Raw genomic sequence first — 56,498 nt, 5'->3', positions numbered from 1 at the left:
TGTCCTCCGGCGTCGGCCTGCGGCCGCCCCCTCCCCCTTTATTTCGCCTCCAAGGCCATGGGGGCCCACCGCCCGACCCACCGACGGAAGTCAGAAGCCAGCTTTTCCCCGCTCGTTTCCGCAAGCCGAGCCCCGTAGCAGGCGGTAGGCTCCTGGGCAAAATAAAGGAGGAGGCCGCTTGCGGCCGGGGGACATTTGCACCAGGGGCCTACCGCCTGCTACGGGGCCCTCACGCTCGCGAAATCCCCGAGAGGAGACACCTCCTTAGGCAGCTGAGCACCCGCCCCAGAGGCCGGGTCTCCACGCCGCCCAACGCGCATTAAGGAATTGTAAAGCGAATGAGAACGCTTTACATTTACACCCCCTGCGCTGCCGGCGCGGGCCTGGCCGGAATCCAAGGACGGCCGCCGGGCCCTGCTCACCACCCACGGCCGCAACGGCGCCGACCCACCGTCGGGTTCCACCCATTCCTCAGAAGGATCTAAACGCCAGGCGCTTCCGGTGCCCGGCCTGCCGTGCCCGCTGCCTGCTGCTTCCCCCTCCGAGACCGATTCGAGACCCTGCGCATGACCTTCCGCGATCTTCCGCCCCGCTCCTTCCGCCACGCCCCGCTGAGCCTGGCCCTGCTCTCCGTCCTGTCGCTCGCCTCGCCGCTGGCGCTGGCCGACGCGCTTGCCGATGCCGGCGGCAATGCCGATGCCAAGACCCTGGACAAAGTCAGCGTCGTCGGCGACCGCGCCGCGCCGTCCAGCACCACCCGCCTGCCGATGACCCTGCAGGAAACCCCGCAGTCGGCCACCTCGATCGGGCTGCAGCGGCTGCAGGACGAATCGCTGTTCAGCCTCAACGACGTCATGCGCAACGTCACCGGCGTCAGCGTGTCCTTCTACGACACCCAGCGCCCGTTGTACTACGCGCGCGGCTTTGCCATCACCGATTTCCAGGTCGATGGCATCCCCACTTACAGCGGGTCGACCAACCAGGAATACGACACCGCCTTCTACGACCGCGTCGAAGTGATCCGCGGCGCCAACGGCCTGCTCAGCGGCGCCGGCGTACCCTCGGCCACGGTCAACCTGCTGCGCAAGCGCCCGGGCAAGGACTTCGACGCCTCGTTCTCGGTCAGTGCCGGCAGCTGGGATTACCGTCGCATGGAGGCCGACGTGACCGCGCCGCTGACCGCCGACGGCCGCTTCCGCAGCCGCGTCGTTGCCGCCTACACCGACCGTGATTTCTATTACGACCGCTACAAAGAAAACAAGATGGCCGGCATGGCGGTGCTGGAAGGCGATATCACCGACAGCACCACCGTCACCGTCGGCTACCAGACCCAGGACAACAACCCGGTCGGCTCCACCTGGGGCACCGTGCCGTTCTTCGACAGCCAGGGCAACTTCGCCCACCTGTCGCGCTCGACCAACCTGGCGCCGAAGTGGAGCTACTGGCAGCGCGAAACCAGCACCGTGTTCGCCAACCTCGAGCAGCGCTTCGGCGAAGACTGGCTGCTGAAGATCAACACCGCCTACACCCGTGGCAACGTGCAGAACATCCGCCTGTACGGCACCGGCTACCCCGATCCGGCGACCGGCTCGGGCATCTACCTGCGCACCGCCGCCGGTGATTCGGAAGACACCCGCCGCAACGTGGATGCCTACCTGACCGGCACCTTCAACCTGTTCGGTCGCGAGCACGACGTGACCGTGGGCGCGCAGTGGGCCGACCTGGAAGGCACCACCAACACCGTCGCGCTGAACTACCCCACCGACTGGGCGCGCTGCGGCAACGAGCGCTGCTACTACATCCCCAACGTGTACGGCTGGGATGGCGACATCTCCGAGGTGACCTACACCCGCACCGGCGCGCGCCGGGTGGCCAAGACCACGCAGAGTGGCGTCTACCTGGCCACGCGCCTGCGCCTGGCCGATCCGCTGTCGCTGATCGCCGGTGCGCGCCTGAGCCGGTGGCAGACCCAGACCCGCGCCTACAACGCGGCCGGCACATACACCGCCACCAGCGGCGCCTACAAGGTGAGCGACGAAGTCACCCCGTACGTCGGCCTGGTGTATGACATCACCCCGCAGTTTGCGGTGTATGCCAGCTACACCGAGATCTTCAATCCGCAGAACTACAAGGACAGGAACGAAAACCTGCTGGCGCCGGTGCAGGGCTCCAACCTTGAGGCCGGCATCAAGAGCCAGTGGTTCGAGGGCCGCCTGACCGCCAATGCGGCCGTGTTCGAGGCCAAGCAGGACAACTACGCCGTGCGCGACATGAGCGTGCCCGATGGCTCGCTCAGCGATGGCAGCTCGGCCTACATCGGCGTCAACGGCACCAAGGCGCGCGGCTGGGAAATGGACATCAACGGCGAGATCCTGCCGGGCTGGACGGTCAATGCCGGCTTCACCCATGTCAAGGTCACCCGCGCGGCCACCGACCTGCTCTACGCCAACCCGGCCGAAGACCTGCTGCAGCTCAACACCCAGGTGCAACTGCGCGGCGCACTGGCGCGCCTGAGCGTGGGCGGCGGCGTGCAGTGGCAGAGCAAGGTGCAGGGCTACAACATCCCCTACCCGCTCGGCGGCACGGTCACGGTGAACCAGCCGGCGTATGCGCTGGTGCAGTTCAACGCCAACTACCGCATCAGCGACAACTGGACCGCTACGCTGAGCGTGCGCAACGCCCTGGACAAGACCTACTGGGCCAACCTGGACTACAACAACTACGGCGAACCGCGCTTCGTGGCGGCCAGTCTGCGCTGGAAGTTCTGACGGCGGACGCCCAACACGCTGCTGCAACGGACGGGTCGCCTGCGGGCGGCCCGTTTTTTTGGCGGCCCGGCACCCGGTAGTGCCGGCCGCTGGCCGGCGCCTCGATAGCCACCGATCCGGTAGTGCCGGCCGCTGGCCGGCTCCTCGATAGCCAACGATCCGGTAGTGCCGGCCGCTGGCCGGCTCCTCGATAGCCACCGATCCGGAATGCCGGCCGTTGGCCGGCGCCTCGGCGATCCTGGCATTGCGTGGAGCCGGCCAACGGCCGGCACTACCGCGGCCTCGTCTCCCGCAGCGTCCACATCACCGGCAGCACCAGTACCGCCACCACCGCGATCATCGCGCCGGGCGCTGCGGCCCAGCCGGTGTGGCGCACCAGCAGTTCGGCCAGCAACGGCGTGGCGCCGCCGAAGAACGCGGTGGCCATGGTCACGCCGAGTGCCAGGCCGCTCAGACGCCCCTCGCCGGGGAACTGTTCGGCCGTGGCCGGTGCGGCGACCGCGCTTACCCCGCCGGCCAGGCAGGCCAGCACCACCGCCGCGATGCCGATCAACAAGGTCTGACCACCCGCCATCAGCGTAAACATGCTCAACGGCAGCAGCGCGCACAGCAGCGCCAAGCCGATCAGCACCGGGCGCCGCCCGACCCGGTCGGACAGCGCACCGGCCAGCGGCGTCACCACGATCACCGCCACCGCCGCCACGGTGGACAACCACAGCGCCTCCGATTCACCGACCTCGCCTGCCGAGCCCAGGAACGCCGGCACATAGGTGATGCCGACGTAGTAGGTGATCGACCCCAGCGCGGAAATGGCGAAGGTGCGCGCCACCGCGCCGCGATGGAAACGCCAGGTATCGCGGATCGGCGAGGTTGGTACGGTGCCAGCCGCCTTCTGCCGCTCGAACTCCGGTGACTCGTGCATGGTCGAGCGTGCCAGCAGGATCGCACCGGCCAGCGCCGCGCCGACGAAGAACGGGATGCGCCAGCCCCAGCCGTCCAGCTGCGCGGTGCTCAACAGGGCCACGGTCAACGCCGACAGCGCCACCGCCAGCAGTGCGCCGACTTCGCTGGCCGCAGAGGCCAGCGAGGTGACCAGGCCGCGTCGGTGCGTCGGTGCGGTTTCCAGCAGGTAGGCCACCACACCGGTGTACTCGCCGCCGACCGAGAACGCCATCAGGCAGCGTAGCAGCAACAGCAGCACGCCGGCACCGGCGCCGATGCTGTCGAAGGTGGGCAGCAGCGCGGTGGCCAGCATCGCCAGCGTCATCAGCAGCATCGAGGCCAGCAGCATGTAGCGCCGCCCGAAGCGATCACCGAGATGGCCAAAGCACAAGGCACCCAGTGGACGCATCAGATAGGACACCGCGAACCCGGCCAGTGTCGCCAGCAGCGCATTCTCGCCGCCGCCGAAGAACACCCGCGACAGCACCGTGGCCAGGTACAGGTACAGGGTGAAGTCGTACCACTCCACCACGGTGGACAGCCCGGCGATGATCATCGAGCGGGTGCGCCGTTCCGGCGCCAGGGGCGCGGGCACACTCATGCGCGTGCCACCGGCGCGGCGGCGGTGATGGGTTGTGGACAGCAGGGACGAAGGTCGAGCATCGGCGCAGACATCGGCAACAGGATGCCGCCGAGCCTACTGCACGCCGGGCGCCGACGGACTCACATCGCCACTACATCGCCCGCACGGGACGCCCGTCAGCGTTGCTCATCCAGCCAATGCCGGCACCGCGTCGCGGGTGTAACGCAGCAGTCGGCCGCGTCCCGGGGCATCGCCCTCGTCATCGAACAGCCCGTACGACTCGTTCACCGCATAGCCCTGGGTGGCCATCGCACGCGAGAACGGACCGACGTTGCCGCGGCCGGGATCGGTGAGCAGCAGTTCGGCACTTGGCCGGGCGTGGCGCTGCATCATCGTGGCGATCTGCAGGGCATGGCCGCGCTCGTAGAGCACGTCGCTGCCGATGATCAGATCGAAGCGGCCCAGTGACGCATCCGGCAGCTCCCACGGCAGATCGCGATAGTGGATGGCCGGCAGATCGTTGAGGCCGGCGTTGTAGGCCAGGAACGATTCGGCCAGCGGGTGGTGATCGCTGGCCACTATGTCGGCGCCTCGACGGGCCAGCACGAGGCTGGACAGGCCCAGGCCACAGCCCAGTTCCAGGATGCGCTTGCCAGCTACGTCGTAGGTGCTCATGGTTTCAGCGAGCACGCGGCCGGCCGGCCAGACCTGCCCGAACAGACTCCACAACGAGGAATGGATACCGGCGCGCTGGGCGCGACCGGTCGGATCGGCAAACTGCTGCAGGTCGCTGAGCGCGCGGATGCGGAAATCGTGGCCGGCGATCGGGATGGTGAGGACGCGGGTGGCATAGCCCGGCATGTGCGCTCCGTGGGACACGGGGAGGACCGCTTTCACAGGGGAAAGCAGCACTCGAAGAATGGAGCGAAGCGGGCGGTCGGGAACAGACCGCGCAGGACGCACGTAACGGCGTGGGACGGATCCATCCTACAGGACGACCGGCGGCGGGTTTTCATCGCCCGGCCGGAGGGCGTCAGTACTTCACCTGGCAGTTGGGACAGAAGAACGTGCGCCGCCTGGTCTTGCCCGGATAGGTCTTGGACAGCGGTCCCCCACAGTGCGGGCAGGTATGTTTTGTGTGCACCTGCCAATGGCTGCGCAGTTCAGATTTCTTCTTCCATTCCAGGAAATCGAAACTGTACGCACGCGCCTGCGCGATCACCTTGCCCAGCACGCGCGGCGGAATGTCGCCGACCTTCGATTCGGGATGCACCCGGGTACGGAACAGGACTTCGTTCTTGATGATGTTTCCGACCCCGGCAAAGATCTCCTGGTCCAGCAGCGCGTCGCAGATCAAGGTGTCTGGTTGCTGCTTGAGGCGGCGCCGGGCCAGGCGCGGATCCCACTCGGGCGACAGCACGTCGCCGCGCCAGTCGTAGGTTTCCTCCAATGCACCCTCGATGTACTTCAGCGAGGAGGCGTAGATGTTCAACTCACCGTTGTCGAACTGCAGCGACGCCCTCGGAGGAGACGGCTTGCGCTCGTCGATGCGGTAACTGCCGAACATCAGCATGTGCACGCGCAGGCTGAAATCGCTGAACTGGATCAGGAAGTGCTTGCCAAAGCTGCGCAGTGCCAGCACCCGCCGCCCTTCCATGCGGGTCAGGTCCAGGCTGCTGTTGCCCAGGGAGCGGCGCACCGTCTTGCCACGAAACTTGGCCGCGGCCTCACGCAGGATGAGGATGGAAGGACCTTCAGGCATCGCACATGCTCTTCTGCAGGCGCACGGCGTTGGCCACGGCGAAGCCGTGCGCGGTGTTGTCGAAGATCACCCAGGGCGCGTGACCACCGATGCGCCGGGCTGACACCTGCTCGGCCAGCGCGGCCAGGGCAGCGTCTGTGTAGTCGCTGTAGTACATGCGCGGTGAACCGTGCCATCGCCAGTACTGCCACGTCGGCGTGCCGCCGGGCTGGCCGGCCGCAGGAACGCGGGCCGGGTCCACCGCCGCCCGTGCGATGCCGTAGCGCTGCAGCAGTGCGTCGGCCTGCGCGGTGAACCAGCTCGCGTGGCGCGGTTCGCATACCACCGCTGCCGGACTGCGACGCTGCAGAGCGCGGAAGAAGCTGCCCGCGCGTCGCGAATCGAGGGCCAGCGAGGGCGGTAACTGCAGGAGCAGGCTGCCCAGCGTGTTGCCGAGCCCAGTTACTTCATCGAGGAAACGGTCCAGCAGCCCACCCACACCGACCAATCCCGAGTCGTGGGACACCGTGCGCGGCAGCTTCACCGAGAACCGGAACCCCGCGGGTACCGATGCCGCCCAGCGCTCATACGTTTTGCGCTGGTGCGGACGGTAGAACGAGGAGTTGATCTCCACGGCAGTGAACCGCGTGGCGTAGCGGGCAAGCATGCTCTCGCCCAGGCCGAACAGGCCGGCATAACGGCTTGGAATGGACCATCCGGCGCAACCGATCCGGGGTACGTTCAAGGCGGGCATGCCGGCCATCGCTCAGCGCAGGATCTCGCCCTGGTCTTCGCCATCCCAATAGTGGATGCGGCTGGCGGCAACCTGGATCAGCACCAGCCCGGGCGAGTCCACGCCCTGTTCGAACCAGCGCTCCAGGTCTTTCACCCAGTGCTGCTGCATGATCGCCTTGTCGCGGATCAGCGTGGCCCTGCCCTGCACCGCCACGAACAACGGCGGCTTGCCGAGCAGTGACTTGCTGCCGGTGAAGCTCAGCGCCACCTTCGGATCCTGCTGGATCTCCCGGACCATGTCGGTGTCTTCAGTAGTGAAGAACCAGCTGTCGCCGTCGTAGTCGACGTCGCCGTTGTTGCTCATCGGACGTCCGGCGATTTCGCCATTCTCGGCGCGGGTCTGCAGCATGGTGAAGTCGATGTTGGCCATCTTCTTGGCCAGTTCGGGCAGGGTCAGGGTGGTCATGGCGCATCCAGGCAGGGAACAGGCTGCCAGCGTCGGCGCGGGCCGGTGACTGCGCCGTGCAGGGATGCTGTCGTGGCCTTCACGCGTGCGGCGCCACGGCGTCGCCTTGCCTGATCATCCAGCACCTCGGGCGGTAGCCACTACGCCATTCTCAACGGCGATGCACCCGTCAGAACAGCACTCGCCCACCCTTGCGCGGTATGGCCCGGAAACTCTCGGTCGCTGACGCCGGCTCGTCGCAGCGACGGATACGGTAGGAGGCCAGCAGGACCTCCAGCGACGGCCATGGGTGCAGCTCAAGGCCGCTCGGGATCACAACATCCGCCGCCACCAACCGACAGTGTCCCGGCAGTAACCAGCGCTCGGTGCCCGTCTCAAAGCCCAACGCACTTTCATTGGTGTCCAGATCATGCGCTTCGCGCAGATCGATCGCGCTGGCGGGGATCCACGCTGGAATCCAGCCGCGTCCTACCGCGTCGTGACGGATCGCGGCGGCCCTATCGGGGTAGGCGGCATACATGACCTCCCCCGTGCACCCGGCGCAGAACGCTGCCATAAGCACGATCGCGCATCGAAACGGCAGCGTCAGCATCCCACTCCCTCCAACGCTCAACCCCCGTCGTACGGCTCGCTGCCCGGGAATACCCGCAACAGGCTGCGGGTCAACGTCGTGGGATACACAGTGAGATGGTCCTCGCCGTCGATCACCGAGGTATCCACCTGCAGCCCTTCGTAGCCGCGCTGGCGCAGGCGATCGGCGAAGGCCTGGTTGTCCTTGAGCATGTCGTTGCGGGTGAAGTAGCGCGGCTCGGGCTTGATGGTTTCAAAGCTGCCGATCGCCAGCAGTACCCGCGCCGGCAGCGCGCGATGCCGCTGCGCGTAGGCCTGCTCGAGCTGGTCGATCACATGGTTGTCGAACCACAACGAAGGACTGGACAGGATGTAGGTCTGGAACATCTCCGGCCGCGTGACCAGCACGAAGCTGCCGAACAGGCCGCCATAGGAATGACCGGCGAAACTGCGCCGCGCCGGGTCGGTATGGTAACGCGCGTCCACCGCCGGCAGCACATGCGCGGCGAGGAAATCGCGATAGTGCGCCGCGCCGCCGTAGACCACGTCATCGCTGTAGTCGTCGTCGTTGCGGCGTACCGGACGGGTCGGGGTGTAATCGCGCGAGCGGCTCTGCTTGGAGGTCAGGCCCTGCTGCGGCGGCAACCCGACCAGAATGAAGTCCTCCAGGTTGTTGCCCCCCTGCCCGACCAGGTTGCGGATGCTGCGTACCAGCGGAAAGCTGTACAACGCGTCGGTCACGTACAGCACCGGGTAGCGCCGCTCGGGGTGGGCGGCATAACTGGCTGGCAACGCCACCCAGATCGGGTAATCGCGCCCGGCCGGATCGTGCACGCTCCAGCTTTCGGTATCGGGCAGCACGACACCGGTCAGCGGTTGAGCGGCCGCAGGCGCACGTTGCAGCGCATCGCCCTGCGTCGCGCAGCCGCTGGCCGTGGCCAGCACCATCATCGCCCCGAGACCTGTGTACATCGCCTTCATCCGCACCCGCCCTTCGCCTGAAAGTACAAGCCTCGCAATTCCACGCGCGCTTGCCAAGCTGACGAGCGGCTCAGTGCCGATCAGGCGTCGGCGCGGGCAACGTCAACCGATACACCAGCACCCGATTGTCGTTGTCGTAGGCACTGTCGCAGGCGTGACCCTGCATCACGCAGTGGCGTGCGATGAAATCGTTGTCGTTGCCCACCAGCAGCAGCCGCTCATCCGGGCGCTTGGGGTCCAGCGTCGGCAGCAGGTCCATCGCCTCCCACTTCTCCGACAGCAGTGCGGCATGCGCGCCCTGGGCGGTGTCTATGTCCAGCCGGGCGCGGGCCAGCTGCACCGGGTCGAGCAGATCCAACAGCACGCGGCTGCGCGCCGGCACGATGCCGGGCTTCAACGCGGTGCTGTCGCGCTGCGCCAGAACCGACGTGATGCCCTGCTCATACGCACTGGCCGCCAGGTTGCTGGCACCGCGGGTATCGACCAGCAGCACCGACTTGTAGACGATGGGATCGCGCAAGTCGCTGCCCAGCCCGTTGCCATCGCGGGCCAGCAGCAGGAAGCGATGGTCGTCCAGGGCGCGGAGCTCGCTCTGGGCGGCGGTGCGGTCCTGCCGGCCCTTGCCATCGTGCGCATAGGTGGGCAGCTGCAGCACATAGTGGCCGATCGGCTGGGGGGGCAGCGGATCGCGGCTCACGTCGTAGACCATCACCCGGGTGTTGATGCGGCCGCTGGCGTCGCCCGTGGCGGTGTCTTGCACCAATGCGCTCTGCAGCGCGACGAACAGGCGCCGTCCGTCGGGCGACAGACCCATGCCCTCCACGCCCTGGTTGTTGCGCCGGCCACTGTCCGGGGCACGGCGCGAATCGAACATCACCCGTCCGCCGCGCCGGGGCTGCACCGCTGGCGGCGGCACGATGAGCCCCTGCAGGCGACCATCGGGGGCGAAGTAGTACACGTGCGCGGCGTACTCGTCGCCGATGTAGAAATGCCCATCGGCGGTGAACTGCAGCGATTCGGCGTCCAGCGATATCCTGCCCGCGCCCACGCCCTGCGCGGGCGATGGCAGCAGGATGCCGTTCTGCGCCACGGTGTGCTCGCCCGGGTCCGCGCCGGTGAAGGGCTGACCGTTGAAGTCACGCAGCAACAGCCCGCCGTCGGGGGTCAGGGTCACCTTGCCGACGCGCTCCCCCGTGCCCATCTCAATCCCCAGCTGCAGGCGTTCCAGGCGCCCGGCGTAGTCGTAGAACAGGCCGGCATCCGGGTCGTTGCGGCCGCGATCAGGCAGCGTCCACAGCACGCCGCGGTAGCCGTCAGCGGTGCGCTTCCAGCGCGCGGCATCCACGGCCAGCGACGAGAACGACCCCAGCGTGTCGCCGAGAAAATCCACTGTTCCGGCCGGCAGCACGCCGGAAGCCACCAGTACCGGCATGTCCGAAGACACGTCGGAAGACGTCGGGGCCGCCGCGAAGACCGGCCCCGCCATCACTGCCAGCAGCCCACCCCACGCCACGCCGCGCTGCCATGGCTTGCGATCAGAAGCGGACATCGACCGTCCCGAACACCTGGCGCGGTGCGGAGGCGTGGAAGACGTAAATCGAGCCGGTCGGGTCGCTCGGTGCGAACACGCTGGAATCCAGGTTGCTGGCATAGCGCTTGTCGGTCAGGTTGGTGACGTTGACCGACAGTCGCACCCCCTGGGCGAAACCGATCCGACCGAAATCGTAGCCGCCGGACGCATCGAACACGGTGAACCCGCCAAAGCCCTGGTCGTTGGTGTAGGTGTAGAAGCGCTCGCCGGTGTACTTGCCCCGCAGCGTGGCAAACCAGCCGTGGTCGCGCCAGGTGATCTCGCTGGCGAACATCTGCTTGGGCGTGTCGGTCTGGATCTTGCCGTCGATCGGCTGCACCACGCCGGCCTGGACGTAATCGGAGCGGTAGGTCGAGCGGTTCAGCGAGGCCGAGTTGTACCAGCTGACGTGCTCATTGGGCGTCCACACCACGGTCAACTCCGCACCGCGGCTGTCCACCCCACCGGCATTGTAGAAACGATTGCCGCACCTCGGCCCCACCGGCTGGCGCGAATCGCAGGGGTTGTACTGCAGCAGGCGGTTGTCGAAGCGCACCGTGTAGGCCGCCAGCGAGGCCTGCAGGGTATCGCCGACGTAGCGGTAACCGGCTTCAAAGGAACGCGACTGTTCCGGCTTGAGATCGCCCTGCGCATTCCACGTGGCCTGGCTCACCGCCTGCGGCCCAAGCTTGAAGCCGCCCTGGAACATCGCGATGTTCTCGGCATAGCTGGCGAACAGTTCCTGGCTGTCGGTCAGGCGGACATTGGCACCCACGCTGGGCAGCGCGGACTTGCGCATCTTCAACCGGCCGGTGGCGAACTGGTTGTTGGAGCTGGCCGCGATCGGCGTCTTGGCGGTGCCCGGCAGCGCCTGCGCGTCGGAGGTGACGTGCGGGCTCTTGATCCCGAACTGCACGGTGAGCCGGTCGTCGAGCAGGCGCCAGGTGTCCTGGAGATAGACCTGTTTGGTTTCCCATCGGGTGCGCTGGGCGAACACGCCGACATCGGCCTGGGTGCTGTTCATGCCGCTCAGGTCGCGCGGGCCGGTGACCGCGGTCTGATAGCGCTCGGCGCTGCTTTCATTGCGCTCGTACCAGAGGCCACCTTCGATGTGGTGCGCGCCCAGGTCCCAGTCGAAGGACAGCGTGGCACCGTTGCGGTCGATCTCGTAGACGGTGTTGCGGAAGATGATCGGCACTTCCTGCGGCGTGCCCTTGTTGGACCATGCACCGCTGTTCCAGTTGTGGCCTTCGCCATGGTCGTCGTGGTGGTAGGCCAGCGCGTGCACGCTGAAGCCATCGCTGGGGAAGAAGTCACCGGACAGGTAGTACAGGTTGTCGTCGCGCAGGATCTGCCCGGCGGTGAATGCCCCGTCCGCATCGCGGTCCGGGCCGGACGCGTCGCACTTGGCCTTCACGTAGGTGGCGGTGTTGCAGTAGGCCTTGGCCACGGCCTTGTTCCAGTCCGGCGCATAGCCGCCCCAATCCCAGCCCAGTCCGCGCGCCATTTCATTCCTGGACAGATAGAAATAGTCGGCCTGCGAGGTACGCGAGGTATCGACGAAGGCGGCGATGCGGCCGTTGCCGAAGTTCCAGACACCCTTGGCGTTGAACTGCCTGGTGGTCGACTGGTTGTAGGCGCTCTGGTCGTTCCACAGGTCCGAGGCCGCGTTCATGCCCGACACATAGGCCGAGAAACCGCTGTGCTCGCCGGTATCGGCGCGGACGAAGGTGCGGCGGTTGCTGTCGCTGCCGAAGGTCTGCACCAACCGTCCGCCCATCGTCGCCAGTGGGTTGTTGGAGGTATAGCCGAGCGTGCCGCCCAGGTTGCTGGTGGACGGCGTACCGAGGCTGCCGATGCCTACTGCCAGTTCCGCACCGGCCATGTTCTCGCTGATCAGCGCGCGGTTGATGGTGAGGCCGTTGTAGTTGTTGTACGCGCCATCACCGAGCGGCAGGCCGTCCAGCGTGTAACCCAGCCGCGTGGCGTTGAAGCCGCGCAGGCTCAGGGTCATCGACTGCTCGTTGGTGCCCAGCGCATCGGCCGACTGCGCATTGACGCCCGGCAGGATGTTGATCGCCTTCTGCAGGCTCGTGCCCGGCGGCAGGATGTCCAGGTTCTGCGCGGTGATGCGCTGCACCTGGCGCGCTTGCCCGCGACCGATCACCGACACCGCGTCCAGATCGGTGGCAGTGTCGTTGCGCGGCACCGCCGCCGGAGCAGCATCGTCCGCCCAGGCCGCCGGCGTCATGGCCAGGATCACGGCGGCGGCCAACAGGGTCTTCTTCATGGTTCAAGCGCTCAGGCAGGCACGAACCACCGTGCCGGACGGCGCGATGCTCGCAGGGAAAGAGGGGATTGAAACGGCAGGGGCAGTCGGTGGACGGCTGCTGCCCGGTCGTTAAAATTCTTTCACTGCGGCATGACTGTCATATGACAGCCAGCGCCCATCGCATCCCTGTGCCGCTGACGTCCGATGCACATGAACACCACCTCCACGGGTATCGACCCGCATGACGTCAATGCGTGGCGTGGCCCCGCCGCAGCGTGATCAACGTGATTTCCGACGGCACGCCGATCCGCGCGGGAAACCCCGGCCACAGGCCGGCACCATTGCTGACATACAGGGTCATGCCATCGACCTCGTAGCGGCCGGAGACATAGCCGTTGTTGGCACGCTTCACCAGCTGGTCCATGCCGACGATGTGGCCACCGTGGGTATGCCCGGACAACTGCAGCGTCACCCCGTGGGCGGCGTTGACGCGCGCCGCGCCCGGACGATGGTCGAGCAGGATCACCGGCGCGGCGGGATCGGCACCGGCGAGTGCGGCAGTGATGTCCGGCAGTGGCAGCCCGTAGTTGGCCGCCACTGGATCGGTCACCCCGGCGATGGTCAGCGCAGCGTCCTTGCGCGTCACTGCCACGTGGCTGTTTTCCAGCACCTGCATGCCCTGCGCGCGGAACGCCTGCATCCAGGCGGTGTACTGCGCGTAATACTCGTGGTTGCCGGTGATCGCGATGACGCCATCGGGGGCACGCAACTGCGCGAGCGGGGCGAAATCGGCCGCGCGGGCCGCCACGCTGCCGTCGATGAGATCGCCGGTGATCACCACCAGGTCCGGTTTCAGCGCATTGCTGTTGGCCACCACCTTGGCCACCCAACGGCCGGTGAGCAGGCGGCTGGCGTGGATATCGGTCAGCTGCAGCACGCGGTAACCGTCGAACGCCTGCGGCAGGTCATCGATGACCGCCTCGATCTGTCGCGTCTGCGGGACAGCCATGCCCTGCCAGATGCCATAGGCGGACAACAGCAGTGCCACGCCCATCGCGCCGGGCCGCAGCCACGCCGTGCGCAATGCGGCCACGCCACGCGGGCGACGCAGCAGGCGTGCGCCCAGCAGCGCGGCATCGATCAGCAGCAGCAACACGGCGCCCAGCAGCAGTGCGGTAAAGCCGGTAGCCAGCACCGCGATCACCGCCTTGGGAATCTCCGGCGACGCCATGGTCCCGGCAAAGCGGGCCACGATGCGATGGTGCAACGCCAGCGCCACCACCAGCAGTCCCAGCGGGCCACGTACCGACAGCGCCATCCGCATCGGCCAGATCACACGCCACACCACGTACAACGCGAGCAGCACACCAACAACACTCAGCACAGGCAGTTCCAGTTTCAACAGGGGGAGACTGCAGCGCCCGCCTCGCGGCGGACGTGCAGCGCACCATCTTTGCCGAAACCGTCCGCGCCTGCCACCGCGCATCTGTCATATGAACGAAAGGCATATGCCGGCGACGTCGCGACCCCGCAGTGCGCTATGGCGTGGGCGGACGCGATGCACGCGTTGCAGCGACCTTCCTTGCCGCAGGAGCGCTGCTCGCTGCGGGCGTGCTCTTGGCTCCTGCCTTCGTCTTCTTCGCCGCTGCTTTGTTCGTTCCGGTCGGCACGACGGCGCGTCCCGCCCTCGCGGCCTTGCCGGCCACATTCAATTCCACTGCCGCACGGATAAGCGCCTTCAACGCCGCCGTGTCGATCCGCTCGCCTTCATGCACGTCGATCGCCCGCCGTGTGTTGCCCTCGAGGCTGGCATTGAACAGACCGGTGGGATCGTCCAGCGCCGCGCCCTTGGCGAAGGTCATCTTCACCGCGGTCTTGTAGGTTTCTCCGGTGCACAGGATGCCGTCGTGCTCCCAGACCGGCACGCCCCGCCACTTCACGCTTTCCACGACCTGGGGATCGGCCTGTTTGATGATGCGGCGCAGGGTCGCCAAGGTCTTGCCGCGCCAGTCGTCGAGGCTGGCGATCCTGGCATCGATCTGTTGCGAGGCGGACGTGGCGTCAGCGGGAACGGCGGCGTTGAGTGGCATCGCGGGGCGTCCAGCAAGGGGGCCTGACCGCGTTATAGACCCCGCCGGAGGCAATGACAATGCACCCGGACGGCAGTCGCCTGTAGATCAGCGCGGGTATCGGTACACCTGATCGCCTGGGTCGCTACGCACGGCAGTGGCATCCAGCACGCCGCCCAGCCGCCGGGCGACGCCGGCCGAGGACGGGTTGTCCGCAGACACGTAGCTGACCAGCGTCGCCAGGCCGAGGGTGTCGAAGGCCCAGTCGCGCATCGCCTTCGCCGCCTCGGTGGCGTGGCCGTTGCCCTCGTGGCCGTCGTACAGCAGCCAGCCGAGTTCCTTTTCCGGAAACAGCGGGCCGTCATTGATGCCGACTTGGCCAATGCACTGGCCGTTGTCGGCCCGCTCGATCATCAACACGCCGTGCCCGAAGAACGGCCAGCAGGCCTGGTCGTGGCAGAACATCCCCCACGCCGCCCGCAGGTCGAAGGGACCGCCCAGGCCCACCGCACGGGGCGAGGCCAGGAACGCCCGGTAGGCGGGAAAATCCGCCGCGGTCTGTGGGCGCAGCAGCAGGCGTGGCGTACGCAGCGTGAGCGGGACAGAAGGCATCGCGGGGCGTCCAGGTTCGGCAGAGAGGGCGCATGGGTCCCGTGCCGGGTAAGCAGCCGGCAAGCGCTGTGGATGAACGGATCCCGGCCGGTCCTGCGGCCGCACTTGCAACCCGCCCGCGCCGCGCCTATAAATGAGCAAGCACTCACTTACTCATTCCAATGGCCCGCCCGCTCAGCGAACAGAAACGCGATGCAATCCTGGACGCTGCCGCCCGACTGGTGGCCGCGCAGGGCATTGGCGCGTCCACGGCGCAGATCGCGCGCGCGGCCAAGGTCGCCGAAGGCACGGTGTTCACCTACTTCGAGACCAAGGACGCGCTGCTCAACGCGCTGTTCGTCCGCCTGGAAACCCGGCTGTCGCAGGCGCTGGCCACCGACTTCCCCGCCGACGCCGATGCCCATGACCTGTTGCAGCACGCCTGGAACGCGCTGGTCGCCTGGGGCTCGGCCTACCCGGTGGACCGCATGGCGCTGCGCCAGCTGAAGGTGTCCGAGCGCATCAGCGAACAGACCCGCACCCAGTGCGCCGGCCTCTTCGGCAGCATGCTGCAGTCGCTGGAAACCCGCCTGGCAGACCACATCGATCCGCAGCGCCTGCCGTTCTACCTGGGCCGGGTGCTGATCAACCTGCTGGAGACCACGCTGGAAGCGATGGCCGCCGCACCCGACCAGCGGCAGCAGTTGCAGCAGGCCGGTTTCGACCTGTTCTGGAAAGGCATCCAACGTTGATTCGTAGCGTTGACCCAATAAATGAGTGCCTGAACACTCATAACCCTGAAGGTGGCGCGTGAGAGCCCTCCCCCTGCTTGCCGTCGCCTTCACCCTCACCGTAATTCTCGGGATGACCCTGACCGTGCCTATCGCCAACCATGACGCCTCGCCGCAGATGCACGGCGGCCACTTCACCAACGCCGCCCCCAAGCCGAAGGAAACCGTGACCGGTACGCTCAAACTGCTGTGGGAGTTCCTGTTCGACCGCCCTGCCGGCACCACGCCCCCGCAGGCGCCGCCGGTGCGTGCGATCACCGCCGCCGAACTGGCCCAGGCGCCCGAGCACAGCCTGTACCGCTTGGGCCATTCGACCCTGCTGGTGAAACTGCGCGGCGGCTGGTGGCTGACCGATCCGGTGTTCTCCAAGCGCGCCTCACCGGTGCAGTGGATGGGCCCCAAGCGTTTCCACGCGCCCCCGATCGCGCTGCATGCGCTGCCGCCCATCCGCGGCGTACTGCTCTCGCACGACCATTACGACCACCTCGACCGCGCCACCATCAAGTACCTGGCCACCCGGGCCGACGTGTTCCTCACCCCGCTGGGCGTCGGCGACCGGCTGATCGCCTGGGGCGTACCGCGCGAGCGCGTGCGCCAGCTGGACTGGTGGCAGGAAACCGAGGTGGACGGGGTGCGCTTTGCCGCAACGCCAGCCCAGCATTTCTCCGGTCGCGGCCTGCGCGACCGCGATCGCACGCTGTGGGCGTCCTGGGTGATCCTCGATGACGGACTGCGCCTGTTCTTCAGCGGCGACACCGGCTATTTCGATGGCTTCAAACGCATCGGCGAGCGCTACGGGCCGTTCGATGTCACCTTCATCGAAACCGGCGCCTACGATGCCAAGTGGCCGTTCGTGCACATGCAGCCCGAACAGACCGTGCAGGCCCATCAAGACCTGCGCGGGCGCTGGCTGCTGCCCATCCACAACGGCACCTTCGACCTGGCCCTGCACCAATGGGACGAGCCGTTCGAACGGGTCAGCGCACTGGCCGCACAGCGTTCGATCGCGCTGGCCACGCCGGGCATGGGCGAGCGCCTGGACCTGGATGCACCGCAGCCAGGCACGCCATGGTGGCGCCAGGTAAAGGCCGCGCAGGAGGCACGCCGCACCACGCCGGTGGGCAGCGCGATGTGACCGCGGTGGGTCAGCGCAGGGCCGGCACACCGTCAACGCCGCGCTCGCCTGCGACAGGACGCCCCGTTCTGCGCGCAGCCGGGGTGCATCTGCTACCTTGCCGGCAGCCGTCCGATCCCCCCTGCAATGCCCCTGCCGACCCAACCTGTGTATTTCCTGCCGCTGACCTCCTCAGCAGTTGCTGCGTTCCTTGAAGGTGCGCAGATCCCGGCCACCGCGCTGGAGCGTGCCGGGCTGTTTGCTGCCGCGCTCTGCCAAGGCAAAACCCATCACAGCGCTGTACTGACCCGGCTGATCGAGCAGGCGTGCGGGCTGTTTGCCGCGCATCCGGACGATACCGCCGCGCAGTTCCATGCGCTGGCGCCCCGCCTGCCGACGCGCCTGAACGACTGGCTGGAGGCGCTGGCCCTGCAGGGCGTGGTGCTGGGCCCGGAGGCGGTGGTGCAGCAGTTCTGCCAGCTGTCGCCGGACGACTACCCGGTGGACCCGTTCCAGGCTGCCTGCCGCACCACGCTGGAGCCGCACACGATCCGCTTCTACACCGATGCGGCGGTGGACCCGGACGCCCAGGACGCGACCGGCGGCGACGCCCTGCAGGCGCCCGCCTACGTCGAGCGCACCCACGATTACACCGCCGAACAGGCCCGCGCGCTGCGCGCGATCGTGGCCAACGACGATGAGCACATCGACCTGGACGCCTATGCGGGCGCCGGCAAGACCCACCTGATCCTCCAGCTGCTGGACAGCGCGACCCGGCGCTACACCTACATCGCCCCGCGCCCCAGCCAGGTGCAGGCCTTCCGGCGCCGGCTGAGCGGTGCGCTGCCGGTGGAAATCCTCTCGCAGATCAGCTTCGCCAACCAGGTTGCCGGCAGCGCGTTCCGCCAGGGCATCCTCGGTACCGCCTATCGCCCGACCTTCCAGATCAGCAAGGCCTCTTTCCGCGATATCGCCCAGCGCATCGGCCTGCAGCCGATCGGCAACCAACCGCCGACCAGCGTGCTGCGCGTGGCCTTCGACGGCATCGCGAGCTGGTGCCGCTCGCCGGGCGAACGCCTGGAGCCGCGCCACTTCGTGCGCGCGCTGCCGTGGGCGATGATCGATGCAGGTCCTTACATCGCGGCGGCCGAGCATGTGTGGCGCTGCATGTTCGATCCGGTGCTGCAGAAAGCCACGCTGCTCAGCCTCAACGTCGACCACATCGGCAAATGGCTGGCGCTGCACGGGGCGAAGATCCCGGCCACCTGGGGCACCCTGCTGATCGACGAAGGCCACGACATGAGCCCGGCATGGAAGGCACTGCTGTCCGGCTACGAAGGCTCGGTGATCAGCCTGGGCGATCCCAACCAGCGCCTGGTCGGACGCTCACCGCGCTTTGCCACCGGCATGAAACTGGAGATCGTGCAGTCGGTGCGCCAGGGCCCGATGGTCGAGCAACTGGTGAACGAGACCGTGGCGCTGGATGCCACCGGCTATTTCGACGGGCCATTCGCCGGTTCGCCCGACCAGCCGACACTGGCCAGAACCTACCTCGCATGGGACGAGGTGCCCGGTAGTGGCGCGCGCGTCTACGGCAATCCGTGGCGGCTGCTGGAAGAAGCGCAGCGGCTGGCGGCAGCGGGGGTCACCTTTGGCGTGCATCCGGACACACTGTCCAGCGTGGGCCGCGAGGTGAACCGCGGCGAAGAGGCCTATCGCGAAATGACCTCGCACGGCGGCAGCAGCCAGCGCTGGGAAGCGCTGCTGGCCGAGTGCAACGAACAGGACATGCCGCAGATCCCGCGCATGTTCATGCGTGGCTACAACCGCGACCGCTTCATCGAATTGACCCAGCGCCTGGCCGCCTTCCACGAGGCCCCACTGCAGTTGATGCTGGTCGAGCACGCCAAGAACACCGAGTTCGCGCAGGTGGCGATGTCGATGTGCTGCTTCCGCACCGGCTTCGGCCGTGGCTACGCGCACAACCCGGTGCGCGCGGCGTACACCGCGATGACCCGTGGCACGCAGCAGTTGTGGATGCCGGCCGGCGCGCTGGATGAGCTGGGGCAGAGCATCGCGCGTTACCAGGCCAGCCGTGCGGAGTACCGGCGCAGCAAGGCCATCACGCCGGGGCGGCCGGTCCCTCGGTAAATCCATCCACGCGTGCCGCGGTGTTGGCTACCGCGTGTCGTTACCTCACGTTCGCTACCGCCAGGCCATGCGGCGCCGCCTGCACGGTAGCGCCACGCCCCGCGTGGCTGCCCCCCCTCAAATCCAGCGTTGATCCAGCAATTCGCGCTTGATATACGCGTAGAACACCGGCGCAGCCACCAACCCCGGCAGACCGAACGCTGCCTCCATCACCAGCATCGCCAGCAGCAGCTCCCACGCGCGCGCCTGGATCTCACCGCCGACGATGCGCGCGTTGAGGAAGTACTCCAGCTTGTGGATGACCACCAGGTACAACAGCGCGGCCATCGCCACGTAGAACGACACCGACAGCGCGACGATGGTGATCACCGTGTTGGAGATGATGTTGCCCACCACCGGCAGCAGGCCAGCCAGGAAGGTGATCAGCACCAGCGTCTTGGACAGCGGCACATGCACGCCGAACAGCGGCAGCACCACCAGCAGGAAGATCGCGGTGAACAACGTGTTGAGCAGCGAGATCTTCACCTGCGCAAATACCACCTGGCGGAACGCGGTGGCCAGCCGCGAGGTGCGCCCGATCAGTTCCTGCGCCAGCGGCCCCATCTTCGGCAGCGGCAGTTCGTCGTACAGCGCGATCATCGCGCCCAGCACCATGCCGATCAGCACGCGCACGCTGATCTGCACCACCGACGTGCCGGCGATGCCGAGCTGCTGGCGGTGGGTGGCGGCCCAGTCGTTCACCGCCGTGCGCAGCGCCTGCAGGTCCTCGGGAATGTAGGGCTGCAGCAGCGCCGGCACCTGGTGGCGGGAGGTATTGAGGATGTCCATGAGGCGCATCAGCAGCGCATCGGGTCCGCCGGTTTCGGTGCGGAAGAACGAGGCGATGCCGATCGCGGCCAATGCCAGCACGCCGATGATCAGCGCCGACAGCACGATCACCGAATAGGCACGCGCGCGCCCCGGCGGCAACTTGCCCTCAACGGTGGAGGCCAGCAGATGGGTCAGGTGGAACACCAGCAGCCCCGACAGCAGCGTCACCACCAGGCCCAGCTTCAATGCCAGCCACATCCCCAGCAACATCAGCAGCCAGGCCGCGATGCGGGCGGTGGGGGGCTTGGGCAAGGTGGGGATCACAAGGGACATGGCGGCGCATCCTGGCAGGTGGCCCATGGTAGTGGATGCGGCGCCGGCCGCTGCGGGCAACCTGAAAGTGCTGTTCAAGGAACGGGCGTGCCGGACTGCGGAGGCAGGGCCTGCACCGTGCCGGCGGCCGTCGATGCGCGCGGCGCCGGAAGAGGCGAGCGCGAACCGATTGTAGAGCCACACCATGGGTGGCTGCGGTGCCGATCCAATTCCACGTGCAGCCACCCATGGGGTGGCTCTACCGGTTTGGCCTGCCGTCCCCTACCCCCGGGGCACGGCAGTCGAGCCCCGTACCATCATGCTGAAATCCAGCGTTTGCTGGAGCGGCACATCAATCCGTTCGATGATGGCGAGCAGCAGCTTGACCGAACGCTCGCCGATCTCCCGCATGGGTTGCCGGATGGTCGTCAACGGCGGCGTGAGGTATTGGGAGGACGCCAGGTCGTCGAAGCCGACGATGGACAGGTCCTGCGGTACGCGGATGCCCCTGTCCCGGCAGGCGGCCAGGACGCCCAGCGCCATCTGGTCGCTGAAGCAGAACACCGCGGTCGGCACCGTCGTGCTGGTCAACAGCGCCACCCCGGCTGCATGCCCGGATTCCACCGAGAAGTCACCCGGGACAACGCTCAGGTGACGCAGGCGACCGCGCGCCTTGCCGGCAGCCCGAACTCCTTCCAGTCGCTGCTGGTGCAGGGGATTGTCCGGCGGCCCGCCGACCACGGCGATGCGTTCGTGTCCCAGGCCATACAAGTGGTCCATCACCGCGCGCGCGGCGGCCGCGTTGTCGATGTGGACGCTGGGGATGCCCAGCGCAGGATCGAACTCGCACCCGTTGACCACCGGCGCGGCAATGCCCTGCTGCTGGACGATGTCACGTGCCGTAGGCGGGAGACGATGCCCCAGCACGATCAGGCCGTCGGCCTCGTTGCGCCGGAGCATCTGCGCGTAGCGCTCCTCGCGCTCGGGCAGGTTCTGGGTATCGCCCAGCAGTACAGCGTAGCCAACGGCCTGCGCCGCGTCCTCCGCGCCCTGCAGGATCTGGGCGAAGAACGGGTTGGCGATGTCCGGAACGGTGACCAGGATCTTGCCGCTGCGCTGGGTCTTGAGCGTTCTGGCCACCGTGTTGGGGACATAGCCCAAGGCGGCGGCGGCCCGCTCGATGCGCGCGCGTGTGGCCGGCAGCACTTTCTCCGGTCGGGACAGCGCGCGCGACACCGTGCCGGCCGAGACGCCGACGTGCTTTGCAATGTCGTAGATGGTGGCCATGGCGTTACCTCTTCCTTCCGCTGTGCAGTGCACAACGGGTCTTTCAAATGCCCCTGCTAGGATAATGCAATCGATTGCATCGAGGGCGAATCCTCTTGAAAACGCTCAAGGGTCCAGCGCTGTTCCTGGCGCAGTTCATCGGCGACACACCTCCTTTTGATCGGCTGGACACGCTGGCCGGCTGGGCCGCGGGGCTGGGCTATTCTGGCGTACAAGTACCCACCAGCGCGCCCCACCTGTTCGATCTGGCCGACGCGGCGCGCAGCCAGGCCTACTGCGACGACATCGCCGGCATGCTGGCCGGGCATGGCCTGCAGATCACCGAGCTGTCCACCCACCTGCAAGGGCAGCTGGTCGCGGTCCATCCCGCTTACGACAGCCTGTTCGATGGGTTTGCGCCGCCGGACAAGCGTGGCGATCTGGCTGCCCGCCAGGCCTGGGCGGTGGAGCAGTTGATGCTCGCGGCCAAGGCCAGCGAGCGTCTTGGGCTGGCGGCGCACGCCACCTTCTCCGGCGCGCTGGCCTGGCCCTACTTCTATCCCTGGCCGCAACGCCCGCAGGGGCTGGTGGACGAAGCCTTCGCCGAACTCGGCCGCCGCTGGCGTCCCATCCTGGATGCGTTCGACGCCTGCGGCGTGGACCTGTGCTTCGAGATCCATCCGGGCGAGGACCTGCACGACGGCGCGACCTTCGAGCGCTTCCTCGACGTGGTGGACCATCACCCCCGCGCAAAGATCCTGTACGACCCCAGCCACCTGCTGCTGCAGCAGATGGACTACCTCGGCTTCATCGACCGCTACCACGCGCGCATCGGCATCTTCCACGTGAAGGATGCGGAGTATCGCGCCAGTGCGCGCAGTGGCGTGTATGGCGGTTACCAGGACTGGATCGATCGTCCGGGGCGGTTCCGCTCACTCGGAGATGGCCAGATCGACTTCAAGGCGATCTTCTCCAAATTCGCCCAATACGATTTCTCCGGCTGGGCGGTGCTGGAGTGGGAGTGCTGCCTGAAGCACCCGGAAGACGGCGCGCGCGAGGGCGCCGCCTTCATCCGCGACCACATCATCCACGTGACCGAGCGCGCCTTCGACGACTTTGCCGACAGCGGCACCGATCCTGGATCACTGCGCCGCATGCTGGGGATCTGAGCCATCACTGCCTGGGAGGGCAAGCCATGAGGCAAACGATGTCGCGCTTGGGCGCGATGATGTTTCTGCAGTTCTTCATCTGGGGCGCGTGGTTCGTGACCCTGGGTACGTACCTGGTGCAGGGGCCGTTGCAGGCCAGTGCGAGCCAGGTGGCGACGGCCTTCCTCAGCCAGTCCATCGGCGCCATCGTCGCGCCGTTCCTGGTCGGGCTGATTGCCGACCGCTACTTCGCGGCGCAGCGCATTCTCGCGGTGCTGCACCTGGCCGGCGCGGTGCTGATGTGGCTGGCGTCCACGGCAACCGACTTCCGCATGTTCTTCGCCTGCGTCATGGGCTACATGCTGCTTTTCATGCCGACGCTGGCATTGGCCAACAGCGTGGCGATGCGGCACATGCAATCGCCTGAGAAACAGTTCCCGCTGGTGCGGGTGGCCGGCAGCGTCGGCTGGATCGTGGCGGGCGTGCTGATCGGCTGGCTGGGCTGGGAACAGGCACACCGGCTGGAGCTGACGTTCCAGATGGCCGCGATGGCGTCGCTGGCCCTGGGCCTGTATGCCTTCACCCTGCCGCACACGCCGCCGCTGGCGCAACAGCGCGATGCCGGTCTCGGGCAGATCCTGGGCCTGGATTCGCTGCGGCTGCTGAAGTCGCGCGCCTACCTGATCTTCTTCCTGTCCTCCATCGCCATCTGCGTCCCGCTGGCGTTCTACTACAACTTCACCAATCCGTATCTCAACGATCTGGGCGTACGCAGCGCCGCCGGCCTGCAATCGCTGGGCCAGGTGTCCGAGGTCCTGCTGATGCTGGCCATGCCGTTCCTGTTCGTGCGGCTGGGGGTCAAGACCATGCTGGCGGTGGGCATGGCCGCGTGGGTGGTGCGCTACGTCCTGTTCGCCTTTGGCGATGCGGGCGGCGGCTTCTCCCTGCTGGTGATCGGCATCGTGCTGCATGGCATCTGCTACGACTTCTTTTTCGTCACCGGGCAGATCTACACCGATGCGCATGCCGGCCCTGCCGCGCGCAGCAGCGCGCAGGGCTTCATCACCCTGGCCACTTACGGCGTTGGCATGCTGATCGGCACGTTCCTGTCCGGCGCGGTGGTGGAGCACTACACCACGGCGGCGGGCCCGGACTGGCAAAAGATCTGGCTGTTCCCGGCAGGTGTCGCGCTGGTCGTGTTGGTCGCCTTCCTGCTGCTCTTCCGCGACCGGCCGGTGGTCGCGGTCGCCGCTTCCACCCCCTGAGGACCGCACCCGATGCCCAAGCTTGGAATTGCCATCGTCGGTACCGGCATGATCGGCGCCGTACATCGCCGCGCGGCGCTGCTCGCCGGTGCGGAGATCTGTGGCGTGGCCGCCTCGTCACCGCAACGCGCACGCGACGTGGCGCAGGCGTGGGGTGTTGCGCATGCCTATCGTGACATCGAAGAGGTGGTCGCCGATCCACAGGTGCAGGTGGTGCACGTCTGCACGCCCAACCATCTGCACCGCGCCATGGCGCAGGCGGCACTGGAAGCCGGCAAGCACGTGGTCTGCGAAAAGCCGCTGGCGACGACGCTGGAAGACGCCCAGGCCCTGGCTGCACTGGCCGCCTCGAACGGGCTGGTCGCCACGGTGCCCTTCGTCTACCGCTACCACCCGGTGATCCGCGAAGCGCGCGCACGCATCGCGCAGGGCGAACTGGGACCGCTGCACCTCATCCATGGCAGCTACCTGCAGGACTGGCTGCTGGACCCGGCCAGCAACAACTGGCGCGTGGACCCGGCGCTGGGCGGCGCGTCGCGCGTGTTCGCCGACATCGGCTCGCATTGGTGCGACCTGGTGGAATGGGTCAGCGGCGAGCGTTTCGTCGACGTCAGCGCGGCCTTCGCCACCGTGATCGCCGAGCGCAGCACCGACACCGGGCAGAGCTTCACCACAGCGGCGGCCGGTGGCGCGATGCAGGCGGTTGCGAGCGAGGACGTGGCGGCGGCGATGTTCCGCACTGGCGCCGGCGCATTGGCGTCGTTGACGGTCAGCCAGGTATCGGCCGGGCGCCGTAATCGCCTCTGGTTCGAGATCGACGGTGCCAGGGCCAGCGTGGCATTCAACCAGGAAGACGCCGAGCGGCTGTGGATCGGCCTGCCCGACCAGCGCGAGGAAGTCTTCGTCCGTGGACCGGGCGCCGGCAGTGCCGAGCAACGCCGGCTGTCGGTGTTGCCCGCCGGGCATGCGCAGGGCTACGCCCAGTGTTTCGAGGCGTTTGTCGCCGACACCTATCGCGCCATCGAAGGTGAGCACCCGCAGGGCCTGCCCACCTTCGAAGACGGCGTGCGCTCGGCGCTGATCGTCGACCGCGTCATTGCATCGGCCAGGACACGCGCCTGGACCACCATCGGCTGAATCCCGGGAGACCCTCTTGATGAACACCTCTGTTCGCGGAACTGCAATTCTCGCCCTGCTGCTCGCTGCCCTGCCCGCCTTCGCGCACGACGTCGTCGCCCCGCGAGCGCCCATCGCGGTGCAGATGTACTCGTTGCGCAACGCCGGCTCGCTGGACCAGCAGCTGAAGATCGTCCATGACGCGGGCGTGGGTGCGGTGGAAACGGTGGGCACGCAGGGCGTCAGCGCCGCCGAACTCAAGCAGCTGCTGGACCGGTACGCGATCAAGGCGATTTCGTCGCACGTGCCCCTGGCCGAGCTGCGCAGGGACCTGGCCGGCGTGGTGGCCTTCAACCGGTCGATCGGCAACACCACCCTGGTGGTGCCTTACCTGGACGCGAAAGATCGGCCGAAAGACGCCGCGGGCTGGACCGCACTGGGCCAGGAACTGGGCCGGATCTCCAAACAGGTGCGGGACGAGGGCATGCGCCTGGCCTACCACAATCACGACTTCGAGCTGGTCGACTTCAATGGCAGGACCGGTCTGGACCTGTTGTTCGCCGCCGCCGGGCCTGACCTGCAGACCGAGCTGGATCTTGCCTGGGTGGCGCGCGCCGGCTACGACCCGGCGGTGATGCTGGGCAAGTTCCGCGGCCGGCTGTTCGCAGTGCATGCCAAGGACAATGCGCCCAAAGGCCAGGCCGAAGACGAAGGCGGTTTCGCCGCGGTCGGTCAGGGCATGCTCGACTGGAACGCGATCCTGCCCGCCGCAGCGGATGCCGGCGTGCAGTGGTACATCATCGAGCACGACCAACCCCGTGATCCTGCCAAGGTCATCAAGACCGGTGCCGATTACCTGCGCGAACACCTGACCGTCATCCCGCCCGCCCGCGCACCGCGCTAGCCCGCAAAGGAGCCCTGCTTGAAAACGACCCTGACACTGACGCTGGCCCTTTGGGCGGCAACGCATGCGCCATCGGCGTGGTCCAAGGACGACCCGGCTGCGGGCGCGACGCTGTATGCGGCCCACTGCACGGCCTGCCACGGCGCGGATCGCGCGGGCATGCCCGGCGCATTCCCCGCGCTCACCGACATCGGCAAGCGGATGACGTCTGTGCAGATCAAGGAGAAGATCAGCAAGGGCGGCGGGTTGATGCCGCCCTTCTCCCACTTGTCAAAGCAGGAGATCGATGACATCGCCAGTTTCCTGGCGAAGTAGCAGGCCGGCGTTGGCGCCGGCCCTGCGCCGTCAGAGTTCGCGTACCCAGATGTTGCGGTAGCTGACCTTCGCATCGTGTTCCTGCAGGTAGAGCGGCGCGCACCCATGCGGCGCGTACGACGGTGCGCCGATGTACTCGGTCCTGCCCGAGATGACGGTGTCGTCCTGCACCAGCACGCCGTTGTGCAGCACGGTGATGCGGGCCGGTGAGGTGAGTCCGCCGCCTGCCGAGAATCGCGGCGCCCTCCAGACGATGTCGTAAGCCTGCCACTGCCCCGGCGCGCGCGAGGCATTCACCCGTGGCATGGCCTGCTTGTAGATCGAGCCGGCCTGGCCGTTGGCGTAGGTCGGGTTGTTGTAGCTGTCCAGCACCTGCAGCTCGTACAGTTCCTGCAGGAAGATGCCGCTGTTGCCCCGGTTCTGACCGTCGAATCCTTTCGTGTCAGTGGGCGTGCGCCACTCGACATGCAGCTGGATGTCGCAGAAGCGCTGCCGGGTGCGGATGCCCTTGCTGCCCGGAACCACTGTGAGTGCGCCATCGGCCACGCGCCAAGGTACGCGTCCGCCCTGCTCCGACTCCCAGGCGGAGACACCGGCGCCGTCGAACAGCACGATCGCGTCGGAGGGCGCCCTCCCTGGAGGCGTGGACACGACTGCAGGCACGGGCGTCCACACCTCGGTCTTCGTTGGATCGCGCGCGGGATCGGTCTCGGCCTGTGCAAACACGGAGGCCGTGGCCAGCAGGCCAGCTGCAACGTGGAGAAGCCTGATCAACGTGTTGCGGTTCATCAGCTGGTCCCCCAGGCGGGCGTGCCAGGCACATAGGGCAGGTCGCCGTCGTAGCGGCCCGGTACTGCGACGTAGCGCAGCACCTCGGTCGCGCCGACCTTCGAGGTGAAGAAGCCGAAGATGGCGAGCTGCTTGATCATCGTGAAGTAATGCGGCATCGCTTCTCCTTCCGCGGCGGTGCCGGTCTCGGTCACGTCGCCCGCGTGTTTCCTGGCCTCTGCATCCAGCGCGCGCAGGAGCTCGGTGCGGGACTGCGGCGCAAGCGACGCGAACCGGCCGCCAGCGCGCTTGTCGATATCGGTCAGCCCTGCGCGGAACGTCGCCTGCTGCCGGGGCGTGTAGCAGTCGGCAACGAACCGCGCCATGAACAGACCGGCACCGGCGTCCTTCGCCCCCGGCGTTGCCGTGCGCGGCAGGATGGTCTCGGCGATTTCATCCAACGTGCCCACATCGGCGTCGGAGAAAGGCGTCTTCATCCCTGCGGCGGGCGCCTGTCCCTGGACGAGCGCGGGCAGGCCGACCATGGCCGCGCCGGTGGCGGCGACGATCATCTTCAGGAGTTCGCGGCGATCCATCAGAGGTTCCCCGCTTTCAGTTCGCGCACGGCATGGTCGGCGGCCCGCGCCGTCAGCGCCATGTAGGTCAGCGAAGGATTCACGCAGGCGCTGGAGGTCATGCAGGCACCGTCGGTCACATAGACATTGGGCGCGTCCCAGACCTGGTTGTGCTGGTTGAGCACCGAGTTGCTGCGATCACGCCCCATGCGCGCGGTCCCCATTTCGTGGATGCCTTTGCCCGGCGCGTAGTCGTTGTCGTGCATTTCCACGTCCCTGACACCGGCGGCCTCCAGCATCTCGGCAGCATCGGCGGCCATGTCCTTGCGCATGGCCTTCTCGTTGTCGCGCATGGACACGTCCATCGCCAATATCGGCAGGCCCCACTTGTCCTTGCGCTCGGCGTCCAGGCGGATCGTATTGTCGTGGTGCGGCAGCATTTCGCCGAAGCCGGTCATGCCGATGCGCCAGTCACCGGGAACGGTCAGCGCCTCCTTCAGGTCGGCACCGATGTTGAGCTCGGCGATCTCGCGTGACCACCCGTTACGGCTGGCACCGCCCTGGTAACCGAACCCGCGCAGGTAGCCGCGCTTGTCCGCAGCGACGTTGCGGAAACGCGGAATGTAGAAGCCGCAGGGACGACGGCCGAAGTAGTACTTGTCTTCATACCCGTCGACCCGGCCGGAGGCGCCCGCGCCGAAGTGATGGTCCATCACGTTGTGCCCAAGTTCGCCGGACGAGGAGCCCAGCCCACGGTCCCAGACATCGGTCGCCGAGTTCATCAGCAGCCAGGTCGAATTGAAGGACGACGCATTGAGGAAGATGACCTTGGCCGTGTACTGGTAGGTCTGGCCGGTCTCGGCGTCGATGACTTCCACGCCGCGCGCACGCTTGCGGTCCTTGTCATAGAGCACTTCCTTGACGATCGAAAACGGCCGCAACGTCAGGTTGCCGGTCTTCATGGCCGCCGGCAGCGTCGCCGACTGGGTCGAGAAATAGGCACCAAAGGGACAGCCCAGGATGCACTTGTTGCGGTACTGGCAATTTACCCGGCCCTGTTCGGGCATGGGCTGGGTGATGTTGGCAGTGCGCGAGTGGATCATATGGCGCGTTCCGCCAAAGGCTTTCCGGATCCGCGCGGCCACATCCTTCTCGACGATGTTCAGCGGGATCGGCGGCAGGAACTCGCCATCGGGCAGCACATCCAGCCCCTCCCGGGTACCGGCGATGCCCGCGAACTTCTCCACATGGTCGTACCACGGTGCGATGTCGGCATACCGGATCGGCCAATCGGTGGCGATGCCGTCCTTGAGGTTCGCCTCGAAATCCAGGTCGGAGAAACGATAGCTCTGCCGACCCCACATCAGCGAGCGACCGCCCACGTGATAACCGCGGAACCAGTCGAACCGCTTGGTTTCGATGTACGGCGATTCCTTTTCGTTGGCCCACATTCCCTCGAGGTTCTCGGCAAGCGCGTAGTCGCGCATCAACACCGGGTAGTCGGCCTTCATCGCCTGGGTTGGCCGGTTGCGGTGTGGAAAATCCCACGGCTCCTTCATCGCGTTGACGTAGTCCTTGACGTGCTCGATGTTGCGTCCGCGTTCCAGCATCAGGACCTTGAGGCCTTTCTCGGTCAGTTCCTTTGCCGCCCAACCGCCACTGATGCCGGAGCCAACGACGATCGCGTCGTAGTGATTGTCTGCCATGGGTTCTACTTCACCTTGGTGGATAGCGTTTCAGACGTCGCAGAGGCGGATCGCCTCGCGCAGCGAGCCGACGGGATCCGGCGCCGCAGGCATGAATTCCTGCGCCAGATAGCCATCGAAACCGGTGTCGCGGATCGCGCGACAGATGGCGGGATAGTGGAGCTCCTGTTGATCTCCGATCTCGTGCCGGCCAGGCACGCCTGCGGTGTGGTAGTGCTTGAAGCACGCGTGATGCTTGCCAATGGTGGCGATGATGTCGCCCTCCATGATCTGCATGTGGTAGATGTCGTACAACAGACCAAAATGATCCGAGCCGAGCCGTTGGCACAGCTCCACGCCCCATGCGGTGTGGTCGCACAGGTAGTCGGGATGATCGACCTTGGAGTTCAGCAGTTCCATCACCAGCACGACGCCGCGTTTTTCGGCATGCCCAAGGATGCGTTTGAGCCCTGCCTCGGCATGGGCCATGCCTTTCTGGGGGTCCATGCCGTTGCGGTTGCCGGAAAAGCAGATGAGGTTGCGGTAGCCGGCATCGGCCACCAGGTCGATGTGCCGCAGGTAGCGCGCCACCAGCTGATCGTGGAACTGGCTGCCGGCAAAGCCCTTGTCCAGGCCCAGCTCCGCGCCGTTGCACATGGCGCTGTACACGCCATGTGCCTTCAGCGTGGGCCAGTCCGCCGGCCCCACCAGATCGATGGCGGCGAACCCGATGCCCTTCACCGTCTGGCAGAGCTGGGCAATCGATTGCTGCGGGAACGTCCAGCGGGCGACGGAGTGCTTCAGGTTGCCCTTGAGCGGCGCGGCGGCTGCGAATGCAGGCAAAACGCCCGCAACCCCCAAGCCAACGCTCCCGGCCACCGCCATGCGCAGCGCATGGCGCCGTGTGAGCCCCGGGGCTGGGCCTGGTCCGATCAAATGGATAGGCATCCACTTTCCGGCCTCCCAACCGGTATGACACGCTGACGATTCGGTTTAATGCAATCGATTGCACCATAGAGGAGCGCGTCTTTTTTTTGCAAGACGCAGTGCACTAAAACCCATGCTGCAGAGCACAAAGGCCATGTATGTTTGGCTCGAGCTTGGGGCTTACGTCCGTCTCATCGGGCGCTGGGAGAAGCCGACCAACGGTCGGCTCTACGGGTGTGCGCACGGTCTTCCCGCGCACACAAATCCGGTTTCAAGGTCGCCTGCGTTGCCCGAGCCGTTGATCGATCTGCGTTGCTCCCCGTGAACAGGCGAAGACCCACAAAAAATCCCCGTAAGAACGGGGGTTTTCTTGAAGCTCTGTCGGGACGTACCGGTGCGTTTTGCTTGAAAGGGTTGTGCCTACCAAAAGGGTAAACAACTGCCACCTGCGCTGGCATGCAATGCACCCAGCGCACTACTGCCTCGCGAGTGTCAACAACTTCGCCTACCAGATAAACCTGTTGACATCCTTTCCCCCTATCCACTGGGACCACCCGTAATAGCTGGAAGCCAAATCGCACCCTTCCCGTCTGCTGGCATACGACCCAACGGGACGCGTTCGACGCCACCTTGCCAACTCTGGACGGGACGGTCGGATTGACTCAATCATCTGGATCGTCGTGCAGCGGCCGGAACGTTTTGGGTTTGCTGGGGATTCCGCCTGCCGGCGCGTTTCCTGTTATTCAAGGACCCGACTGCGCTCCGCTTCGGTGCGTGCCAACCTTCCGATCCAGAAACTCCCGGATAACCGGAATGATCTCGTCCGCATGCGTCTCCAGCGCGAAGTGCCCGGTATCGAAAAAGTGGATTTCGGCATCGGGAATGTCGCGCTTCCACGCCTCTGCACCGGCGGGCAGGAAGTACGGATCGTTTCGCCCCCACACGGCAAGCAGCGGCGGCCGATGCGTCCGGAAGTAGGCCTGGAACGCGGGGTAAAGCCGCACATTGGAGGCGTAGTCCAGCAGCAGGTCCAGCTGGATATCCGCGTTGCCGGGCCTGGATACATGCAGCCCCTCAAGGGTGTAGCCATCCGGCGCCACCAGGCTGGGGTCGCGCACGCCTTCCAGGTACTGCCATTTGATCGCAGCGGCCGTGGGGAACTCAGCCAGGGCAGCGCGGTTCTGCGCACTGGGATCGTTCCAGTAGGCGCGGATCGGATCCCACCCCTTCGCCAGGCCGTCCTCGTACGCGTTGCCGTTCTGCGAGATCAGGGCAGTGATCCGCTCTGGATGCGCGCTGGCAAGACGCCATCCCACCGGCGCGCCATAGTCGTGCACCACCAGCGCGTAGCGCTCCAGCTTCAGCTGCTCGGTGAAGCGCTGCAGGGTCGCGGCCAGGGTGTCGAAGGTGTAGTCATACGCGCCACGCGCAGGTGCCTCGGTGTAACCGAAGGAGGGCAGGTCCGGGGCGATGACGTGGTACTTGTCCGACAGCGCCTCGATGACGTCCCGGTACATGTACGACGATGCCGCGAACCCATGCAGCAGGAGCACGGTGGGGCCCGAACGGGGGCCGGCCTCCCGATAGAACACCTTGACCTCGCCCACCTGTTCGTAGCGGTACTGGACCTGGGCGTGCGCGGTAGCGGTGGCGGCGAGCAGGGCAGCCGTCGCGCCGAATCGGGCGAGCGTATTCGAAGGAGTCATTAGCGCTTTATGTAACCACATTGGAGTTGATTTGAAGGTTACGCACGGCAGTGGTAACCTGTCAACAACATTTACAGGGGTTACGAATGATCGACTCAGCTCCATCCCCCGCGCTGTTCGTGGCCAATGATCTGGCGCTCGACTTCATCAACTCGGCTTACGGCCCCAGCACGGCCCCGGTGGACGTGCTTCAGGGCGACCAGGCGGCAATCGACTGGCTGGCCGCGGCGGGCGTCCTGGACGCAGGCGCGGTCCCCATTCCGAAGGGCGTGGCGGCTCTGGCCGCCGCCCTGCGCGACGAAGCACGCGAACTGCTGGCGGCTGCACGGGCAGGTCGCCCGTTCCAGGCACCGGTGGTGAACAAGGTGCTGGAGGCTGGCCGACCGATCGTTCAACTGCAGTCGTCCACTGACGGTGCAGGCCCTTGCGTGGTCGAACGCCGCCGCGATGACAGCGCAGAAAGCCTGCTGGAGCCCATCGCAGTGGCGCTGAGCCGGCTCCTCGCCGGTGGCGACCTGCAGCACGTACGCGAGTGTGAAGCGCATGACTGCACACTGCTGTTCCATGACACGACCAAGTCGCGAAAGCGCCGTTGGTGCAGCATGGCGCTGTGCGGGAACCGGATGAAAGTGGCGGCGTTCCGGTCTCGCAAACTGAATCCCCCCGGGCTCGGTGGAGGCCAGTAGGTTTACGTCAGGCCGCCACCGCGGCGGCTTGACTGGCTAGTTGCCGATAGTAGTTTGCCTCAGCCTCGGCAGGCGGGATATGTCCGATGGGTTCCAGCTGTCACTGATGGTCGTGCGCACGGTCTTGCCTGGCCTCACACCTTGCAATCCAAGGCGGCGCATCAGTCCTTCGACGGTACAACGCGCCACCGCCGTTCCCTCGCGAGCCAGTTGACGCCAGACCTTCACCGCGCCGTGGACTTGCATGTTGGACTGCCAGACACGCTCGATCTGAGGAGCGAGGAGGTCGTCGCTGTGCGCACGCGAACAGCGCTGTTGCGGATCGCGCCGAAGCGCCGCATACCGTCGATACCCAGACGGGAAATCTGCAGGACATTGCAGATCGGCTCGCCCCCGAACGCATCTCGATGCGTATCAAAAAGAGCGGAAGTGCTTCCCGATCTGGAAGCACCGGGGAGCGTTCACCGGACGCGAACAGACCAAGCCGAACACGGAATTCTGGTGCCATCGTTTACATCCTCTACAAATGGAAGATGGAAACGAGATCAGCACATGGGAGAGCCGCGGCCGCAAACAGCAGAAACCCCGGTAAGTACAGATACTTACCGGGGCCTTGTTTACATAATTCTGCAGCTAAAAATCAGAACGGAATATCGTCGTCAGCGAAGTCGTCCATCGGCGGCGCCGACTGCGCCGGTGCCTGCTGCGGACGCTGCTGGCCATGACCGCCACCCTGCCCGCCCTGGCGCTGACCGCCGCCACCACCGCCGCCGCCGCCGTACTCCTGGCGCGGGGCCTGCTGGCGCTGCGGACGCTCGCCGCCACCGTAGTTGCCACCGCCGGCAGCAGCACCGCCACCGCCGCCGCCTTCACCGCGGCCGCCCAGCATCTGCATTTCGTCGGCGATGATGTCGGTGGAGTACTTCTCCACGCCGTCCTGGCCGGTGTACTTGTCGTAGCGCAGGCTGCCTTCAACGTAGACCGAGCTGCCCTTGCGCAGGTACTCACCGGCGATTTCGCCGAGCTTGCCGAAGAACACCACGCGGTGCCATTCGGTGCGCTCCTGCTGGTTGCCATCCTTGTCCTTGCGGACGCTGGTGGTCGCCAGGCTGATGCGAGTGATCGCCATGCCGCCTTGGGTGTACTTCACGTCCGGGTCGTTGCCGAGGTTGCCGACCAGGATGACTTTGTTGATGCCGCGCGCCATAGGGTTGCTCTTCCGTTGTCCGAGGGCAGGCCGCAGTCATATCACAGCCCAAGGCGGGGTGCAGATACGCGGGGCTGCCCCGGGTGAAATGGGGGGGTCCAGAAGGCACCATCTTACCATCGCCGCCGTCCCCGGCCCTGTGGGGATTACGCCCGGAACCGACCAGATTCCCCCGCACGCCAAGGGCGGCAAGGGCGCTGACGGGTTCCACAGGCCGCTGGCGTAACCCCGCCATCGCCCGCCGGCCGGGCGCCTTTCGGTCGGGCCACGGCCTTGCCGCGCATGGCATCATGCAGATCGTCGTCCCCCGCCGTACCCCAGCAATGACCATCCGAGGCAAAGCCACTTCCCTGGACATCGCCCACCTGGCCGGGGTGTCGCAGCCGACCGTCTCGCGCGCCCTGCGCGGCAGCCCGATGGTCAACCCCGAAACCCGCGAGCGCATCCTGCGCATCGCCCGGGAGCTGAACTACAAGGTGGACAAGAACGCCTCCAGCCTGCGCCTGCGCAATGCCGGCACGCTGGCGCTGCTGTTCTTCGAGGACCCGACCAACGACGACTCGCTGATCAACCCGTTCTTCCACGCCATGCTCGGCTCGATCACCCGCGCCTGCGCGCTGCGCGGCTACGACCTGCTGGTGTCCTTCCAGCAGCTGTCCACCGACTGGCAGGCCGATTACGAAGACAGCAACAAGGCCGACGGGATCATCCTGCTCGGTTACGGCGATTACCACGAGTCGCGCGAGCGGCTGCAGCGGCTGGTCGAGCAAGGCACCCATTTCGTGCGCTGGGGCGCGGCCCTGCCCGACCAGCCCGGGGTGTCGATCGGCAGCGACAACTTCCAGGGTGGCTTCGATATCACCGCGCACCTGCTGGACCAGGGCTGCCGGCGGATTGCCTTCATCGGCCATGCGTCCAGCCATTACCCGGAATTCGAGGAGCGCTATCGCGGCCATGTCGCGGCGATGGCCGCGCGCGGGATCACCGCCGAGCCCGGCCTGCAGCACGATGCGATCACCACCGAGCAGGACGGGTTCGATGCCTGCCACGCGTTGCTGGCACGCGGCGAGCAGGTGGACGGCGTGTTCGCGGCCAGCGACCTGATCGCGATCGGCGCCATGCGGGCGCTGCGCGAGCAGGGCCTGCGCATCCCGCAGGACGTGGCGCTGGCCGGCTTCGATGACATCCCGCTGGCGGCGTCGGTGTCGCCCACGCTCACCACCGTGCAGCAGGACACCAAGCAGGCCGGGCAGCTGCTGGTGGAGAAGCTGCTGGCGCTGATCAACGGCGAGGCGGTGGACGGGCAGACCATCGCGGTGAAGCAGGTGCTGCGGGAATCGTCACGGCGCGGTTGAGCGCGGCCTCGTTTCGACCCGTGCCGCGCCGTAGGTAGCCGCCAAGGGCCGTGCCAGGATGAAGTCCTGCATCAGCCGCAGGTAGCCGTCCGGCTGGCGGGTAGAGACGCGGTCGCCGGTCGCATCGCGTTCGAAGTCGTACATGCCGTGGTCGGCATCGGGAAACACCGCGGTCTGGATCGGGCGGCCATCGCGTTGCAGGCGCGCCAGCCGCTGCAGGGTTTGCCTGGGCGGCGCATCGCGATCCTGCCCGGCCAGCAGCCACAGCTGCGGCACGTCCAGGTGTTCCAGCACCGGCAGCGGGTCGTAGTCGGCCGGCATGCCCTCGAGCAGGCGCGGGCCGTCGACGCGCACGGTCGCTTCCGGCGTCGCCATCAGGTAGCCACTGATGTTGCCGCGCACAGACTTGAACCACGGCAGGTGGCCGTAGCGGGCTTTGACGGACGCCATCTGCGTGAACCCGTCGGTGAAGCCGCTGCCGACAATGGCCGCCGAGGCGTCGGCCACTTCCATCGCCTTGGCGGTGTCGTCGGCGCCCACGCCTGCGCGTGCCATGTCATCGGCGATGGCTTCGCGATCCTCGTCCAGCGGCGATACCGCCAGCCCGAAACTGACGATGACGAAGTCGACCGGCTCGATGCGTGCGGCCAGCGGTGCCACCCACCCGCCCTGACTGCCACCCTGGTAGCCGAGCCGACCGGCCCGCGCACCCGCCAGGCGGCGGGCTTGGCGTGCGGCGTGGATGGCATCGTTGGCCAGGGTCAGGTAGTTCTGGGTGTAGCGCCCGCCCGAGTCACCGGTGCCGCGCTTGTCGTAGGCGAACACACCGATGCCGCCGGCGGCGAATTCGCGCTGCAGCGAATAGGTCGGCAACGCGGCATCGTGCTCGGCGCCATGCACCAGCACCACGATCGGCACCTGGCCATTGCCCGGCGGCAAGGTCAGCCGCCCGGCCAGCGTGACGCCGCCGGACACAAAGCGGGTGTCGGTCTGTACCAGTGCAATGCGCTCGCCGCGCTGGCCGTCGAACCGGATGGCCGTGCTGCCGCACGCAGGCAACTGGACCGTATGACCATCGGCGCGGTTGGTCCAGCCCAGCGTACTGGCCCAGCGGCGATGGCCGCGCGTCTGCAGCTGCCCGGTGCGTCCGTCCGGGAGCCGCCAGCGCAGCTGCTCGGCCGTTGCTCCCGGTCCGATGTCCACGCTGCCGCCATCGGCCATGCGGTAGCTGCCAACCGCGCACTGCGCGGCGGTTGCGACATCGGGCGCCGGCGCGGCGCTGGCCAGTGCGCTGCTGGTCAGCAGAGCCAACAACGCGCTCCCGTGCAGGGCCGTGCGGGTCAGATGGAGGTGGATGGGCATGGCACGCTCCTGCAGTGGATGGCCCAGCCTGCCTGCCCGGCTGGCCAGGCGCCAGCGCGGTGCGATGAAACCGATCTGGCCGCGATGAAGCCCGTCGTGCCGGGAGCAGATGCGCACCGCTCCCGACCGCACCCATGACTTACGGCGGATGTGGCCGCGCCGCTTTGCCGGGATAAGTCGTTCACCATTCAGGGGAAGGTGTCCGACGCATGCTGCAGATCCGCTCGCTGTCCAAGACCTACGCCAACGGCGTGCACGCGCTCAACGGGGTGACGCTCGATATCCCGCGCGGCATGTTCGGCCTGCTCGGCCCCAACGGCGCGGGCAAGTCCTCGCTGATGCGGACCCTGTCCACGTTGCAGGAGGCCGACAGTGGCAGCGTGACCCTGGAGATTCCCGGCGAGCCGGCCATCGACGTGCTGCGCGACAAGGATGCGGTGCGGCGCCGGCTGGGCTACCTGCCGCAGGACTTCGGGGTGTATCCCAAGGTGAGCGCGCTGGATCTGCTGGAGCACTTCGCCGTGCTCAAGGGCCTCACCCACAAGGGGCAGCGCCGCGAGGTGGTGGACGGGCTGCTGCAGCAGGTGAACCTGTGGGACGCACGCAAGCGCAAGCTGGGCACCTACTCGGGCGGCATGCGCCAGCGCTTCGGCATCGCCCAGGCGCTGCTGGGTGATCCCCGCCTGGTGATCGTGGATGAACCCACCGCCGGCCTGGACCCGGAAGAGCGCAACCGCTTCCTCAACCTGCTGGCCGCCATCGGCGAGAACGTCGCGGTGATCCTGTCCACCCATATCGTGGAAGATGTCACCGACCTGTGCCCGAGCATGGCCATCATGAACAAGGGGCAGGTGCTGCTGACCGGCAAGCCCAGCGATGCGATCGAGGCGCTGCAGCAGCAGGTCTGGCGCAAGCAGGTGGATACCGCCGAACTGGCCGGCTATGAAGCCAACCATGTGGTGCTGTCGACGCGGCTGGTCGGCGGGCGTCCGGTGATCCACGTGCACAGCGCCACCAACCCCGGCGATGGTTTCCAGGCGGTCGCCCCTGACCTTGAAGATGTCTATTTCCAGCGGCTGCGCCTGCAGTCGCGCGCTGCCTGACCGGAGCGCGCCCATGATCACTGCCTTCTTCCGCTTCGAGCTGCGCGAGCAGCTCCGTTCCCCCCTGTTCTGGCTGTTGTCGCTGCTGTTCGCCGCGCTGGCCTTCGCCGCGGCCTCCACCGATGCGGTGCAGATGGGCGGTGGCACCGGCAATGTGCACAGCAACGCGCCGATTGTGATTGCCCGCTTCATGGGCGTGTTCACCATGATGGGCATGCTGGTATCCACCCTGTTCGTCAGCAATGCACTGCTGCGCGATTTCGAGCTGGGTACCGCCGAGCTGATCTTCGCCAGCCCGGTCAAACGCCGCGACTACCTGGCCGGGCGCATCCTGGCCGCGCTGTGCGCCGGCCTGCTGTTCTATCTGATCATCGCCGCGGGCCTGTTCCTGGCCCCGTTCATGCCCTGGGTGGACCCGGCGCGGATGGGGACGGTCTCGCTGCGGGGCTACGCGTGGACGTTCGCCTTCATCGTCCTGCCCAACCTGGTGTTCACCACCGCACTGCTGGCGATGCTGGCCGCGCTGACCCGCTCGATCCTGTGGGTATACATCGGCCTGGTCGGCTACTTCGTGCTTTACGGGGTGAGCGCCTCGTTGCTGCGCGACATCGACAACACCTGGATCGCCACGCTGGCCGAGCCGATGGGCATGCGTGCCGTCGGGCGCACCGTGCGCTACTGGGCGGCCGAACAGAGCAACACCCAGCTGCCGCAGGTGGCCGGTTACCTGTTGGCCAATCGCGCGCTGTGGCTGGGCGTTGCCGCCGCCTTGTTCACGGCGACCTTCGCGCTGTTCCGCACCGAGCGCAGTGGCAGCGGGCGGCGTCGCTGGGGGCGCAAGCCTGCCGCGCCGACGCCTGCGACCGTGCGCCCCACGCAATGGGGGGTACCGCGCATCCGCCCCACCTTCGGTGCGGTCACCGGCTGGCAGCAGTACCTGCGTCAGGTCCGCTTCGATACCACCGGCGTGCTGCGCAGCGTGCCGTTCCTGGTGCTGCTGCTACTGGGCCTGGCCAACTTCATTCCCGGCGCGCTGACGCAGGAATCGCTGTACGGCACGCCGATCTATCCGGTCACCGCCGAAATGCTGGCCTCGCTGCAGGGCGCGTACAGCTGGCTGCTGGTGATCATCGTGCTGTTCTACGCCGGCGAGCTGGTGTGGAAGGAACGCACCGCGCGGCTCAATGAAGTCAACGATGCGATGCCGGTGCCGAACTGGGTGCCGCTGCTGGCCAAGTTCACCGTGCTGGTGGTGGTGATCGCCTGCTTCCAGGCGGTGGGCGCGGCGGTGTCGATGCTGCTGCAGCTGGGCCAGGGCTACACCCGGCTGGAGCCGCTGGTGTACCTGCAGACGCTGGCGCTGGGCTCGGTGTTCTACGTGCTGATGGGCGGCATGGCGCTGGTGCTGCAGGTGCTGACCAACAACAAGTTTGCCGGCTATGCGCTGCTGATCGTGGTGATGATCGGCCAGGTCGCGCTCGGCCTGCTGGACTACACCCAGAACCTGTACAACTTCGGCAACTGGCCCAATGCGCCGTATTCGGACATGAACGGCTTCGGCCACTTCCTGGTCGGGCAGCTGGCGTTCCAGAGTTACTGGGCGCTGCTGCTGGCCGCGTTGCTGTGCCTGGCGTCGGCGTTCTGGGTACGCGGGGTCGGAATGGGCCTGCGCCAGCGCATCACTCTGGCCCGCCGTCGCCTGCGCGGCCCCGCCGGTGTGGGCGCGTCGCTGGCCATGGTGGGCTTCGTGGCGGTCGGCGGCTGGCTGTACTGGAACACCAACATCCGCAACGAATTCCTGTCGCCGGACCAGCAGCGCGACCTGCAGGCGCGTTACGAGCGTGAGCTGTCCAAGTACCGCGACCTGCCGCAGCCGCGCATCGTCGCGGTGGACAACCGGGTCGACCTGCATCCGGAAACCCGGTCGGTCACCCTCGATGCCGACTGGACCGTGCGCAACACCCACGCCACACCCATCACCGACATCCATATCGCGATGGGCGACGACCGGCAGCTCGTTGCCGTGGACCTGGGCGGGCAGACGCTGGGTTTCCATGATGCCGATCTGGGCTACCGCATCTACCACTTGAACAACCCATTGCAGCCGGGCGAAGAGCGCCGCGTGCACTTCCGCGTGGACCAGCACCCCGATGGCATCACCGCCGGGCAGGCCCCCACCGACGTGGTCGAGAACGGCAGCTTCTTCAACAGCCGCATGCTGCCCTCGTTCGGCTACGAAGACGCCGCGCAGCTGGAAGACCGCAACGAGCGCCGCAAGCGCGGGTTGGGCGAACCGACCCGCATGCCCAAGCTGGAAGATGAAGCGGCGCGTGCCAACACCTACATCTCCGACGACGCGGACTGGCTCGATTTCCGCACCACGATCTGCACCGCGCCGGACCAGATCGCGCTGGCACCGGGCTACCTGCAGGAGGAGAAGACGATCAATGGCCGGCGCTGCTTCCGCTATGCCATGGACCGGCCGATGCTCAACTTCTACGCATACCTGTCCGCGCGCTGGCAGGTCAAGCGCGGCATGTACAAGGACATCCCGATCGAGGTGTATTTCGATCCGCGCCACGGCTACAACGTGGACCGCATGATCGAGGCAGTGCAGAAGTCGCTGGCCTACTACGAGGCCAATTTCACCCCGTACCAGCACCGCCAGGTGCGCATCATCGAATTCCCGGGGTACCAGAGCTTCGCGCAGTCCTTCGCCAATACCATCCCCTACTCCGAATCGATCGGCTTCATTGCCGATCTGCGTGATCCGGAGAAGATCGACTACGTGTTCTACGTGACCGCCCATGAGATCGCGCACCAATGGTGGGCACACCAGGTGATCGGCGCCAACGTGCAGGGCGCGACGATGCTGTCCGAGTCGCTGGCGCAGTACTCGGCATTGATGGTGATGGAGAAGGCCTACGGTCGTCAGCACATGCGGCAGTTCCTCAAGACCGAACTGGACCGCTACCTGTCCGGCCGCGGTGGCGAACGCATCGAAGAGCTGCCGCTGGAGCGTGTGGAGAACCAGCAGTACATCCACTACCAGAAGGGCTCGCTTGTGTTCTACCGCCTGCGCGAAGAGATCGGCGAGGACGCCTTGAACCGCGCGCTCAAGCGTTTCCTGCAGGACAAGGGTTACCAGCAGCCGCCGTACACCACCTCGCGCGAACTGCTGGACTACATCCGTGCCGAGACCCCGGCGGACCGCCAGGCATTGGTGACCGATCTGTTCGAGAAGATCACCCTGTACGACAACCGCCTGCTGGAGGCGAAGGCGCGCAAGCGCGATGACGGCAAGTACGAGGTCACCCTCACGCTGCACGCCCAGAAGCGCTATGCCGACGGCGGCGGCAAGGAAACGCCCGGAAGGATGGACGACTGGGTCGACGTGGGCGTGTTCGCCAACGCGCCGTCGGGCAAGGAGCGCGACCAGAAGGTGCTGTACCTGAAGCGCCACCACATCACCACCGAGTCCCCGACGGTCACCGTGGTGGTGGATGGCAAGCCGGATGAGGCCGGTTTCGATCCGTACAACAAGTTGATCGACCGGGTCAGCGATGACAATCGGCGCAAGGTGAGTCTGTAGGGCCGAGCCGTGCTCGGCCGCACACCCAGGCAACGGGCCTGCGTCACGCAGGCCCTGCACCGACAGGCTCAGCCTGCGGCGGACACCTGCGCCTCGGCCATCGACTGCCGCACCGCCTCGCTGAACTCGTCAAGCAGGAACGGCTTGGCGATCATCGCCATGCCGGTTTCCAGGAACGCCGAACGCTCCTGCGCCTTCTCCGCGTAGCCGGTCATGAACAACACCGGCAGACCCGGTCGGGATTGCCGCGCGATCTCCGCCAGCTGGCGCCCGTTGAGGCCGGGCAGGCCAACGTCGGTGACCAGCAGGTCGATGCGTCGCGACGAGGCCAGGATGGGGATGGCGCCGTCGGCATCGCCGACCACTTCCACCCGATAACCCAGGTCCTCCAGCACCACGGTGACCAGCATCCGCACCTGGGCGTCGTCTTCAACCACCAGGATGGACTGACCCGACCCCAGCGACACCGTCGGGGTGCTGGCGGCGGGCACCGGCTCGAGCGCTGGCTCCACCAGTGGGATATACAGTGAAATGGTAGTGCCCTGCCCGGGCAGGGAATCGATGGCGATGTGGCCGCCGGACTGCTGCATGAAGCCGTACACCATCGACATGCCCAGCCCGGTGCCCTTGCCGATCGGCTTGGTGGTGAAGAACGGCTCGAACGCACGTTCGACCACTTCCGGGGGCATGCCGCTACCGGTATCGGCTACGGCCACCACGGCGTAGTCGCCCGCCGGGATGGTGGCCGACTCGCCCTCGCCCATCGTCACCGACGAGGTGCGCAGTTCCAGTTCACCACCGCCCGGCATCGCATCGCGTGCATTGATGGCCAGGTTCAACAAGGCGCTTTCAAACTGATTGGTATCCAGCGCAGCATGCAGCGGGGCGGCGGCGAGGCGGGTATGGACGCGGACGGTTTCGCCCAGGGTGCTGCGCAGCAAGTGCTCGATCGAGCCGACCAGTGCATTGAGTTCCACCGGCCGGGAATCCAGCGACTGGCGGCGCGAGAACGCAAGCAGCCGCTGGGTAAGGCTGGCGGCGCGTTGACTGGAAGCGGTGGCAGTATCCAGGAAGCGCTCCAGGTCATCCACCCGGCCCATTTCCAGCCGCATCCGCACGATGTCCAGCGCGGACAGGATGCCGGTAAGCATGTTGTTGAAATCGTGCGCGATGCCGCCGGTGAGTTGCCCGATGGCTTCCATTTTCTGCGCTTGGCGCAGCGCGGCCTCGCTGGCCTCGCGCGCGGCCATCTGCGCTTCCAGCTCGCGGGTGCGCTCGGCCACCATCACTTCCAGGTCCTGGGCGTGCTGCTGGCTGGTCTCCAGCGCCATCTTGGAGGCGGTGATGTCGGTGACGAAGACGTGGAAACCGTCGGCCACGCCGTCAGCGACAAAACGCGGGGAGTAACGCACTTCGCTGTCGCGTCGTGAACCATCGCGTCGCGGCCAGCTGACCTCGAACACCACTTCCTCCCCCTGCAGCGCGCGCGCCATCGCCGCATTGCGGCTGTCGGACACATCGATGCCCACCACCTCGCTGACATGCCTGCCGATCACCTCGCCGACCGGCAGATCGAACCAGGTTTCATAGGCGCGGTTGGCGAACCGGTAGTGCAGGGAGCGGTCGACGAAGGCGATGAGCACCGGCATCGCATCGGCGATCAGCCGCAGCTCCGATTCACTGCGCACCAGCGCGACCCGGCTGTCGGCCAGCGCCTGCATCTGGTCGCGCACCAGGTACTGCTTCTCGCGCGCGCGCAACGCGCCCTGTACCGAACTCAGCAGCGAAATACTGCCCAGCGGACGGTCCAGCTCGACCACGTTCATCGACCGCGGCAGCAGCCCGTCCACCGGCGAACGCCGATGGGCACGTGGCGAACGCAGCAGGATGAAGGGCAGGTCCGACCAGGCTTCCTGTGCCGACAGCGGCGCGAGCAGCATGTCCGCGCCGGTCGCCACCGCCTCTTCAGTGATCAGCACCACGCCGGCACGCTGGTCGAGCGCCTCGGCCAGCGCGGTCAGGTTGGTGTGGATACAGGTGACCAGGCCCGCACTGTGCAGCACTGCGGCAATGCTCTCGGCGTCGCGCCCGAACGGCGCGACAATGTGGACGATACTGGTTGCGCCTTCGTCATCCGGCATACGGGTGGCCCAGCAGTTCCGCGCTGTCGCCAACAAATTCCGGAGTGCCGGTGAGGATGCCCCTGAACTCCTTCAACGGACCGCTCAACGCCAGGCCGCGGCCATCGATCTTGAGCTCGCGGATGGTGTCTTCGTGCGCGCCACCGCGGTTCTTGATGACCGAAATCGCCTTGCGAATGCGCCCCTGCGCCTCGAAGAAGCGGAACAGGATCACTGCATCGGCGATGTAGGACACATTGATGCTTCCCGTGGACATGGTGCCGACCAGGCCGTGCTGAGGATTCACCATGAAGGTGACTACGCCCTTCTGGTTGAGATAGGACAACATCTCATGCAACTGCAGCATCAGCTGCTTTTCCTGCGGCATGGCCGCCACGTAGCCATTAAGGCTGTCGATCAGCAGGACGCTGCAGCCGCGCTCCTCGACCGCCTTCTGGATGTTCCAGGAGAACTCGCCGGGCGAGATGTCGGCCGGGTCGATCTGCATGATTTCCAGGCGCCCGGACGCCAGATGCGCGTGCAGGTCGATATCCAGCGCCTTGGCCCGGTTCAGCAGGGTACCGACGCGCTCGTCGAACTCGAAGATGCAGCACTTCTCGCCGCGCTCGCACGCGGCCCAGATGTACTGCAGCGCCACGTTGGTTTTACCGCTGCCGGCCGGGCCGGTGAGTAGAGTGCAGGTGCCGCGAAGGGGACCGCCGCCGAGCAGGTTGTCGATCTCGTCCACGCCGCTGCCGATCGGGGTGCCTTGGAAATAATCATGATGCTGGTTGGCGATCAGGCGCGGGAACACCTCCAGCCCGCCCTCGCGGATGACCATGTCGTGGTAGCCGGCGACGAAGTCCACACCGCGCAGCTTCTGTACCTGCAGGCGGCGACGCGCCGGACCGAAGTCCAGGGTCAGCCGCTCCAGCGAGATCACGCCATGGCACAGGCTGTGCAACTGGCCGTCGCGGTCCTCACCGGTGGAGGTGAGGTCATCGACCAGGAACACGGTGGCGCTCTTGGGCGCGAAGAACTGCTTCAACGCCAGGATCTGGCGGCGGTAACGCAGCGAATCCTGGGCCAGCAGCCGCAACTCGGACAGCGAATCGAACACCACGCGATTGGGCCGGATGCGGTCCACTTCGCCCAGGATCAGGTTGACGGTTTCATCCAGCTCCACTTCCCACGAATGCAGGACCGACTGCAGGCGTCCGTTGCCCAGCGCGTCCTCGGCCGAGCCGAGTTCGAACAGGTGCAGGCCCTCCAGCGACCAGCCATGCGCGGTAGCAACCTCGCGCAGTTCCTCGGCCGTCTCGGACAGGGTGATATACAGGCAGCGCTCACCGCGCTGCAGCCCTTCGAGCAGGAACTGCAGCGACAGCGTGGTCTTGCCCGAACCGGGCGGTCCCTCCAGCAGGTACAGCCGCCCCTGGGGGAAGCCGCCACGGAGGATCTGATCCAGGCCCTGGATGCCGGTGGTGATGCGTGCGGATTGTGTCTGCATAGGTTCGCCAGTTTCGACGGGGCGAGTCTAGCAACCGCTTCTGTGTAGAAATTGTGTCATCAGCTTCGCTAACTGAAATCGCATTAAGCAAGGTGTGGGCGATGTAAAAACGCGCGGCGGCCTACGCAAAATCCTTGAGGATCTCGCCGATGCCGGCGGCCGAAAGCTCCAACCCCAGGCGCGTGCCGGGATTGACCACCACCCCGTAGCCACCGGGCACCCGCTTGAGCACCTCGAGCATCTGCATGCGGATCGTGTGCGGCGCCTGCTGGGCATGGAAGCCGACGCGCGACATGTGGGTGAATACGGCCACGTGCAGCACGCCCTGCTTGTCGAACAGGAGCGGGTCGAAGCCGCTGCCGTCGGGGGTGACCAGGCTGCCGGTAAGCAGCACCACCTCGGAGGCGACGAACGCCTTCATGAACAGCCCGATCGGCAGTTGGCCGTCCATCGCGGTCTGCAGCAGGGTTTCGATCGGGGTCTGCGGGGGGAGTTCGGTCATGGGCGGACGGGCAGCAGGGGGGTGACGCATTGTACCGTTGCGGCGATGGGCGGCCGGCCGCCAAGGGGCCTGCGCGGTAGCCCTCAGCCGGGGTCCCCGATCAGGAACCGATGGAAGGTCGGGTCATCACTGGCCAGTTCGATGGCACGCATGCCCATGCGAGGCAGCGCGCGCGTCCAGTAGGCGTACGCGGCGCCGTCGCCACGGAACACCGCGAGCAGCCATTGGCCCCCATCGGGGCGCACCAGGGCGGTGACGACATGCGCGGCCAGCCCCTGGCGACGGTGCCTGGGCAGCACGAAGAGGTCGGCCAGTTCAGGGCATCGGCGCCCGTCCTGCTCCACTTGGTCCACCAGTACGAACCCGGCAAGCGCATCGTCGACGAACAACAGCCGGGCCCAGGCCGGATCAGCGCGGACCGACGCCCGGACGTCGTTGAGGTCGCAGTCAAACAGGCCGTCTGCGCGTACGTCCTCGCCACTCCAGGCAGACGCTTCAAAGTAGTAGAACTGCATCAGGTGGAACAGACGCTCGGCATCGTCCGGCGTTGCGGGGCGCAGGGAAAATTGGGACATGTAGACAGTGCTCGGCGAGGACCGCAGCATGCGGTCGCGGTGCCGAGTGTAGTGCCCGGCCCACTGCAACGCGGCGGACCGGACGGGTGACAGGCTATTTCGCCAGGCGCCGGGTCCGCGCCTGCTGATCGTCCACCGCTGCCTTCAACTGAGCCTGCAGCGCAGGCTGCTCCACCGGCTCGTCCAGCACGAACACGCGCACACCGTGCGCAGGCACCTCGGCCGTCAGCGTCCGCTTGACCGTCTGGCGCTGCCCGCCCAGGGCATCGCGCCACTGGCCAGCCTGCAGGTAGCGGCTCACCTCGATGCTGCGCGCGGCATCCCCCTTGTTGAGCAGCACCAGCGCGGTCTGGTGGGTGTCGCGCTGCTGCAGCACGCGGAAGAACACCGCTTCATCGCCCTGCAGGCGCTCGTTGACCTGGAGGCCACGCTGCAGCGCCGGTGTGGCTTGGCGCAGCTGCGCGATACGCTGCAGCGGACCGAAGATCGGGCTCTGCGGGGCGGCGGCGATGCGCTGCTGGCCGAAGTAGGCGCGGTTGCCGGCGTGTTCGGCGCGGCTGCGCATGAACCCCACTTCCGACCCGTAATAGAGCACCGGGATGCCGCGCGCGGTGAACAGCCAGTTGTGCGCGTCGATGAAGCCGTTGTCGGTGGCGTCCAGTCGGGCCATGTCGTGGTTGTCGTAGAAGCTCATCAGCTCGTACGGATTGGCATACGGCCCACCGACCAGGTGCAGCGGCTCGGCCAGGGCTTCAAAGCCCTTCTGTTCCTTGCCGAACACCGAGGACAACGCACCGCGCAGCGGGAAATCCAGCACGCTGACGTTGGCGTTGGCCGGCCAGGTATGCTCGGCAATCGTATTGGCGTCGTAGTCGAAAGCCTCGCCGAACATGAACATGCCCGGATGCGCGGCGCGGACACGGCTGACGAACGCATGCCACCACGGGTGCGGCAGCCAGCCGATGGTATCGATGCGCAGCGCGTCCACGCCCTGCGCGGTCCACTGCAGGTACGCGCCAACCAGGTAGTCCATCACCGCCGGATTGTGCTCGTTGAAGTCCGACAGCTCGGCCAGGTTGCCGCTGAAGATCGAGCCGTTCTTGCTATCGACCGGGCCGATGTTGTTGTAGAACGCGTGCAGCGGGTTGTGTGCCGGGTCCAGCTGTTGCGGCGGCAGGTTCTGGTGGTCGGCGATGAGCGTGCCGTCCTTGTCGAAGATCTGCCCGAACTGCGGCTGGCGCGTGGGCATGGTCCAGGCCGGCGAGCCGTGATTGCCGACGATGTCCAGCACCACCTTCAGCCTGGCCGCGTGCAGGCCACGGGTAAGCCCGGCAAAATCGAGATCGGCGCTGGGCAGGTGCTCATCGAGTTTGTAGAAGTTGATGCCCCAGTAGCCGTGGTAGCCGGTCTTGCCCCGATCGGTCAGGGTGCTGCTGCAGCTGATCGGCTTGCTGCCGGTGAAGGCCTCATCGGGGTTGTCCACGATCGGGGTGATCCAGACCGCGCCGAAGCCCAGGTCGCGGATGTAGTCGGCGTTGTCGAGCACGCCCTTGAAGTCACCGCCGAGGTAGCCGATGTTGCCGTCGACCTTGTCCGGGCATGGCACCGGGATGTCGAAGGTGCGGTGCGTGCCGCCCTGGTCGCGGTGGTCATTGGACGGGTCGCCGTTGACGAAGCGGTCGGTGACCACGAAGTACACCGCATCGCTGGCGAACGGTTCGGTGGTACCCACGTACTCGGGGCGCGGCGCGGCGATGGCCTGGACCGACAACAGCGCAACGAACAGGCCCAGCGACACCCGGGAAAAACCATGCATCAGGCAAGCTCCTGTGTGGAAGGCACGCGCAGCACGCAAACGCCGGCCACCAGCAGGCTGGCGCCGCCCAGGGCAAGCACGTGCATCGGATCACCGCCCAGCCAGGTGCGCAGCATGAAGCCCAGCGCGCTGGCGGCGATCAACTGCGGGATGACGATGAAGAAATTGAACAGGCCCATGTAGATGCCCATCTTGGCCGCCGGCACGCTGTCGGACAGCAGCGCATACGGCAGCGACAGGATCGAGGCCCAGGCGAAACCGACGCCGACCATCGACAGCAGCAGCCATTTGGGATCATCGATCACCGCCAGCGAGATCAGCCCCAGCCCGCCCAGCCACAGATTGACCAGGTGGCTCCAGCGCAACCCGAGCAGGCGCACCATCGGCGGGATCAGCAGCGCAGCCAGCGCGGCGAAACCATTGTAGGCACCGAACAGTACGCCCACCCAGTTGGCGCCTTCGTTGTACGCCGCCGATGCCGGATCGGTGGAACCGAAGTGGGTGCCCGCTACCGCGGCGGTGGTGTAGATCCACATCGCGAACAGCGCGAACCACGAGAAGAACTGCACCCACGCCAGCCGCCGCATGGTCTGCGGCATCGCGCGCAGGTCATCGACAATCTGCGCCAGCATGTGCGTGCCCGGCAGCAGCCGCGACGCGCCCAGCAGCAGGCCATACGCCGCGCACAGGCCAGCCAGCACGTACAGCATCTTGTCGCCCCGCTGCCAGGCGATGGCCGCAGCCATCAGCACGCCGGTCAGCAGCCACAGCGCGCTCTGCGCCCACGGCGGCGGACCGGCCCTGCGCGACGACTGCTGCGCGGCCGGCGGTTCGGCATCGGCGAAGCCGGCCAGCTCGTTCGGCGTGTATTCGCGGGTGCGGAACACCGTCCAGCAGATCGCAGCCAGCAGCACCCCCGCACCGACGTAGAACGCATAGCGCACCGTGTCCGGCACCTGCCCTGCCCCGGCGGTATTGGCCACGCCGAAGTGGGCCAGGAGGAAGGGCAGGAAGCTGGCCACGATCGCACCGATGCCGATGAAGAAACTCTGCATCGCGTAGCCGGTGGGCCGCTGGCGCGGCGCAAGCTGGTCGCCGACAAACGCGCGGAACGGCTCCATCGACACATTGATTGAGGCATCCAGCACCCACAGCGTGCCGGCGGCAATCCACAGCGTGGGCGAGTTGGGCATCACCAACAGGGCCAGCGTGGTGAGCAACGCGCCCACCATGAAGTACGGGCGACGTCGCCCCCAGCGCGTCCAGGTGCGGTCGGACCAGTAGCCGATCACCGGCTGCACCAGCAGCCCGGTCAGCGGTGCGGCAATCCACAGCCCGGGCACCGCATCCATCGGTGCGCCGAGGGTCTCGAAGATGCGGCTGGCGTTGGCGTTCTGCAACGCGAACCCGAACTGGATGCCGAGGAAGCCGAAGCACATGTTCCAGATCTGCCAGAACGACAGCGTTGGCTTGGCGGGACGGCTCATCGGGCAGGCTCTGCGGCAGGGGCGATCGGGGCGATCAGCAGCGCGCTGACCTTGGCCTGGTTGAGCACGCCATCGCGGCCGCCCTTGCCGCCGTTGTAGGTGGCAAAGTGCACCAGCGCGCTCATGTTGAAGCCCTCCTCCAGCGTGAAGCGGCAGCGGCCCTTGGGCAGGTCGAATTCCGCCGCGGTAGACTCCTGCGGCCCCACGCTGTGCGGCATCACCACGGTGGCACGCTGCGCCGGCTGGCCCGGGCACTGGGCGACCAGCTGCTTCACCGCCGCGGTGACGCCGGTGTTGATCGGGCCATTGGGATTGTCATAGCGCAGGCGGATGCGCACGCGGGTGGGCTGGGTGGCGGACCAGCGCCACGTGGCCGTGCCGGGGAGGCGCTGCTGCGGGCCGACGCAGGTCATCGGGCTGTGCAGGGATTCCAACGTGCCTTCGCGACGGGTGAGGCTGAGGCAGTGTTGGTGGCCGTCGTCGCGGAGGGAGAGCGGCGGGGCGGTGGTGACCTCGCGGCCATCCAGCCACAACACGTGGCTGGCGGGGATCGGGATGGACCAGGTCTTGCCGCGTTTGACCGGTTTGGGCGCGGCGGGTGTGGTGGGGGCGTAGGCGGCTGCGGAAACAGGAGCAGGAGCAGCCGAGCGTGGCTCGGCTCTACCGGGGACGGCCATTAGTTGCACGGTGACGGTGTTGTTCTTGCGTACGATGTTTTTTGCCACCAGCAACACGCCATCCAGCTTGCGCGGGCGCTTGAGCACGTAGCGGGTCGTGCCGTCGTCCAGCTCGATGCTGCCGCGCTTGCCGAACAGCTGCGGTACCAGCGCGGTCGGTAGTTTCGGGGCGACGCTGCCATCGGCCTCCACCCCGAACACGCCTTCCAGCACCATCGACAGATAGCCGGCCACCGACCACAGCTGGCGCGGCGAGTTGACCACCGGGCCGCTCAACGCGCCTTCGTCGACATGCACGGCCAGGCGGCGCATCTCGTAGTTTTCCATGTTGGAGCCGGCCAATGCAGTGCCCCGCATCAGCGATTCGATCTCCAGCTGGATGCGGGCGGCGTCATCCAGACGGCGTGCGGCGCGCAGCGCGTACGCACTCACGAACGGCCACACCGCGCGGTTGTGGTAGATCGGCTGCTGCGCTTCCTGCGGCCACACCACCGGGCTGCCGCCTTCCACCGCCGGGTAACTGGCCAGCGCGCGGCGGGCGCGGTCGGCGGGGAACACATCGGCCAGCACGCCCAGCGAAATCGCCAGCAGGTCGTACTTGGCGTAGGGCACCGGGTGCGCGGCGTCGCCGATGTAGCTCATGTACTGGCCGGCGTCCTCGCGCCAGAAGCGCGCGTTGATCTGCGTGGCCAGTGCGTCGGCCCAACCGGCGTAGTCGCTGGCACGGGCATCGCCGCGCTCGCGCGCCAGCCGCTCGGCCAGGCGCAGGGCCTGGTAATGCAGCACGTTGGTGGACAACGCGAACGACTCGCCGATGAAGCGCACGTCCTGGCGGGTCCAGTCCGGGTAGGTCTGTTCGCGCCAGTCCAGGAACGAAGTCTCGCCGCGATACAAGCCGATGCGTGCGTCGAACACCGCCGCGCGATCCTGCGCCAGGGTGGCCTGCAGCGCCTGCCAGACCTTGTCGGCGAAGGGTCGGTCAGCGAGCAGCCCGCGTGCGGCCATGAACCACACCACGCGGTCGCTGCTGATCGGCCAACTGCCGCCCGAGCCGGTGTCCTGGGCCACGAACAGCCCCGGCGTATGCCCATCGCGCGCGGCCGAGAGCTTGAACTGCAGCGACTGCCGGGTCCGCACCGGATCCAGCCGCGACAGCGCCAGGTCGGCGGCAAAACTCACATCCCGCGTCCACACGTACGGCCAGCGTTCGCCGGTCTGGAAGCAGTCGCACGGCACCGGGTCGCCCTGGTTGAAGGCCGGGTCGCGGATCGCATCGACACGGTCGGCGTCCATTTCCTGCTGGGCCAGCGCGAACAGCGCATCGAACAGCACGCTGTCGGTGCGGCTGCGCATCGGCTGCGCAGCGATCGCGACATCGCCCTGCGGCGCATGCAGCTGGAAGCCACCCTCGGCGGCGGAGCTGGCACGCACGGTGCGGCCATGAAAGGTAAGGTCCGCCGCGGTTGCGGTCGAACCCAGCGCCAGCCCAAGGGCAGCGGTCAGGCAGATCATCTTCAGCATCGAAGCGGCGGACCGGCTTGCGCCCGTCGGCCTCCCTCCCTCTTTGCACGCGTTGTAGTTACGCAGACCGCCATGGCACTGACCGACGGTTGCGCTCGCGGCCCCCTCCCAGGGTGCCTGGCCCCATGGTAGACGGCGCGCCCGGATGCGCGCCCCTTTGCATACGTATTCATCGCGATGCGGCGTAAGGGCAGGATCTGCGTGGCTATAGTCCGAGCCATGTTCCGGCTGCCTTGGGAGGGGAAATGCCGAGCGTGCGCTATCGCGCCGAGATCTACCCCGATGGCGACGGTGCCGATTTCCGCAGCAGCCCGTTCGCCTTCGTGCGCGACACCCGCGAGGTGACCAGTGCCGATGCGCTGACGCTGGTGCTGGCGCCCGGCGGCGGCCAGGCGATCCGCTTTACCCGTTGTAACCCGATAACGCCCGCATCACCGGTAGTGCCGGCCGCCGGCCGGCTCCCAGGACACCAGACAGAAAGCACACACGGCCAACGACCAGCACGACCGGTCCACACGCGGTAGCACGAATGCGATAACGCGCCTGTAACCGATTCCAACGCTGTAAACGCCATTGAATACGTATGCAGGGTGATTCACGCCGATGGCGCGCTGCCTACCATAGCCACGCAGTCAACGGCCACCGCGCCATGACGCTCCCGGGTCTTCCGGGCAACTACAAAATCGATTGGCAACATTGCCTGGGAGGGGAAAATGTTGAACTGCAAGCGCAGCGCGCTGAGTATCGCGCTGGCCGTCGCCCTGACGCCGTTGGTGGCGTCGGCGCAGACTGCCGAACCCACTACGCCGACCGGGACGGCGGCCACCAACCTGGACACCGTGCAGGTCACCGGCATCCGCCGTGGCATCGAGAACGCGATCGCGATCAAGCAGGACGCCACCTCGGTGGTCGAGGCGATCTCGGCCGAGGACATCGGCAAACTGCCTGATGTGAGCATCGCCGAATCGCTGGGCCGCCTGCCCGGCCTGGCCGCCCAGCGCGTGGCCGGCCGTGCACAGGTCATCAGTGTGCGCGGCCTGTCGCCGGACTTCGCCACCACCCTGCTCAACGGGCGTGAAGTGGTCAGCACCGGCGACAACCGCAGTGTCGAATTCGACCAGTACCCCTCGGAACTGGTCAATGGCGTGACCGTGTACAAGACCCCCGATGCGGCACTGGTCGGCCAGGGTCTGTCGGGCACCATCGATATGCAGACCGTGCGCCCGCTCAGCTTCGCCGAGCGCGTGATCGCCATCAGCGGCCGCTACCAGAAGAGCTCGCTGGGCAAGGCCGCCAACGTCGACCCGTACGGCAACCGTTTCAGCGCCAGCTACATCGACCAGTTCCTGGACAACACCTGGGGCGTGTCGATCGGCTACGCGCACAGCGACATGCCGATCCAGGAAAACCAGGTGGGCCTGTATGAGCCGTGGACCACCGAGCAGACCGACCAGGGCAACCGCCCCGGCCTGGCCCCGGGCACGGTGTTCTCCGACGGCATCAAGGCGCTGCGCCGCACGGGCAACAACACACGCGACGGCGTCATGGCCACCGTGCAGTTCCGCCCGTCCAACGTGTGGACCAGCACCCTGGATGCCTTCCACACCGAAGCCGAGCAGATCGACACCGCCAACCAGTTCGAGGTCAACCTCAGCAACTACAACGGCGGCTACAGCCCGGGCCTGCTGATCACCAACCCGCAGGTCAATGCCGATGGCACCTTCGCCGGCGGCGTGGCCACCGGCGTGTACCCGCTGGTGCGCGGCATGTACAACAAGCGCAAGGACAAGATCGACGCGTTCGGCTGGAACAACGAGTTCAACTTCGAGCGGGTCAAGGTGGTCGCCGACGTGAACTACTCCAAGGCCACGCGCAACGAACTGAATCTGGAAAACAACCTGCAGCTCACCCCGATGCCGCAGCTGGACTCGGTGGGCGTGGCGGTCAAGCCGGACGGGTTCTCGCAGATCAGCCCGGGCCTGAACTACGCCAATCCCGATGCGCTGTTCCTGACCAACACCATCTACGGCTCCGGCTACGGCAAGGTGCCGATGGTCGAAGACCGCCTGAAGGGCGCTCGCCTGCAGGCCACCTTCGCCCTGCCCGATTCGCTGCCGTGGTTCGCCGACGTGGACGTGGGCGTCAACTACGCCGACCGCCGCAAGGACAAGACCCAGGCCGAAGGCAACATCCTGCTCGGCGACCAGGGCGATGCCAACATCGCCGGGGACCTGCAGTACGCGCCGGTCAACCTGGGCTTTGCCGGCATGGGCTACATCCCGTCGTGGAACGTGCCGGCGGCGGTCGATCGTTACATGGTGTTCGAGCCGACCGACGACCTGTCCTACCTGGTCCCCAAGGCATGGACGGTGCAGGAGAAGATCACCACCGCGTGGTTGCGCGCAAACATCAACACCGACATCGGCGACGTTGGCGTACGCGGCAATATCGGCGTGCAGATGCAGCACACCGACCAGAGTTCGCAGTCCAATTACTGGGACTCCTCGCAGCCGGCCGGCAGCAACGTGCGTCCGTTCAGCGACGGCAAGGCGTACAACGACTGGCTGCCCAGCATGAACCTGGTTTTCATGTTCCCGCACCAGCAGACGCTGCGCTTTGCCGCAGCCAAGCAGGTGGCACGCCCGCGTGTGGACCAGATGCGTTCGTCGCTCGAGTTCGGCGTGGATGTGGCTACCGGCAAGCCCGGCGCCAGTAGCGGTAACCCGCTGCTGGATCCATGGCGGGCCAATGCGCTGGATCTGTCCTATGAGAAGTACTTCGGCGAGAAGGCGTACGTGGCTGCAGCGGTGTTTTACAAGCAGCTGAAGACCTACATCTACACGCAGTCCCAGGACAACTACGACTTCTCTCAGTTCGTCGCCGACTACGCGCCGCCGGTGGGTTCGCCGCCGGCGCAGACCACCGGTACATTCACCGCACCGGAGAATGGCAAGGGTGGAATGCTGCGTGGACTGGAACTGACCGCTTCGTTCCCATTGGACATGTTCTCGCCGTCGCTGCGCGGCTTCGGCGTGCAAGCCAGTGCCACCTTCAACGACAGTGATGTCAGCATCCGTGATCCGGAAAGCGCCTCATCGGTGGGTGATGGTCCGATCAGCCTGCCCGGTCTGTCCAAGCGCGTGTACAACCTGACTGCCTACTACGAGCGCAGCGGTTTCGAGGCGCGCATCAGCCAGCGTCGGCGTTCGGACTTCATCGGTGAGATCGGCAACTTCAACGGTAACCGCACGCTGCGTTACGTGGTCGGCGAGAACGTGACCGATGCGCAGGTGAGCTACACCTTCGCCGAGAGCAGCAGCCTGCACGGGTTGACGCTGCTGCTGCAGGGAAGCAACCTGACCAACGAGCCGTACCGCACCTACGCCGGCACCAAGGACCGTCCGCTGGAATACGTGGAGTGGGGCCGCACCTACATGCTGGGCGTGAACTACAAGTTCTGATCGACCGCTGTTGCAGCACCGAAAACCCGCCGCTCCCACGGCGGTTTTTTTTATGTGTGCGGTGCGCGGTCAAGAGTGAACCAGCAGCGTGCTGCCAATACCCACCACTACGATCACCACCAGCAGCACACGCACACTGCGCCGGGCGAAAAGATGCCCGATCTGATCGGCAAGCAGGCTGGCAAACTGACACATCAACTCCCACATGCATGCCGCCTTAAAGAATCAAAGGTCAATCGAGGCCCACTCGATGAAGCTGCGCCAGTCGCGTGATGCCGAAACGACACACGTTCGATACGCCCGGTTGCCTGAAACCCCGATGATGTAAGTCACAATCTGCCCTGCTGATTTGGCTACGTAGCTCCAGCCGGGAACCCACCCCACAGGTTTGGGCACCAGACTGAAGGCGGCCGAGCAGTCCATGATGTGCTTGGTGGCGCCACCCAGCACATCGCCTACGCCAGCATTCATGTTCCAGTTGTCCGCCATCTCCCGGGACCATATTGACGCTGCTACGCTCCGCATGGCGACCTGCTCTTCAGCGTTCGGCCCGGATTGATGAAACGGTGCCCAGAAGGCTTCGGGCGAGGACGGAGCAGCACTTCTCCATGCCGAAACCTCAAAACGCTTTGCCCACATGGCAATGGCATAGTGGCAGGGCGCGCCTGGCGTAGAAAAGCAAACGACCTCCGATGTGCCGCTGTCGAAGTACGCAGCATGAAGGCCGCCGTCAGGCAGAACCACAATCACCGCGGCATGCGTGTCGTAGGCATCGGCCTGCCACCCATCCAGCAGCAGCCCACCGTCCTTGAGCGGCACCGGTTGTGCGACTTGGTCGAAGCGGCTTCGGAACGCGGCGTAATGGTTACCCAGCAGCGTCTTCAGCGAGGTAATTACCGTGGTGTCCTGCATGGCTTCGTCGAGCGTGGGGTTGGTCACCACGTGCGCAGCACCCGCTTCATGCGACGCGGCGATTCCGTTGAACGCGAGCATCAACAGGCCGGCAGCGACGATGTAACGGCAACGGCGCTGAGCCGGTTTTTTGCAGGTGGTCGAATACATGCTGAATCCCCATTACGCGAGCGAGGCTCCAGTCTTCCGCCTGCCTATCCGCCAAACCATGCGAGAACTTGTATATTTATCCGGCGATATCAGTAACTGATTCACCCATCACAGTCTTCGCGATGCAACACCAAACCGTGGCCATTGTGGAGCCGGGGTCTACCCGGCTGCTCTTGACGCCGCAGAAGCGTACCGACCAACGGTCAGTACCTACCCAAGGCGGCGCCTGGCAATGCTCTGCACCTTCCCGCTGCCCCATAAAAAAAGGTTCTTCTCCCATCTGAGGGGAGAAGGCGCACGGCCGGCCAGCTAGATTGTGGT

General features: G+C 66.5%; 43 protein-coding genes and 3 pseudogenes. 15 read left to right on the top strand and 31 right to left on the bottom strand.

Translation table 11 applies throughout. The features are described 5' to 3' along the window. Nucleotides 1-566 precede the first annotated feature (566 nt). On the top strand, nucleotides 567-2,768 hold the full coding sequence (locus tag NR101_RS16640; RefSeq protein ID WP_256776368.1) for a TonB-dependent siderophore receptor: 2,202 nt from the start codon (nucleotides 567-569) through the stop codon (nucleotides 2,766-2,768). 271 nt (nucleotides 2,769-3,039) lie between these two features. Here NR101_RS16640 and NR101_RS16635 read toward each other — a convergent pair whose 3' ends face one another. From NR101_RS16635 to NR101_RS16580, 12 genes and pseudogenes are all read right to left on the bottom strand, one after another. Further along, nucleotides 3,040-4,311: an MFS transporter gene (locus tag NR101_RS16635; RefSeq protein WP_256776369.1), complete on the bottom strand. Its 1,272-nt coding sequence runs from the start codon at nucleotides 4,309-4,311 to the stop codon at nucleotides 3,040-3,042. Nucleotides 4,312-4,479: 168 nt separating this feature from the next. Continuing rightward, on the bottom strand, nucleotides 4,480-5,154 hold the full coding sequence (locus NR101_RS16630; RefSeq protein ID WP_256776370.1) for a protein N-lysine methyltransferase family protein: 675 nt from the start codon (nucleotides 5,152-5,154) through the stop codon (nucleotides 4,480-4,482). Between the two features lie 172 nt (nucleotides 5,155-5,326). After that, a complete protein-coding gene (locus NR101_RS16625; protein ID WP_256776371.1) occupies nucleotides 5,327-6,055 on the bottom strand; it encodes a DNA-formamidopyrimidine glycosylase family protein in 729 nt (242 codons plus the stop codon). After that, complete coding sequence (locus NR101_RS16620) at nucleotides 6,048-6,797, bottom strand: DUF72 domain-containing protein (protein ID WP_256776372.1); 750 nt, start codon at nucleotides 6,795-6,797, stop codon at nucleotides 6,048-6,050. The genes NR101_RS16625 and NR101_RS16620 overlap by 8 nt, the downstream gene beginning before the upstream one ends. Before the next feature lie 3 nt (nucleotides 6,798-6,800). Then, nucleotides 6,801-7,235 (bottom strand): pyridoxamine 5'-phosphate oxidase family protein, encoded by a 435-nt coding sequence (locus tag NR101_RS16615; protein WP_256776373.1) that lies wholly within the window; start codon nucleotides 7,233-7,235, stop codon nucleotides 6,801-6,803. 169 nt (nucleotides 7,236-7,404) lie between these two features. Next, nucleotides 7,405-7,827: a hypothetical protein gene (locus tag NR101_RS16610; RefSeq protein ID WP_256776374.1), complete on the bottom strand. Its 423-nt coding sequence runs from the start codon at nucleotides 7,825-7,827 to the stop codon at nucleotides 7,405-7,407. Nucleotides 7,828-7,844: 17 nt separating this feature from the next. Further along, nucleotides 7,845-8,777 (bottom strand): alpha/beta hydrolase-fold protein, encoded by a 933-nt coding sequence (locus tag NR101_RS16605; RefSeq protein ID WP_256776375.1) that lies wholly within the window; start codon nucleotides 8,775-8,777, stop codon nucleotides 7,845-7,847. Between the two features lie 79 nt (nucleotides 8,778-8,856). Continuing rightward, entirely contained in the window at nucleotides 8,857-10,335 is a 1,479-nt protein-coding gene (locus tag NR101_RS16600; protein ID WP_256776376.1) for an esterase-like activity of phytase family protein, read from the bottom strand. Then, nucleotides 10,322-12,646 (bottom strand): TonB-dependent receptor, encoded by a 2,325-nt coding sequence (locus NR101_RS16595; protein WP_256776377.1) that lies wholly within the window; start codon nucleotides 12,644-12,646, stop codon nucleotides 10,322-10,324. The genes NR101_RS16600 and NR101_RS16595 overlap by 14 nt, the downstream gene beginning before the upstream one ends. A gap of 229 nt (nucleotides 12,647-12,875) precedes the next feature. After that, the gene (locus tag NR101_RS16590) at nucleotides 12,876-14,012 is read right to left on the bottom strand and encodes a metallophosphoesterase (protein ID WP_256776378.1); all 1,137 of its coding nucleotides are present in this window, start codon (nucleotides 14,010-14,012) and stop codon (nucleotides 12,876-12,878) included. A 334-nt stretch (nucleotides 14,013-14,346) separates the two neighbouring features. Continuing rightward, nucleotides 14,347-14,718 (bottom strand): annotated as a pseudogene (locus NR101_RS16585) (DUF1801 domain-containing protein); the annotation flags it as partial. An 87-nt stretch (nucleotides 14,719-14,805) separates the two neighbouring features. Then, nucleotides 14,806-15,309, bottom strand: coding sequence for a GNAT family N-acetyltransferase (locus NR101_RS16580; RefSeq protein ID WP_256776379.1), 504 nt, complete (start codon nucleotides 15,307-15,309; stop codon nucleotides 14,806-14,808). A gap of 161 nt (nucleotides 15,310-15,470) precedes the next feature. Between NR101_RS16580 and NR101_RS16575 the strand changes: the two genes are divergently transcribed. From NR101_RS16575 to NR101_RS16565, 3 genes are all read left to right on the top strand, one after another. Further along, entirely contained in the window at nucleotides 15,471-16,040 is a 570-nt protein-coding gene (locus tag NR101_RS16575) for a TetR/AcrR family transcriptional regulator (protein ID WP_256776380.1), read from the top strand. A 112-nt stretch (nucleotides 16,041-16,152) separates the two neighbouring features. Next, nucleotides 16,153-17,214 carry an MBL fold metallo-hydrolase gene (locus NR101_RS16570; protein WP_256776411.1) on the top strand — a complete coding sequence of 354 codons (1,062 nt, stop codon included), beginning with the start codon at nucleotides 16,153-16,155 and terminating at the stop codon, nucleotides 17,212-17,214. A 126-nt stretch (nucleotides 17,215-17,340) separates the two neighbouring features. Next, entirely contained in the window at nucleotides 17,341-19,344 is a 2,004-nt protein-coding gene (locus tag NR101_RS16565) for a hypothetical protein (protein WP_256776381.1), read from the top strand. A gap of 117 nt (nucleotides 19,345-19,461) precedes the next feature. On the opposite strand, the gene NR101_RS16560 is transcribed toward NR101_RS16565, so the two are convergent. Both NR101_RS16560 and NR101_RS16555 read right to left on the bottom strand, forming a co-directional pair. Further along, on the bottom strand, nucleotides 19,462-20,487 hold the full coding sequence (locus tag NR101_RS16560; protein ID WP_256776382.1) for an AI-2E family transporter: 1,026 nt from the start codon (nucleotides 20,485-20,487) through the stop codon (nucleotides 19,462-19,464). Nucleotides 20,488-20,748: 261 nt separating this feature from the next. Next, nucleotides 20,749-21,753 (bottom strand): LacI family DNA-binding transcriptional regulator, encoded by a 1,005-nt coding sequence (locus NR101_RS16555; protein ID WP_256776383.1) that lies wholly within the window; start codon nucleotides 21,751-21,753, stop codon nucleotides 20,749-20,751. Nucleotides 21,754-21,848: 95 nt separating this feature from the next. On the opposite strand from NR101_RS16555, the gene NR101_RS16550 reads away from it, so the two are divergent. The 5 genes from NR101_RS16550 to NR101_RS16530 are packed head-to-tail and all read left to right on the top strand — an operon-like array spanning nucleotide 21,849 to nucleotide 26,480. Further along, entirely contained in the window at nucleotides 21,849-22,901 is a 1,053-nt protein-coding gene (locus NR101_RS16550; RefSeq protein WP_256776384.1) for a sugar phosphate isomerase/epimerase family protein, read from the top strand. A gap of 26 nt (nucleotides 22,902-22,927) precedes the next feature. Then, nucleotides 22,928-24,145, top strand: coding sequence for a nucleoside permease (locus NR101_RS16545; RefSeq protein ID WP_256776385.1), 1,218 nt, complete (start codon nucleotides 22,928-22,930; stop codon nucleotides 24,143-24,145). A 12-nt stretch (nucleotides 24,146-24,157) separates the two neighbouring features. Then, nucleotides 24,158-25,282 carry a Gfo/Idh/MocA family oxidoreductase gene (locus NR101_RS16540; protein WP_256776386.1) on the top strand — a complete coding sequence of 375 codons (1,125 nt, stop codon included), beginning with the start codon at nucleotides 24,158-24,160 and terminating at the stop codon, nucleotides 25,280-25,282. 19 nt (nucleotides 25,283-25,301) lie between these two features. Further along, nucleotides 25,302-26,165, top strand: a complete 864-nt coding sequence (locus NR101_RS16535; protein ID WP_256776387.1) for a sugar phosphate isomerase/epimerase — start codon at nucleotides 25,302-25,304, stop codon at nucleotides 26,163-26,165. Between the two features lie 18 nt (nucleotides 26,166-26,183). Continuing rightward, a complete protein-coding gene (locus NR101_RS16530) occupies nucleotides 26,184-26,480 on the top strand; it encodes a cytochrome c (RefSeq protein ID WP_256776388.1) in 297 nt (98 codons plus the stop codon). 30 nt (nucleotides 26,481-26,510) lie between these two features. Here the strand turns inward: NR101_RS16530 and NR101_RS16525 are convergent, their stop codons facing one another. The 5 genes from NR101_RS16525 to NR101_RS16505 all read right to left on the bottom strand — a co-directional run bounded on the left by NR101_RS16525 (nucleotide 26,511) and on the right by NR101_RS16505 (nucleotide 32,141). Continuing rightward, complete coding sequence (locus NR101_RS16525; protein WP_256776389.1) at nucleotides 26,511-27,269, bottom strand: DUF1080 domain-containing protein; 759 nt, start codon at nucleotides 27,267-27,269, stop codon at nucleotides 26,511-26,513. Continuing rightward, a complete protein-coding gene (locus NR101_RS16520) occupies nucleotides 27,269-27,844 on the bottom strand; it encodes a gluconate 2-dehydrogenase subunit 3 family protein (RefSeq protein WP_256776390.1) in 576 nt (191 codons plus the stop codon). The genes NR101_RS16525 and NR101_RS16520 overlap by 1 nt, the downstream gene beginning before the upstream one ends. Continuing rightward, entirely contained in the window at nucleotides 27,844-29,529 is a 1,686-nt protein-coding gene (locus NR101_RS16515) for a GMC family oxidoreductase (protein ID WP_256776391.1), read from the bottom strand. Before NR101_RS16515 ends, NR101_RS16520 begins: the two co-directional genes overlap by 1 nt. Nucleotides 29,530-29,559: 30 nt before the next feature. Further along, nucleotides 29,560-30,456, bottom strand: coding sequence for a TIM barrel protein (locus NR101_RS16510; RefSeq protein ID WP_256776392.1), 897 nt, complete (start codon nucleotides 30,454-30,456; stop codon nucleotides 29,560-29,562). Nucleotides 30,457-31,178: 722 nt separating this feature from the next. Continuing rightward, nucleotides 31,179-32,141, bottom strand: coding sequence for an alpha/beta hydrolase (locus NR101_RS16505; protein ID WP_256776393.1), 963 nt, complete (start codon nucleotides 32,139-32,141; stop codon nucleotides 31,179-31,181). Nucleotides 32,142-32,227: 86 nt separating this feature from the next. Here NR101_RS16505 and NR101_RS16500 point away from each other — a divergent pair, with 86 nt between their 5' ends. Further along, complete coding sequence (locus NR101_RS16500) at nucleotides 32,228-32,827, top strand: CGNR zinc finger domain-containing protein (RefSeq protein ID WP_256776394.1); 600 nt, start codon at nucleotides 32,228-32,230, stop codon at nucleotides 32,825-32,827. Between the two features lie 96 nt (nucleotides 32,828-32,923). Here NR101_RS16500 and NR101_RS16495 read toward each other — a convergent pair. Together NR101_RS16495 and NR101_RS16490 are read right to left on the bottom strand one after the other, a co-directional pair. After that, a pseudogene (locus NR101_RS16495) lies at nucleotides 32,924-33,243 on the bottom strand (IS3 family transposase); the annotation flags it as partial. 224 nt (nucleotides 33,244-33,467) lie between these two features. Next, nucleotides 33,468-34,034: a single-stranded DNA-binding protein gene (locus NR101_RS16490; protein WP_256776395.1), complete on the bottom strand. Its 567-nt coding sequence runs from the start codon at nucleotides 34,032-34,034 to the stop codon at nucleotides 33,468-33,470. A 323-nt stretch (nucleotides 34,035-34,357) separates the two neighbouring features. Between NR101_RS16490 and NR101_RS16485 the strand changes: the two genes are divergently transcribed. Continuing rightward, the gene (locus NR101_RS16485; RefSeq protein WP_256776396.1) at nucleotides 34,358-35,389 is read left to right on the top strand and encodes a LacI family DNA-binding transcriptional regulator; all 1,032 of its coding nucleotides are present in this window, start codon (nucleotides 34,358-34,360) and stop codon (nucleotides 35,387-35,389) included. Here NR101_RS16485 and NR101_RS16480 read toward each other — a convergent pair. Beyond that, nucleotides 35,375-36,751: an alpha/beta hydrolase gene (locus tag NR101_RS16480; protein ID WP_256776397.1), complete on the bottom strand. Its 1,377-nt coding sequence runs from the start codon at nucleotides 36,749-36,751 to the stop codon at nucleotides 35,375-35,377. The genes NR101_RS16485 and NR101_RS16480 overlap by 15 nt on opposite strands. A gap of 209 nt (nucleotides 36,752-36,960) precedes the next feature. Here NR101_RS16480 and NR101_RS16475 point away from each other — a divergent pair, with 209 nt between their 5' ends. Beyond that, nucleotides 36,961-37,854: an ABC transporter ATP-binding protein gene (locus NR101_RS16475; RefSeq protein WP_256776398.1), complete on the top strand. Its 894-nt coding sequence runs from the start codon at nucleotides 36,961-36,963 to the stop codon at nucleotides 37,852-37,854. 13 nt (nucleotides 37,855-37,867) lie between these two features. Next, nucleotides 37,868-41,446, top strand: coding sequence for a M1 family aminopeptidase (locus NR101_RS16470; protein WP_256776399.1), 3,579 nt, complete (start codon nucleotides 37,868-37,870; stop codon nucleotides 41,444-41,446). Nucleotides 41,447-41,514: 68 nt separating this feature from the next. On the opposite strand, the gene NR101_RS16465 is transcribed toward NR101_RS16470, so the two are convergent. From NR101_RS16465 to NR101_RS16435, 7 genes are all read right to left on the bottom strand, one after another. Beyond that, nucleotides 41,515-43,587 (bottom strand): PAS domain-containing sensor histidine kinase, encoded by a 2,073-nt coding sequence (locus NR101_RS16465; protein WP_256776400.1) that lies wholly within the window; start codon nucleotides 43,585-43,587, stop codon nucleotides 41,515-41,517. Then, the gene (locus NR101_RS16460; protein WP_256776401.1) at nucleotides 43,577-45,076 is read right to left on the bottom strand and encodes an ATPase domain-containing protein; all 1,500 of its coding nucleotides are present in this window, start codon (nucleotides 45,074-45,076) and stop codon (nucleotides 43,577-43,579) included. Before NR101_RS16460 ends, NR101_RS16465 begins: the two co-directional genes overlap by 11 nt. Before the next feature lie 121 nt (nucleotides 45,077-45,197). Next, on the bottom strand, nucleotides 45,198-45,578 hold the full coding sequence (locus NR101_RS16455) for an SseB family protein (RefSeq protein WP_256776402.1): 381 nt from the start codon (nucleotides 45,576-45,578) through the stop codon (nucleotides 45,198-45,200). An 83-nt stretch (nucleotides 45,579-45,661) separates the two neighbouring features. Continuing rightward, nucleotides 45,662-46,153: a GNAT family N-acetyltransferase gene (locus NR101_RS16450; protein ID WP_256776403.1), complete on the bottom strand. Its 492-nt coding sequence runs from the start codon at nucleotides 46,151-46,153 to the stop codon at nucleotides 45,662-45,664. 94 nt (nucleotides 46,154-46,247) lie between these two features. Continuing rightward, nucleotides 46,248-47,969, bottom strand: a complete 1,722-nt coding sequence (locus tag NR101_RS16445) for an alpha-amylase family glycosyl hydrolase (protein WP_256776404.1) — start codon at nucleotides 47,967-47,969, stop codon at nucleotides 46,248-46,250. Next, on the bottom strand, nucleotides 47,969-49,456 hold the full coding sequence (locus NR101_RS16440) for an MFS transporter (protein ID WP_256776405.1): 1,488 nt from the start codon (nucleotides 49,454-49,456) through the stop codon (nucleotides 47,969-47,971). Before NR101_RS16440 ends, NR101_RS16445 begins: the two co-directional genes overlap by 1 nt. Further along, on the bottom strand, nucleotides 49,453-51,654 hold the full coding sequence (locus tag NR101_RS16435; RefSeq protein WP_256776406.1) for a Six-hairpin glycosidase-like protein: 2,202 nt from the start codon (nucleotides 51,652-51,654) through the stop codon (nucleotides 49,453-49,455). Before NR101_RS16435 ends, NR101_RS16440 begins: the two co-directional genes overlap by 4 nt. A gap of 254 nt (nucleotides 51,655-51,908) precedes the next feature. Between NR101_RS16435 and NR101_RS16430 the strand changes: the two are divergent. Then, nucleotides 51,909-52,061: pseudogene (locus NR101_RS16430) on the top strand (glycoside hydrolase family 97 C-terminal domain-containing protein); the annotation flags it as partial. A gap of 306 nt (nucleotides 52,062-52,367) precedes the next feature. After that, a complete protein-coding gene (locus tag NR101_RS16425) occupies nucleotides 52,368-55,115 on the top strand; it encodes a TonB-dependent receptor (protein WP_256776407.1) in 2,748 nt (915 codons plus the stop codon). Nucleotides 55,116-55,184: 69 nt separating this feature from the next. Here NR101_RS16425 and NR101_RS16420 read toward each other — a convergent pair whose 3' ends face one another. Further along, complete coding sequence (locus NR101_RS16420) at nucleotides 55,185-55,322, bottom strand: hypothetical protein (protein ID WP_256776408.1); 138 nt, start codon at nucleotides 55,320-55,322, stop codon at nucleotides 55,185-55,187. Between the two features lie 18 nt (nucleotides 55,323-55,340). Continuing rightward, on the bottom strand, nucleotides 55,341-56,177 hold the full coding sequence (locus NR101_RS16415) for a hypothetical protein (protein WP_256776409.1): 837 nt from the start codon (nucleotides 56,175-56,177) through the stop codon (nucleotides 55,341-55,343). Between the last annotated feature and the right edge of the window lie 321 nt (nucleotides 56,178-56,498).

The sequence above is a fragment of the Stenotrophomonas sp. Ste86 genome, assembly GCF_024519465.1.
In the GTDB taxonomy this organism is placed as follows: domain Bacteria; phylum Pseudomonadota; class Gammaproteobacteria; order Xanthomonadales; family Xanthomonadaceae; genus Stenotrophomonas.
The sequence above is the reverse complement of the archived record's forward strand: the minus strand, read 5'-3'. Positions and strand labels throughout refer to the sequence as shown.

Bases quoted from the DNA above. Each gene is read 5' to 3' on its own strand.
- NR101_RS16620 (WP_256776372.1), bottom strand. From the start codon at position 6,797: ATGGCCGGCATGCCCGCCTTGAACGTACCCCGGATCGGTTGCGCCGGA.
- NR101_RS16540 (WP_256776386.1), top strand. From the start codon at position 24,158: ATGCCCAAGCTTGGAATTGCCATCGTCGGTACCGGCATGATCGGCGCC.
- NR101_RS16525 (WP_256776389.1), bottom strand. From the start codon at position 27,269: ATGAACCGCAACACGTTGATCAGGCTTCTCCACGTTGCAGCTGGCCTG.
- NR101_RS16640 (WP_256776368.1), top strand. From the start codon at position 567: ATGACCTTCCGCGATCTTCCGCCCCGCTCCTTCCGCCACGCCCCGCTG.
- NR101_RS16615 (WP_256776373.1), bottom strand. From the start codon at position 7,235: ATGACCACCCTGACCCTGCCCGAACTGGCCAAGAAGATGGCCAACATC.
- NR101_RS16565 (WP_256776381.1), top strand. From the start codon at position 17,341: ATGCCCCTGCCGACCCAACCTGTGTATTTCCTGCCGCTGACCTCCTCA.
- NR101_RS16490 (WP_256776395.1), bottom strand. From the start codon at position 34,034: ATGGCGCGCGGCATCAACAAAGTCATCCTGGTCGGCAACCTCGGCAAC.
- NR101_RS16595 (WP_256776377.1), bottom strand. From the start codon at position 12,646: ATGAAGAAGACCCTGTTGGCCGCCGCCGTGATCCTGGCCATGACGCCG.
- NR101_RS16480 (WP_256776397.1), bottom strand. From the start codon at position 36,751: ATGCCCATCCACCTCCATCTGACCCGCACGGCCCTGCACGGGAGCGCG.
- NR101_RS16450 (WP_256776403.1), bottom strand. From the start codon at position 46,153: ATGTCCCAATTTTCCCTGCGCCCCGCAACGCCGGACGATGCCGAGCGT.
- NR101_RS16435 (WP_256776406.1), bottom strand. From the start codon at position 51,654: ATGCTGAAGATGATCTGCCTGACCGCTGCCCTTGGGCTGGCGCTGGGT.
- NR101_RS16465 (WP_256776400.1), bottom strand. From the start codon at position 43,587: ATGCCGGATGACGAAGGCGCAACCAGTATCGTCCACATTGTCGCGCCG.
- NR101_RS16470 (WP_256776399.1), top strand. From the start codon at position 37,868: ATGATCACTGCCTTCTTCCGCTTCGAGCTGCGCGAGCAGCTCCGTTCC.
- NR101_RS16600 (WP_256776376.1), bottom strand. From the start codon at position 10,335: ATGTCCGCTTCTGATCGCAAGCCATGGCAGCGCGGCGTGGCGTGGGGT.
- NR101_RS16535 (WP_256776387.1), top strand. From the start codon at position 25,302: ATGAACACCTCTGTTCGCGGAACTGCAATTCTCGCCCTGCTGCTCGCT.
- NR101_RS16500 (WP_256776394.1), top strand. From the start codon at position 32,228: ATGATCGACTCAGCTCCATCCCCCGCGCTGTTCGTGGCCAATGATCTG.
- NR101_RS16515 (WP_256776391.1), bottom strand. From the start codon at position 29,529: ATGGCAGACAATCACTACGACGCGATCGTCGTTGGCTCCGGCATCAGT.
- NR101_RS16610 (WP_256776374.1), bottom strand. From the start codon at position 7,827: ATGCTGACGCTGCCGTTTCGATGCGCGATCGTGCTTATGGCAGCGTTC.
- NR101_RS16505 (WP_256776393.1), bottom strand. From the start codon at position 32,141: ATGACTCCTTCGAATACGCTCGCCCGATTCGGCGCGACGGCTGCCCTG.
- NR101_RS16440 (WP_256776405.1), bottom strand. From the start codon at position 49,456: ATGAGCCGTCCCGCCAAGCCAACGCTGTCGTTCTGGCAGATCTGGAAC.
- NR101_RS16625 (WP_256776371.1), bottom strand. From the start codon at position 6,055: ATGCCTGAAGGTCCTTCCATCCTCATCCTGCGTGAGGCCGCGGCCAAG.
- NR101_RS16605 (WP_256776375.1), bottom strand. From the start codon at position 8,777: ATGTACACAGGTCTCGGGGCGATGATGGTGCTGGCCACGGCCAGCGGC.
- NR101_RS16425 (WP_256776407.1), top strand. From the start codon at position 52,368: ATGTTGAACTGCAAGCGCAGCGCGCTGAGTATCGCGCTGGCCGTCGCC.
- NR101_RS16445 (WP_256776404.1), bottom strand. From the start codon at position 47,969: ATGCATGGTTTTTCCCGGGTGTCGCTGGGCCTGTTCGTTGCGCTGTTG.
- NR101_RS16560 (WP_256776382.1), bottom strand. From the start codon at position 20,487: ATGTCCCTTGTGATCCCCACCTTGCCCAAGCCCCCCACCGCCCGCATC.
- NR101_RS16580 (WP_256776379.1), bottom strand. From the start codon at position 15,309: ATGCCTTCTGTCCCGCTCACGCTGCGTACGCCACGCCTGCTGCTGCGC.
- NR101_RS16485 (WP_256776396.1), top strand. From the start codon at position 34,358: ATGACCATCCGAGGCAAAGCCACTTCCCTGGACATCGCCCACCTGGCC.
- NR101_RS16510 (WP_256776392.1), bottom strand. From the start codon at position 30,456: ATGCCTATCCATTTGATCGGACCAGGCCCAGCCCCGGGGCTCACACGG.
- NR101_RS16455 (WP_256776402.1), bottom strand. From the start codon at position 45,578: ATGACCGAACTCCCCCCGCAGACCCCGATCGAAACCCTGCTGCAGACC.
- NR101_RS16575 (WP_256776380.1), top strand. From the start codon at position 15,471: ATGGCCCGCCCGCTCAGCGAACAGAAACGCGATGCAATCCTGGACGCT.
- NR101_RS16570 (WP_256776411.1), top strand. From the start codon at position 16,153: ATGACCCTGACCGTGCCTATCGCCAACCATGACGCCTCGCCGCAGATG.
- NR101_RS16635 (WP_256776369.1), bottom strand. From the start codon at position 4,311: ATGAGTGTGCCCGCGCCCCTGGCGCCGGAACGGCGCACCCGCTCGATG.
- NR101_RS16520 (WP_256776390.1), bottom strand. From the start codon at position 27,844: ATGGATCGCCGCGAACTCCTGAAGATGATCGTCGCCGCCACCGGCGCG.
- NR101_RS16545 (WP_256776385.1), top strand. From the start codon at position 22,928: ATGAGGCAAACGATGTCGCGCTTGGGCGCGATGATGTTTCTGCAGTTC.
- NR101_RS16460 (WP_256776401.1), bottom strand. From the start codon at position 45,076: ATGCAGACACAATCCGCACGCATCACCACCGGCATCCAGGGCCTGGAT.
- NR101_RS16420 (WP_256776408.1), bottom strand. From the start codon at position 55,322: ATGTGGGAGTTGATGTGTCAGTTTGCCAGCCTGCTTGCCGATCAGATC.
- NR101_RS16475 (WP_256776398.1), top strand. From the start codon at position 36,961: ATGCTGCAGATCCGCTCGCTGTCCAAGACCTACGCCAACGGCGTGCAC.
- NR101_RS16415 (WP_256776409.1), bottom strand. From the start codon at position 56,177: ATGTATTCGACCACCTGCAAAAAACCGGCTCAGCGCCGTTGCCGTTAC.
- NR101_RS16555 (WP_256776383.1), bottom strand. From the start codon at position 21,753: ATGGCCACCATCTACGACATTGCAAAGCACGTCGGCGTCTCGGCCGGC.
- NR101_RS16630 (WP_256776370.1), bottom strand. From the start codon at position 5,154: ATGCCGGGCTATGCCACCCGCGTCCTCACCATCCCGATCGCCGGCCAC.